47 protein-coding genes (1 of these 47 running past the window's edge) are annotated in these 57,072 nt (G+C 66.3%); 35 read left to right on the top strand and 12 right to left on the bottom strand.

Annotated features, from left to right (window positions below; genetic code table 11):
• Together NCCP691_RS07095 and NCCP691_RS07100 are read right to left on the bottom strand one after the other, a co-directional pair.
• Positions 1 to 785: the 5' portion of a CaiB/BaiF CoA transferase family protein gene (locus NCCP691_RS07095; RefSeq protein ID WP_220807561.1), read on the bottom strand. Its footprint begins 457 nt before the window's first position; only the first 785 of its 1,242 coding nucleotides appear in the window; the start codon lies at positions 783 to 785; the stop codon falls past the left edge of the window.
• Positions 767 to 3,340: a sensor domain-containing protein gene (locus tag NCCP691_RS07100; RefSeq protein ID WP_220807562.1), complete on the bottom strand. Its 2,574-nt coding sequence runs from the start codon at positions 3,338 to 3,340 to the stop codon at positions 767 to 769. The genes NCCP691_RS07095 and NCCP691_RS07100 overlap by 19 nt, the downstream gene beginning before the upstream one ends.
• Before the next feature lie 243 nt (positions 3,341 to 3,583).
• Here NCCP691_RS07100 and alaS point away from each other — a divergent pair, with 243 nt between their 5' ends.
• From alaS to NCCP691_RS07135, 7 genes are all read left to right on the top strand, one after another.
• Positions 3,584 to 6,211, top strand: a complete 2,628-nt coding sequence (gene alaS / locus NCCP691_RS07105) for an alanine--tRNA ligase (RefSeq protein ID WP_220807563.1) — start codon at positions 3,584 to 3,586, stop codon at positions 6,209 to 6,211.
• Positions 6,212 to 6,225: 14 nt separating this feature from the next.
• Positions 6,226 to 6,756, top strand: a complete 531-nt coding sequence (locus NCCP691_RS07110; RefSeq protein ID WP_238482344.1) for an NUDIX domain-containing protein — start codon at positions 6,226 to 6,228, stop codon at positions 6,754 to 6,756.
• An 88-nt stretch (positions 6,757 to 6,844) separates the two neighbouring features.
• Positions 6,845 to 7,072 (top strand): sulfurtransferase TusA family protein, encoded by a 228-nt coding sequence (locus NCCP691_RS07115; RefSeq protein WP_220807565.1) that lies wholly within the window; start codon positions 6,845 to 6,847, stop codon positions 7,070 to 7,072.
• Positions 7,073 to 7,317: 245 nt separating this feature from the next.
• The gene (locus NCCP691_RS07120; RefSeq protein ID WP_220807566.1) at positions 7,318 to 8,067 is read left to right on the top strand and encodes an electron transfer flavoprotein subunit beta/FixA family protein; all 750 of its coding nucleotides are present in this window, start codon (positions 7,318 to 7,320) and stop codon (positions 8,065 to 8,067) included.
• 37 nt (positions 8,068 to 8,104) lie between these two features.
• Positions 8,105 to 9,034 carry an electron transfer flavoprotein subunit alpha/FixB family protein gene (locus NCCP691_RS07125; RefSeq protein WP_220807567.1) on the top strand — a complete coding sequence of 310 codons (930 nt, stop codon included), beginning with the start codon at positions 8,105 to 8,107 and terminating at the stop codon, positions 9,032 to 9,034.
• Between the two features lie 124 nt (positions 9,035 to 9,158).
• Positions 9,159 to 10,949, top strand: coding sequence for an acyl-CoA dehydrogenase (locus NCCP691_RS07130; protein ID WP_220807568.1), 1,791 nt, complete (start codon positions 9,159 to 9,161; stop codon positions 10,947 to 10,949).
• Positions 10,950 to 11,083: 134 nt separating this feature from the next.
• A complete protein-coding gene (locus tag NCCP691_RS07135; RefSeq protein ID WP_220807569.1) occupies positions 11,084 to 11,518 on the top strand; it encodes a DUF4864 domain-containing protein in 435 nt (144 codons plus the stop codon).
• Here the strand turns inward: NCCP691_RS07135 and NCCP691_RS07140 are convergent.
• The 3 genes from NCCP691_RS07140 to NCCP691_RS07150 all read right to left on the bottom strand — a co-directional run bounded on the left by NCCP691_RS07140 (position 11,511) and on the right by NCCP691_RS07150 (position 13,735).
• Positions 11,511 to 11,867, bottom strand: a complete 357-nt coding sequence (locus NCCP691_RS07140) for a hypothetical protein (RefSeq protein ID WP_220807570.1) — start codon at positions 11,865 to 11,867, stop codon at positions 11,511 to 11,513. The two genes, NCCP691_RS07135 and NCCP691_RS07140, sit on opposite strands and share 8 nt — an antisense overlap.
• Positions 11,864 to 13,192 carry an ammonium transporter gene (locus tag NCCP691_RS07145; RefSeq protein ID WP_373870328.1) on the bottom strand — a complete coding sequence of 443 codons (1,329 nt, stop codon included), beginning with the start codon at positions 13,190 to 13,192 and terminating at the stop codon, positions 11,864 to 11,866. Before NCCP691_RS07145 ends, NCCP691_RS07140 begins: the two co-directional genes overlap by 4 nt.
• A gap of 192 nt (positions 13,193 to 13,384) precedes the next feature.
• A complete protein-coding gene (locus NCCP691_RS07150; protein ID WP_220807571.1) occupies positions 13,385 to 13,735 on the bottom strand; it encodes a TM2 domain-containing protein in 351 nt (116 codons plus the stop codon).
• Between the two features lie 175 nt (positions 13,736 to 13,910).
• On the opposite strand from NCCP691_RS07150, the gene rpsP reads away from it, so the two are divergent.
• The 7 genes from rpsP to NCCP691_RS07185 all read left to right on the top strand — a co-directional run bounded on the left by rpsP (position 13,911) and on the right by NCCP691_RS07185 (position 18,444).
• Positions 13,911 to 14,162, top strand: coding sequence for a 30S ribosomal protein S16 (gene rpsP, locus NCCP691_RS07155; protein WP_220807572.1), 252 nt, complete (start codon positions 13,911 to 13,913; stop codon positions 14,160 to 14,162).
• Between the two features lie 38 nt (positions 14,163 to 14,200).
• Positions 14,201 to 14,731, top strand: a complete 531-nt coding sequence (gene rimM / locus NCCP691_RS07160; RefSeq protein WP_220807573.1) for a ribosome maturation factor RimM — start codon at positions 14,201 to 14,203, stop codon at positions 14,729 to 14,731.
• 24 nt (positions 14,732 to 14,755) lie between these two features.
• Positions 14,756 to 15,508: a tRNA (guanosine(37)-N1)-methyltransferase TrmD gene (trmD, locus tag NCCP691_RS07165; protein ID WP_220807574.1), complete on the top strand. Its 753-nt coding sequence runs from the start codon at positions 14,756 to 14,758 to the stop codon at positions 15,506 to 15,508.
• A gap of 100 nt (positions 15,509 to 15,608) precedes the next feature.
• Entirely contained in the window at positions 15,609 to 15,995 is a 387-nt protein-coding gene (gene rplS / locus NCCP691_RS07170; RefSeq protein WP_220807575.1) for a 50S ribosomal protein L19, read from the top strand.
• 149 nt (positions 15,996 to 16,144) lie between these two features.
• Positions 16,145 to 16,816, top strand: a complete 672-nt coding sequence (locus tag NCCP691_RS07175; protein WP_238482345.1) for a CoA pyrophosphatase — start codon at positions 16,145 to 16,147, stop codon at positions 16,814 to 16,816.
• A gap of 71 nt (positions 16,817 to 16,887) precedes the next feature.
• Complete coding sequence (locus NCCP691_RS07180; RefSeq protein WP_220807577.1) at positions 16,888 to 17,844, top strand: CobD/CbiB family protein; 957 nt, start codon at positions 16,888 to 16,890, stop codon at positions 17,842 to 17,844.
• A gap of 255 nt (positions 17,845 to 18,099) precedes the next feature.
• Complete coding sequence (locus tag NCCP691_RS07185; protein ID WP_220807578.1) at positions 18,100 to 18,444, top strand: DUF3579 domain-containing protein; 345 nt, start codon at positions 18,100 to 18,102, stop codon at positions 18,442 to 18,444.
• Here NCCP691_RS07185 and NCCP691_RS07190 read toward each other — a convergent pair.
• Positions 18,441 to 18,947 (bottom strand): sodium:proline symporter, encoded by a 507-nt coding sequence (locus NCCP691_RS07190; protein ID WP_220807579.1) that lies wholly within the window; start codon positions 18,945 to 18,947, stop codon positions 18,441 to 18,443. The genes NCCP691_RS07185 and NCCP691_RS07190 overlap by 4 nt on opposite strands.
• A gap of 100 nt (positions 18,948 to 19,047) precedes the next feature.
• Between NCCP691_RS07190 and NCCP691_RS07195 the strand changes: the two genes are divergently transcribed.
• Together NCCP691_RS07195 and fumC are read left to right on the top strand one after the other, a co-directional pair.
• A complete protein-coding gene (locus NCCP691_RS07195; protein WP_309295108.1) occupies positions 19,048 to 21,879 on the top strand; it encodes a bifunctional diguanylate cyclase/phosphodiesterase in 2,832 nt (943 codons plus the stop codon).
• Between the two features lie 58 nt (positions 21,880 to 21,937).
• Positions 21,938 to 23,338 carry a class II fumarate hydratase gene (gene fumC, locus NCCP691_RS07200; RefSeq protein ID WP_220807581.1) on the top strand — a complete coding sequence of 467 codons (1,401 nt, stop codon included), beginning with the start codon at positions 21,938 to 21,940 and terminating at the stop codon, positions 23,336 to 23,338.
• Here the strand turns inward: fumC and NCCP691_RS07205 are convergent.
• Entirely contained in the window at positions 23,241 to 24,230 is a 990-nt protein-coding gene (locus tag NCCP691_RS07205; protein WP_220807582.1) for a LysR family transcriptional regulator, read from the bottom strand. The genes fumC and NCCP691_RS07205 overlap by 98 nt on opposite strands.
• 91 nt (positions 24,231 to 24,321) lie before the next feature.
• On the opposite strand from NCCP691_RS07205, the gene NCCP691_RS07210 reads away from it, so the two are divergent.
• The 5 genes from NCCP691_RS07210 to NCCP691_RS07230 are packed head-to-tail and all read left to right on the top strand — an operon-like array spanning position 24,322 to position 29,356.
• On the top strand, positions 24,322 to 25,029 hold the full coding sequence (locus tag NCCP691_RS07210) for a histidine phosphatase family protein (protein ID WP_220807583.1): 708 nt from the start codon (positions 24,322 to 24,324) through the stop codon (positions 25,027 to 25,029).
• A 10-nt stretch (positions 25,030 to 25,039) separates the two neighbouring features.
• Positions 25,040 to 25,810 (top strand): SDR family oxidoreductase, encoded by a 771-nt coding sequence (locus tag NCCP691_RS07215; RefSeq protein WP_220807584.1) that lies wholly within the window; start codon positions 25,040 to 25,042, stop codon positions 25,808 to 25,810.
• 36 nt (positions 25,811 to 25,846) lie between these two features.
• The gene (locus tag NCCP691_RS07220) at positions 25,847 to 26,281 is read left to right on the top strand and encodes a PaaI family thioesterase (protein WP_220807585.1); all 435 of its coding nucleotides are present in this window, start codon (positions 25,847 to 25,849) and stop codon (positions 26,279 to 26,281) included.
• Between the two features lie 47 nt (positions 26,282 to 26,328).
• Positions 26,329 to 27,543 (top strand): acyl-CoA dehydrogenase family protein, encoded by a 1,215-nt coding sequence (locus NCCP691_RS07225; RefSeq protein ID WP_220807586.1) that lies wholly within the window; start codon positions 26,329 to 26,331, stop codon positions 27,541 to 27,543.
• A gap of 16 nt (positions 27,544 to 27,559) precedes the next feature.
• Entirely contained in the window at positions 27,560 to 29,356 is a 1,797-nt protein-coding gene (locus tag NCCP691_RS07230) for a long-chain-fatty-acid--CoA ligase (protein ID WP_238482346.1), read from the top strand.
• Between the two features lie 148 nt (positions 29,357 to 29,504).
• Here the strand turns inward: NCCP691_RS07230 and NCCP691_RS07235 are convergent, their stop codons facing one another.
• Positions 29,505 to 29,774, bottom strand: coding sequence for a GlsB/YeaQ/YmgE family stress response membrane protein (locus NCCP691_RS07235; RefSeq protein WP_220807587.1), 270 nt, complete (start codon positions 29,772 to 29,774; stop codon positions 29,505 to 29,507).
• Between the two features lie 170 nt (positions 29,775 to 29,944).
• Positions 29,945 to 30,547: a DUF2188 domain-containing protein gene (locus NCCP691_RS07240; protein WP_220807588.1), complete on the bottom strand. Its 603-nt coding sequence runs from the start codon at positions 30,545 to 30,547 to the stop codon at positions 29,945 to 29,947.
• 194 nt (positions 30,548 to 30,741) lie between these two features.
• Between NCCP691_RS07240 and NCCP691_RS07245 the strand changes: the two genes are divergently transcribed.
• From NCCP691_RS07245 to NCCP691_RS07270, 6 genes are all read left to right on the top strand, one after another.
• On the top strand, positions 30,742 to 31,077 hold the full coding sequence (locus tag NCCP691_RS07245; RefSeq protein ID WP_220807589.1) for a hypothetical protein: 336 nt from the start codon (positions 30,742 to 30,744) through the stop codon (positions 31,075 to 31,077).
• A 278-nt stretch (positions 31,078 to 31,355) separates the two neighbouring features.
• Entirely contained in the window at positions 31,356 to 33,086 is a 1,731-nt protein-coding gene (locus NCCP691_RS07250) for a methyl-accepting chemotaxis protein (protein ID WP_220807590.1), read from the top strand.
• A 49-nt stretch (positions 33,087 to 33,135) separates the two neighbouring features.
• Positions 33,136 to 33,942, top strand: a complete 807-nt coding sequence (locus NCCP691_RS07255; protein ID WP_220807591.1) for a Mut7-C RNAse domain-containing protein — start codon at positions 33,136 to 33,138, stop codon at positions 33,940 to 33,942.
• A gap of 158 nt (positions 33,943 to 34,100) precedes the next feature.
• Complete coding sequence (locus NCCP691_RS07260) at positions 34,101 to 35,696, top strand: ShlB/FhaC/HecB family hemolysin secretion/activation protein (RefSeq protein WP_220807592.1); 1,596 nt, start codon at positions 34,101 to 34,103, stop codon at positions 35,694 to 35,696.
• Between the two features lie 96 nt (positions 35,697 to 35,792).
• On the top strand, positions 35,793 to 38,417 hold the full coding sequence (locus tag NCCP691_RS07265) for a two-partner secretion domain-containing protein (protein WP_220807593.1): 2,625 nt from the start codon (positions 35,793 to 35,795) through the stop codon (positions 38,415 to 38,417).
• Positions 38,386 to 39,267, top strand: a complete 882-nt coding sequence (locus tag NCCP691_RS07270; RefSeq protein WP_220807594.1) for a FecR family protein — start codon at positions 38,386 to 38,388, stop codon at positions 39,265 to 39,267. The genes NCCP691_RS07265 and NCCP691_RS07270 overlap by 32 nt, the downstream gene beginning before the upstream one ends.
• Before the next feature lie 36 nt (positions 39,268 to 39,303).
• Here NCCP691_RS07270 and NCCP691_RS07275 read toward each other — a convergent pair whose 3' ends face one another.
• Positions 39,304 to 41,676, bottom strand: coding sequence for a GspE/PulE family protein (locus NCCP691_RS07275; RefSeq protein WP_220807595.1), 2,373 nt, complete (start codon positions 41,674 to 41,676; stop codon positions 39,304 to 39,306).
• A 243-nt stretch (positions 41,677 to 41,919) separates the two neighbouring features.
• On the opposite strand from NCCP691_RS07275, the gene NCCP691_RS07280 reads away from it, so the two are divergent.
• The 3 genes from NCCP691_RS07280 to NCCP691_RS07290 are packed head-to-tail and all read left to right on the top strand — an operon-like array spanning position 41,920 to position 46,606.
• A complete protein-coding gene (locus NCCP691_RS07280) occupies positions 41,920 to 42,687 on the top strand; it encodes a 3',5'-cyclic-nucleotide phosphodiesterase (protein ID WP_220807596.1) in 768 nt (255 codons plus the stop codon).
• A 7-nt stretch (positions 42,688 to 42,694) separates the two neighbouring features.
• Positions 42,695 to 44,326 carry a GAF and HD-GYP domain-containing protein gene (locus tag NCCP691_RS07285; RefSeq protein ID WP_220807597.1) on the top strand — a complete coding sequence of 544 codons (1,632 nt, stop codon included), beginning with the start codon at positions 42,695 to 42,697 and terminating at the stop codon, positions 44,324 to 44,326.
• A gap of 12 nt (positions 44,327 to 44,338) precedes the next feature.
• A complete protein-coding gene (locus NCCP691_RS07290) occupies positions 44,339 to 46,606 on the top strand; it encodes a CHASE2 domain-containing protein (RefSeq protein WP_220807598.1) in 2,268 nt (755 codons plus the stop codon).
• On the opposite strand, the gene NCCP691_RS07295 is transcribed toward NCCP691_RS07290, so the two are convergent.
• A complete protein-coding gene (locus NCCP691_RS07295) occupies positions 46,607 to 47,746 on the bottom strand; it encodes a glycosyltransferase family 4 protein (protein ID WP_220807599.1) in 1,140 nt (379 codons plus the stop codon). It abuts the gene before it with no gap.
• Positions 47,747 to 48,177: 431 nt separating this feature from the next.
• Here NCCP691_RS07295 and NCCP691_RS07300 point away from each other — a divergent pair, with 431 nt between their 5' ends.
• Complete coding sequence (locus NCCP691_RS07300) at positions 48,178 to 48,453, top strand: HU family DNA-binding protein (RefSeq protein ID WP_220807600.1); 276 nt, start codon at positions 48,178 to 48,180, stop codon at positions 48,451 to 48,453.
• 136 nt (positions 48,454 to 48,589) lie between these two features.
• Here the strand turns inward: NCCP691_RS07300 and NCCP691_RS07305 are convergent, their stop codons facing one another.
• A complete protein-coding gene (locus NCCP691_RS07305; RefSeq protein ID WP_220807601.1) occupies positions 48,590 to 51,163 on the bottom strand; it encodes a hybrid sensor histidine kinase/response regulator in 2,574 nt (857 codons plus the stop codon).
• 116 nt (positions 51,164 to 51,279) lie between these two features.
• Between NCCP691_RS07305 and NCCP691_RS07310 the strand changes: the two genes are divergently transcribed.
• From NCCP691_RS07310 to folE, 4 genes are all read left to right on the top strand, one after another.
• Positions 51,280 to 52,479: an MFS transporter gene (locus tag NCCP691_RS07310; RefSeq protein WP_220807602.1), complete on the top strand. Its 1,200-nt coding sequence runs from the start codon at positions 51,280 to 51,282 to the stop codon at positions 52,477 to 52,479.
• Positions 52,480 to 52,557: 78 nt separating this feature from the next.
• Positions 52,558 to 55,800, top strand: coding sequence for a DUF748 domain-containing protein (locus NCCP691_RS07315; RefSeq protein ID WP_220807603.1), 3,243 nt, complete (start codon positions 52,558 to 52,560; stop codon positions 55,798 to 55,800).
• Positions 55,801 to 56,089: 289 nt separating this feature from the next.
• Positions 56,090 to 56,413: a hypothetical protein gene (locus tag NCCP691_RS07320; protein WP_220807604.1), complete on the top strand. Its 324-nt coding sequence runs from the start codon at positions 56,090 to 56,092 to the stop codon at positions 56,411 to 56,413.
• Between the two features lie 82 nt (positions 56,414 to 56,495).
• Complete coding sequence (folE, locus tag NCCP691_RS07325) at positions 56,496 to 57,062, top strand: GTP cyclohydrolase I FolE (protein WP_220807605.1); 567 nt, start codon at positions 56,496 to 56,498, stop codon at positions 57,060 to 57,062.
• Positions 57,063 to 57,072 lie beyond the last annotated feature (10 nt).

Here is a 57,072-nt window from a genome sequence, read left to right on the forward strand (position 1 = left end):
ATGTGGCCGTCGGCGGTGGGGAAGGTCTGGTAGGGGACGATGTTCGGATGCGCATTGCCCCAGCGCCGGGGCGCCTGGCCGCTGGCGAGGTAGTTGGTGTTCATGTTGGCCAGCATCGCCACCTGCACGTCGAGCAGCGCCATGTCGATGTACTGTCCTTCGCCGGTGCGGTCGCGGTGGGCGAGTGCGGCCAGCACCGCGATCGTCGCGTACATGCCGGTCATCAGGTCGGAAATCGCCACGCCGGCCTTTTGCGGTCCGCCGCCCGGCAGGTCGTCGCGCTCGCCGGTGATCGACATGAAGCCGCCCATGCCCTGGATGATGAAGTCATAGCCGGCGCGCTGCGCATACGGACCATCCTGGCCGAAGCCGGTGATCGAGCAGTACACCAGGTCCGGTTTCTCCTGCTTCAGCGAGGCATAGTCCAGTCCGTACTTCTTCAGCTGGCCGACCTTGTAGTTCTCCAGCACCACGTCAGACTGCCGCGCCAGCGCGCGCACGATTTCCTGTCCCTCGGGCGAGGCGATGTCGAGCGTGATCGAGCGCTTGTTTCGGTTGGCGGCGAGATAGTAGGCCGCCTCGGTGGTGTCGCGTCCCTGCGCGTCCTGCAGGTAGGGAGGCCCCCAGTGGCGCGTATCGTCGCCGGCGCCCGGGCGCTCCACCTTGATCACGTCGGCACCGAGGTCGGCGAGGTTCTGCGCGCACCACGGGCCCGCGAGCACGCGGGTCAGGTCGAGTACGCGGATATGTCCGAGGGCTTTTTTGTTCAGCGGCGAGTCAGCCATTTTTCGAATTGGTCAGCGGTGAGCGGTTGTGTGTAGTAGTAGCCCAGCCCGATGTCGCAGCCGCGTTCGCGCAGGTGCTCCACCTGCTGCGATGTCTCCACGCCCTTGGCGACGACTTCCAGGCCGAGCGCATGGGCGGCCGCGATGGCGGCGTCGGCGACGGCCGGCGTGTCGGTCTCCTGCATGCCGCCGGCCGGGCTGGCGTCGATTTTAACCTTATGCACCGGCACCCGCTGCACGAGCGCTTCCAGGCCCTCGCCGCCGGTCTCGTCGATGGTCACCGCCGCCCCGAGTTCGCCCAGCCCGCGTATGCGGGACAGCAGCGCCTCGTCCGCGTCGCGCAGCACCGCTTCCTTGATCTCGCACTCCACCTGCCGCGCCGGCAGTCCCCGCCGCGACAGCGCCGCCTCCAGCGCCGGCAGCAGGACGGTATCGGCAAGCTGCGCCGCCGACAGCTTGAGCGCAATGGTGAAGTCGTCCATGCCCATGCCGTGCCAGACGGCGGCCTGGCGGCAGGCGTCGTCGAGCGCCCAGGCGGTGAGGGCGCCGATGTCGTCGCCCTGTTCCGCCAGGGGCAGGAAACTGGCCGGCAGCAGCAGGCCGTGCTGCGGATGCTGCCAGCGCAGCAGCGCCTCGACGCCGCGTATGCGGCCGCTGCCGAGGTCGACCTGCGGCTGGTAATAATGCTGCAGCTCATGCTGCGCGATCGCGCGGCGCAGCTGTGCCGCCGGGTCTTCCTCCGGCGCGGCGCGCGCGGCCTGCGCCGCGCCGCTGAAGGCCCGGTACTGGCCGCGGCCGGCCGCCTTGGCCTGGTAGCGGGCTTCCCCGGCCTTTCTCAGCAGCGTTTCCAGGTCGGCGCCGTGCTCCGGGTAGCGGGCAATGCCGACGCTGGCCGATACGCGCAGTATCTGGCCCTGCAGGGAAAAGGCATTGCGCAGGCTGTCGGTGATCTGCTGCGCGATGTCTTCCACCACCTGGGCATCGCGCACGTCCCGCGCCAGCAGCAGGAAAGCATCGCCTTCCAGGCGCACCAGCACGTCGTCGCGCCGCACCGCGTTCTTCAGCCGCAGCGCGGCGGCCTTGAGCAGCTCGTCGCCGAGCAGCGGGCCGTGGCGGTCGTTGATCCCGGTGAAGCCGTCGAGGTCGATCACGAAGACCGCCAGCGTGTCGGCGCGCGCCGACAGCTTGGGGAAGATCTCCGCGGCGCGTTGCCGCACGTAGCCGCCGGCGGGCAGGCGGGTCAGGCTGTCCTCCAGCGCGATGTCGCGCAGCCGGCTTTCGGTGTGGCTTCGCACGCGCTCTTCCAGCGCGCCGGCGACCAGGCAGGCCACGTTCCCGGCGAATTCCGTCTCGTCGCGGCGCCAGGCGCGGGCGGCACCGACCACGCTGAACACCAGCAGCCCCGACGGCACCGCGTCGCGCGCCACCGGCGCCGCCAGCAGGGCCTTGATGCCCTGCGCGTGGAAGTACTCGCAGTACAGCGCGGCGCGCGGATCGCGGTCGACATCGTCCAGCGCCAGGGGCGCGCCGCCGGCCAGCACCCGGTGCAGCAGCGGTTCGAAGGCGCGCGCGAACAGCGCGTCGGTTTCCTCGACCAGGTAGTTCTGGTGCACATCGTCATAGGCGAGCACGCAGCGCGATGCGCGGTTCTCGCCGGCTTCCCACCAGGCGCAGCGCTGCACGCCGAGCGCCTTGGCGGCCGACTTGAGGATGACCTTGAGCGTGGAATCGAGGTTGGCCTGCGGCCGGCGCGCGACGCGCAGCAGGCGGTTGAGATAGTGCAGCTGCCGCTTGCGCTCGCTGTCGCTGCGCTGCCGTTGCGCCACCTCCCCGGTGATGTCGCGGACGTTGACGAGCAGGCCTTGCACGTCGGGATGGCCGAGCAGGTTGACCGCGGTGCCGGCGACATGGCTCCAGCCGCCGTCGGCGCGCCGTATCCGCATCTCCAGCGGCACCGAGTCGTCGCCCGCGGCGCGCTCCAGCGCCGCCGCCACCTGGCCGCGGTCGTCGTGATGCACCACCGTCAGCAGCGCATCGCCATGCGCGCCGGCGAGCTGGCCGAAGGCTTTGTTCGCGTAACGTATGCCTGCATCGGTGTCGCAGACCAGCACCATGTCCGGCAGCTGCTCGGTGATCGCCAGCAGGCGCGCGCCCGGAGCAGGCACGTCGGTTTCATGCGCGGCCAGCGGCCTTAGCGCCAGGATCGCCGTCCGCGAATCCGGCAGCGGGTCGTCGCGCCGCTCCAGCACGCGGAACGGCAGACGGGCGCCCGATTTCGCCCGCAGCATCAGGGTGTCGCCCTCGGTCATGTCGAGATCCGGGCCCGGTTCTTCCGACCGGACCAGCGCCTGCGCGGGCTGGCCGGCGAGTTCGTCGGGCTCGTAGCCGAGGTGGCCGGCCAGCGCGGCATTCATCAGCCGGATCTGTCCGCCATCGAGCATCAGCAGCCCGATGTCGGCGCCGAACAGTTCGGCGAGGGCATGCCATTCGGCGGGAAGGATGAAGCGTGCGGTGTCAAGCGGCGCGCGGGACGCCAGGTCGGTGTGGGCGGGCATGGCGGGGTGCGGTCGATGGAAGGAGTCGCTTAGACTACGTTGCGCCGGGATTGATTTCGCGATCCAGATCAAGCTCCGTCGCGGCTTGCCGCAGGCAAAAAGCAGCTCCGGGGCGCTGCTTCAGTTGGCGGAATGGCAATGGAAACGCGGCGTGCGCCGCCGCCCCGCGACGCCTCATTGCATAACACTTATCACGTATAATCAACGGTTTGCCGCACCGGTATTCCTACTCTTGCCGACAACATGAAATCGTCCGAAATCCGCGAAAAGTTTCTGAAGTTCTTCGAATCCAAGGGCCACACCATCGTCGCCTCCAGCCCGGTCGTGCCCGGCGACGATCCCACGCTGCTGTTCACCAACGCCGGCATGAACCAGTTCAAGGACGTGTTCCTCGGCTTCGACAAGCGGCCCTACACCCGCGCGACGACTTCGCAGAAATGCATCCGCGCCGGCGGCAAGCACAACGACCTGGAAAACGTCGGCTATACCGCGCGCCACCACACTTTCTTCGAGATGCTGGGCAACTTCAGCTTCGGCGACTACTTCAAGGAAGACGCGATCAGCTATGCCTGGGAACTGCTCACCGAAGTCTTCAAGCTGCCCAAGGAAAAGCTGTGGGTCACCGTCTACGCGGAAGACGACGAGGCCTACGAGATCTGGAACAGGAAGGTCGGCGTGCCCGCCGAGCGCATCGTGCGCATCGGCGACAACAAGGGCGCGCGCTATGCGTCGGACAACTTCTGGATGATGGGCGACACCGGCCCCTGCGGCCCCTGCACCGAGATCTTCTACGACCACGGTCCGGACGTGGCCGGCGGCCCCCCCGGCTCCCCGGATGAAGACGGCGACCGCTACATCGAAATCTGGAACAACGTGTTCATGCAGTTCAACCGCGACGAAGCGGGCGTGATGCACAAGCTGCCCAAGCCCAGCGTCGATACCGGCATGGGACTCGAGCGCATCACCGCGGTGCTGCAGCATGTACACAGCAACTACGAGATCGACACCTTCGTCAACCTGCTGGCCGCGGCCAAGCAGGCGGTGGACAAGGCCGGCGCCGGCGACTGCGACAAGGAGTCGCCCTCGCTGAAGGTCATCGCCGATCATATCCGCGCCTGCACCTTCACCGTGGTCGACGGCGTAATCCCGAGCAACGCCGGCCGCGGCTACGTGCTGCGCCGCATCGCCCGCCGCGCGATCCGCCACGGCTACAAGCTCGGCGCGCGCAAGCCCTTCTTCCACGCGCTGGTGCCGGCGCTGGTGAAGGAAATGGGCGAGGCCTATCCGGAACTGCGCCAGAGCGAACAGCGCGCCACCGAAGTGCTGCGGCAGGAAGAGGAAGCCTTCTTCCGCACCATCGCCAACGGCATGGAGATCCTCGACAAGGCCCTCGCCTCCGGCGCGCAGCAGATCGACGGCGAGACCGCGTTCAAGCTGCACGACACCTACGGCTTCCCGGTCGACCTGACGGCCGACGTCTGCCGCGAGCGCGGCGTGACCGTCGACGAGGCGGAATTCAACCGCCTGCTCGACCAGCAGCGCCAGCGCGCGCGCGAAGCGGGCAAGTTCAAGATGGCCCAGGGCCTGGAATACAGCGGCAGCCCGACCACCTTCCACGGCTACGAAAAACTGATCCATGATACCGCGACCGTCGTCGCGATCTATGTCGATGGCACGGCGGCGGAGCAGGCCAGTTCCGGCGACGACGCGGTGGTGGTGCTCGATCACACCCCGTTCTACGCCGAGTCCGGCGGCCAGGTGGGCGACACCGGCGAACTGCGCAACGCCGCCTCGCGTTTCCTGGTCGAAGACACGCTCAAGGTCCAGGCGGACGTGTTCGGCCATCATGGCCGCATCGTCGAAGGCACGCTCAAGGTCGGCGACGTGGTCAACGCGCGCGTCGATGCCGACAAGCGCGCCCGCACCATGCGCAACCACAGCGCGACGCACCTGATGCACAAGGCGCTGCGCGAAGTGCTCGGCGGCCACGTGCAGCAGAAGGGCTCGCTGGTCGACGCGGAACGCACGCGTTTCGACTTCGCCCACAACGGCGCGCTGACCGAAGAGCAGATCCGCAAGGTCGAGGCCCTCGTCAACGCCGAGATCCTCTCCAACCATCCGACGCAGGCCCGCGTGATGCCGATCGAGGAGGCGCAGAAGTCGGGCGCGATGATGCTGTTCGGTGAAAAGTACGGCGACCAGGTGCGCGTGCTCGACATCGGCAGCAGCCGTGAACTCTGCGGCGGCACCCACGTCGAGCGCACCGGCGACATCGGCCTGTTCAAGGTCGTGGCGGAAGGCGGCGTCGCCGCCGGCATCCGCCGCATCGAAGCGGTGACCGGCGAGAACGCGCTGGCTTACATGCAGTCGCTGGAATCCACCGTGCGGGGCGTGGCGAGCACGCTCAAGGTCACGCCGGCCGAGATCTCGGCCCGCGTCGGCAGCGTGCTCGAGCAGGTGCGCGCGCTGGAGAAGGAGCTCGCCGCCGCCAAGGGCAAGCTGGCTTCCGCCCAGGGCGACGAGCTGCTGGCCAGTGCGGTCGACGTCAACGGCATCAAGGTGCTCGCCGCCACGCTCAACGGCGCGGACGTGCCCGCGCTGCGCGAGACCATGGACAAGCTCAAGGACAAGCTCAAGACCGCCGCCATCGTGCTGGCCGCCGTCAACGAAGGCAAGGTCAGCCTGATCGCCGGCGTCACCGCCGACGCCACCGCCAGGGTCAAGGCCGGCGAGCTGGTCAACTTCGTCGCCCAGCAGGTCGGCGGCAAGGGCGGCGGCCGCGCCGACATGGCGCAGGCCGGCGGCACCGACGCAGCCGCGCTGCCGAAGGCGCTCGAGGGCGTCACCGGCTGGGTGCGCGAGAGGGCCTGATGTCCGGCGCGGGCATGGATTACCGCTACTGTCCGATGTGCGCGGCGCCGCTCATCGAACGGCCCGACACCGGGGAGGGAGGCAAGCTGCGGCTTGCCTGTCCCGACGGGCACTGGACGCACTGGGATAATCCGCTGCCCGTGCTGGCCGCGCTGGTCGAGGTCGGGGGGCGCATCCTGCTCGCACGCAATGCCGCGTGGCCGGAAAAGATGTTCGCGCTGATCACCGGCTTCATGGAGCGCGGCGAAACCCCGGAGCAGGGCGTCGCGCGCGAGCTCAAGGAAGAAACCAGCCTCGACGCCGACGAGATCAGCCTGATCGGCGTCTACGAGTTCATCCGCAAGAACGAAGTCATCATCGCCTATCACGTCAAGGCCTCGGGCGAGATCCGCCTGTCCGAGGAACTGGTCGACTACCGTCTGATCGCGCCGGAGAAACTGCGCCCCTGGCGCGCCGGCACCGGATATGCGATGGCCGACTGGCTGCGCGCGCGGGGCCTGCCGGTGGAGTTCATGGAGTTTCAGCCGCCGGCCGCATCAAATTAATTGCATGTCTGCACTTGCTGCGTCGCACAAGCGTTCGAAAAATTCAGGTAGAATTTTTTTCCCTTCCTCTCCACGGTGAGCGGCAATCATGGAATTTCATAAAGAGCTGGACGCGCGTGGCCTGAACTGCCCGCTCCCCATCCTCAAGGCAAAGAAGGCGCTGGCCGAAATGAGCAGCGGCGAAATCCTCCGGGTGGTCGCCACCGACCCGGGTTCGGTGCGCGACTTCCAGGCCTTCGCCCGCCAGACCGGCAACCATCTCGTCGGCCAGAGCGAGAACAACCAGGAATTCACCTTCTTCATGCAGCGCAAATGAATGACGCGGCGCATGGCGCGCCGCCTCGTTCCCGCGTATGCTCCCCACGACCTGCGCGCCCCGGCGGCGCGCGGCCCCGCAACCCCAGGCAGCACCCGCATTTTTTGGCTTTTACGGCGAATTAGTGCATACTCTCTACCAATGAAAAGAACGGTCGTGCTAAATTCTGGCATCCCACCGGCCACTCTTTATAATCACGGTTTGGTTTACGTTTACGTCAATTGTTTTCTTACAAAGGCAAAGCTATGAAAGTCTTGGTTCCAGTCAAGCGAGTGGTGGACTACAACGTGAAGGTCCGGGTCAAGTCCGACGGTTCGGGCGTGGACATCGCCAACGTGAAGATGTCGATGAACCCGTTCGATGAAATCGCGGTGGAAGAAGCGACCCGCCTGAAGGAAGCAGGCGCAGCGACCGAAGTCGTTGCCGTTTCCTGCGGCGTGACCCAGTGCCAGGAAACCCTGCGTACCGCGATGGCGATCGGCGCCGACCGCGGCATCCTGGTCGAGACCGATGTCGAGCTGCAGCCGCTGGCCGTGGCCAAGCTGCTCAAGGCGCTGGCCGACAAGGAGCAGCCGCAGCTGATCATCCTCGGCAAGCAGGCCATCGACGACGACTGCAACCAGACCGGCCAGATGCTGGCCGCGCTGCTGGGCTGGCCGCAGGCGACCTTCGCCTCCAAGGTGACGGTCGAAGGCGGGAAGGCCACCGTGACGCGCGAAGTGGACGGCGGCCTGGAGACCCTGGCGCTGCAGCTGCCGGCGGTAGTGACTACCGACCTGCGCCTGAACGAGCCGCGCTACGTGACCCTGCCCAACATCATGAAGGCCAAGAAGAAGCCGCTGGAAACCGTCAAGCCCGCCGACCTCGGCGTGGACGTGGCGCCGCGCCTGAAGACCCTGAAGGTCTCCGAGCCGCCCAAGCGTTCCGCCGGCATCACCGTGCCCGACGCCGCCACCCTGGTCGCCAAGCTCAAGAACGAAGCCAAGGTCATCTAAGACCACACCGTCCACGATATTCGGAACAGGATTCATCATGACCGCACTCGTCATCGCAGAACACGATAACGCTTCCCTGAAGGGCAGCACCCTCAACACCATCACCGCGGCCGCAGCCTGCGGCGGCGACATCCACGTGCTGGTCGCCGGCCACAATGCCGGCGGCGCAGCCGAAGCCGCGTCCAAGATCGGCGGCGTGACCAAGGTGCTGCTCGCCGACGCCGCCCACTTCGCCGACGGCCTCGCCGAGAACGTCGCCGAGCAGGTGCTCGCCGTGGCCTCGTCCTACTCGCACATCCTGGCTCCCGCCACCGCCTTCGGCAAGAACGTGCTGCCGCGCGTGGCCGCCAAGCTGGACGTCGGCCAGATCTCCGAAATCACCAAGGTCGTTTCGCCCGATACCTTCGAGCGCCCGATCTACGCCGGCAACGCGATCGCCACCGTGCAGTCGGCCGATGCGGTCAAGGTCATCACCGTGCGTACCACCGGTTTCGACGCCGCCGGCAGCGGCGGCAGCGCGGCGGTCGAGAACGTCGGCGCCGTCGCCGACTCGGGCAAGTCTTCCTTCGTCTCGCGCGAAGTCGCCAAGTCCGACCGCCCGGAACTGACCGCCGCCAAGGTCATCGTCTCCGGCGGCCGCGGCATGGGCTCCGGCGAAGCCTTCAAGGTCCTCGAACCCCTGGCCGACAAGCTCGGCGCCGCCATGGGCGCGTCGCGCGCCGCGGTCGACGCCGGCTTCGTGCCCAACGACTGGCAGGTCGGCCAGACCGGCAAGATCGTCGCGCCGCAGCTCTACATCGCGGTCGGCATCTCCGGCGCGATCCAGCACCTGGCAGGCATGAAGGATTCCAAGACCATCGTCGCCATCAACAAGGATCCGGAAGCACCGATCTTCTCGGTGGCCGACTACGGCATCGTCGGCGACCTGTTCGAGGTCGTGCCGCAGCTGGTGAAAGAACTCGGCTGACAAAGTCTTTTTGATGTTCGGCGGGCAGGACTTGCCGGGTTTGTCGCGCGGCTGACAGGAAGCATTCCTGGGGCTGGCGATAATTCCGCAAAGACCTGCCCGATTTTTTTATCTGGAGAGTTAGATGAGCTATGTCGCCCCGTTGAAGGACATGCGGTTCGTGCTGAATGAGCTGGCCGGCCTGTCCGAAGTGAACGCCTTGCCCGGCTGCGAAGACGCGAGCCCGGAAACCGTCGAGGCGGTGCTGGAAGAGAACGCGAAATTCTGCAGCGAGGTGATCGCGCCGCTGAACGTCGCGGGCGACAAGGAACCGAGCTTCTGGAAGGACGGCACGGTCACCACCACCAAGGGCTTCAGGGATGCATTCAGGGCCTTCGGCGAAGCCGGCTGGCAGGGCGTCCAGCATCCGGTGGAATTCGGCGGCCAGGGCCTGCCCAAGCTGGTGGCCACTCCCTGCATCGAAATGCTCAACTCCGCGAACCTGTCCTTCGCGCTGTGCCCGCTGCTGACCGACGGCGCGATCGAGGCACTGATGACCGCGGGCAGCGACGAGCAGAAGAACACGTATCTCGCCAACCTGATCTCGGGCAAGTGGACCGGCACCATGAACCTGACCGAGCCGCAGGCCGGCTCCGACCTCGCGCTGGTGCGCACGCGCGCGGTGCCGCAGGGCGACGGCACCTACAAGATCTCCGGCACCAAGATCTTCATCACCTACGGTGAGCACGACATGGCGGAAAACATCGTGCACCTGGTGCTGGCGCGCACCCCCGATGCGCCGGAAGGCGTCAAGGGCATCTCGCTGTTCATCGTGCCGAAGTTCCTGGTCAACGCCGACGGTTCGCTCGGCGCGCGCAACGACGTCCACTGCGTATCGATCGAACACAAGCTCGGCATCAAGGCCAGCCCGACCGCGGTGCTGCAGTTCGGCGACCACGGCGGCGCCATCGGCACTCTGGTCGGCGAGGAAAACCGCGGCCTCGAATACATGTTCATCATGATGAATGCCGCCCGCTTCGCCGTCGGCATGCAGGGCATCGCCGTCGCCGAGCGCGCCTACCAGCAGGCGGTGCAATACGCGCGCGACCGGCTGCAGTCGCGCGACCTGGCCGGCTCCAGCGGACCGGTTGCCATCATTCATCACCCGGATGTGCGCCGCATGCTGATGTCGATGCGCTCGCAGGTCGAAGCCGCGCGCGCCCTGGCCTATGTGACCGCCGCCGCCTACGATGCCGCCCACCATCATGCGGACGACGCCGTGCGCAAGGCCAACCAGGCCTTCTATGAATACATGGTCCCGGTGGTGAAGGGCTGGTCGACCGAGCTGTCGATCGATGTCGCCTCCACCGGCGTGCAGGTGCACGGCGGCATGGGCTTCATCGAAGAAACCGGCGCCGCGCAGCACTATCGCGACGCCCGCATCCTGCCGATCTATGAAGGCACCACCGCGATCCAGGCCAACGACCTCGTCGGCCGCAAGACCGCGCGCGACGGCGGCGCGACCGCGAAGGCCATTCTCGGCCAGGTGCGTCGCACCGAAGAAGAGCTCGCGTCCTCGTCGTCGGCCGATCTCGCCGTCATCCGAAAACGCCTCGCCGCCGCATCCAAGGCATTCGGCGACGTCGTCGATTACGTCGCGGGCAACATGAAGACCGACATCAAGGGCGTGTTCGCCGGCAGCGTTCCTTACCTGAAGATGGCGGGCATCGTGCTGGGCGGCTGGCAGATGGCGCGCGCTGCGCTGATCGCCGAGCGCAAGCTTGCCGCGGGGGAGGGCGATGCCGATTTCTACCGCACCAAGATCGCCACGGCGCGCTTCTTCGCCGACTACATGCTGTCGCAGGCCGACGCCTACCGCGCCGCCATCGTCGAGGGCAGCGCGGGCGTGCTTGCGGTACCGGTCGAGCAGTTCTGACACGCGAGGCATCGCGCCACGGAAAGGCAGCCGAAAGGCTGCCTTTTTTTCATCCCGCCGCTGAACTCCGATGATGTTTTCCAATCTGCCGAGTACGGACTTCATCTACGCTGGTTTCAGATCGGGAGGCGATCATGAAACGTTGGTTGGCAACGGCAGGCTTGCTCATCGGCTTGTGCGGATACTGGACGCCGGCGGCGGCGATCGACGCGCTGACGACCGGGGACGCGATCGCGATCCACCAGGCGGTGCGCACGCAGATGGACGCGCTGTCGAATGACGACGCGGACGGCGCGTTCCGGCTGACCACCCAGGAAAAGCGCCACCTGATCGGCAGCCCCGATAACTTCCTGCGCATGATCAAGGAAGAATACAACCCGCTCTACCGCCACCGCGGCGTCATCTTCTCCAGCCCGGAAGTGGTGGATGGCGACGCCGTGCAGCTGGTACGCGTCACCGACGGCGCCGGCAAGGTCTGGATCGCGGTGTTCTGGATGCTGCAGGAGGACGACGGCAACTGGAAGATCGACGGCTGCCACCTGCTCGGTACCAACACCCTGTCTATCTGAGCCGTCCCACGTAGGCCCGCTCCTCGTCCGCCTGCGGCTGCCGCGGTTTCTCCGCCGCCTGTTGCGGGGCGAGACGCGCCAGCAGCGGCGGCTTCGGCGGCGTGCGCACGAACAGGCCGTCCGGGCCGAAGTAGAGCGCTTCCAGCTTCTCGCAGATCTGCGCCAGGTCGTCGCCGTCCATGCGCGCGGCGAGGTCCAGCACATGCCGGCAGTAGCCCGGGTCAATGCGCATGTACTCGATGTCGGTGATGCGCCCGTTCTGCCGGCGCAGGATCACATGCAGCCGGCTCATCAGCGCGAAGGCCTGGTTTTCAAGCGTGGTCAGGTTGACTTGTTCGAGTGCGCTCATGCCACATGCTCCCCATGCTGTTGCAGATCGAGTCCGTCCTGTTCCTGTTCGGGCGTGACGCGCAGGCCGACCACCGCGTGCACCAGCCCCAGGATGAGGGCGGTCATGATCGCCGAGTAGGCCACCGTGACCACCACGCCGAAGCCCTGCGTGGCCAGGCTGCCGCTCACGCCGCCGATTTCCTTGACCGCGAAAACGCCGGTCAGCAGCGCGCCGGCGATGCCTGCGATCGCGTGCACGCCGAACACATCGAGCGAGTCGTCATAACCGAGCATGGACTTGAGCGAAGTCGCCCCCCAGTAGCAGGCAAGGCCGGCGACGGCGCCGATGGCCAGCGCGCCGCCGGGCGCCACGAAGCCCGAGGCCGGTGTGATCGCCACCAGGCCGGCCACCGCGCCCGACACCAGGCCGAGCACGGACGGCTTGCCGCGCCGTATCCACTCGCCCGCCATCCAGGCGAGGGCGCCGGCGGCGGCCGCCAGTTGCGTGACCAGCATCGCCATCCCGGCACGACCGTCGGCAGCCGCCGCCGACCCGGCATTGAAACCGAACCAGCCCACCCACAGCAGCGACGCGCCGACCACGGTCAGCACCAGGTTATGCGGCGGCATCGGCTCACGCCCGAAGCCGGCGCGCGGCCCGACGGCGATGGCCGCCACCAGCCCCGAGATGCCGGCATTGATATGCACGACCGTGCCGCCGGCGAAATCGAGCACCCCCTTGGCGGCCAGCCAGCCACCCGGCTCCCATACCCAGTGCGCCACCGGCGCGTACACTAGGAGCGACCAGATCGCGATAAACAGGATCAGCGCGGAAAACTTCATGCGCTCGGCGAACGCGCCCGTGATCAGCGCCGGCGTGATGATGGCGAACGTCAGCTGAAACATCACGAACACGCTTTCCGGAACGGTGGGTGCGAGATGATGTACGGTCAGCTTGCCGCCGTCCTTCAGAAACTCCATCCCGTCCAGCATCGCACGCCCGGCGCCGCCCAGCCAGGGCGTGCCGGGGGTGAAGGCGATGCTGTAGCCGATCAGCACCCACAGCACGCTGACCAGGCACGCCGCCGCGAAGCTCTGCGCCATGGTGCCGAGGGCGTTTTTCTTGCGCACCATGCCGGTGTAAAACAGTGCGAGGCCCGGAATCGTCATCAGCAGCACCAGCGCGGAAGAGATCATCATCCATGCGGTGTCGCCCGCACTGATGGCGGAGGCGGCGACCAGGGTCGGCCGCGCGAGCGGCTCCTGAGCACACGCGGGCGCAATGGCGGTCAGAAGGGACGGGAGCAGGAGGAAACGGCGTAACGCGGCTGAGAGCGGCTTCATGGAATCCCCGGTTGGTTGGCAGGCAGACAGGATTCAGCACGAAACATGCCACGGGGAAAACCGGGTTTGCGCGCCGCAGAGGGGCGCCGGGCGAGGCGCCGTGCACCGTCGCGGAACGCCCGGTGCACAACTTCCGGTTACGCCGGCCGCGGTCGTACGGAGCGCCGCACGAAAGTCGCGCGCGCGTCCACCTCAGCCGTAGGCGCCGCCGGTGTAGAGCAGGTCGAACACGCGGGCGATGGCGGCGATCAGGGCGATGGCGCCGCCGCCATAAGTGAGCACCAGCAGCAGCACCAGCGGCCAGCCCGAGGACGACTGCCTGCCCGACGCGGCATTGTGCTGCCCGTCCCATTTCTCGTCCGGCGTCAGGCCGATCACCAGGGCCTCGAGGAATCCCGCGAACACCGACAGCGGGAACAGCAGGACATGCAGCCATGCCCATTTGTCCCTGCTGCCATACAGATAGAAGCGGTGAGCGCCGACTCCGCCGAGCACGGCGGCAAGCAGGGTGGCAAGGGTCTTGTTTTTATGTGCGGCCATCATTCCATGTTATGCGCAGGGCAAGATTGCGGGATCAAAGCGAGGCGTAGTGTGCACGACCGTGCGGACGCTTGCAATGCGGGAAGGCCGGAAACCGGCAGCATTCTTGCGGCTCGGCCGAAACACGGGCTATAATGCTCGGCTTTTTCCGTCCTCGAACAATTTTTGGAAGCAGACTATGGTCGTTATTCGTCTTTCCCGCGCCGGCGCCAAGAAGCGCCCGTTCTACAACATCGTCGCCACCGACTCGCGCAACCGCCGCGACGGCCGTTTCATCGAGCGCCTGGGTTTCTACAACCCGGTCGCCTCCGGCAAGGATGAAGGTTTCCGTATCGCCCAGGACCGCCTGGCACACTGGCAAGGCGTTGGCGCACAACTGTCGCCGACCGTTGCCCGCCTGGTCAAGGCAGCCGGCAAGGCCGCTGCCTGATTCCGACGCAAGCGTTCCTCGATCATCGCGCATCGGGCATGTCGGTTCCTGACGACCTGGTGCTGGTCGGGCACATATCGGGCGCCTACGGCATACACGGATGGGTGCGTATCCGTCCCTATTCGGACGATGCCGACGCCCTGCTGAATGCGAAGACCTGGTGGCTGGACAAGCCTGCGCTGCGCGACGTCGACGTGATGCAGGCCAAGGCCCACGGCGAAGACGTGGTCGCCCGCCTGGTCGGAGTCGCCGACCGCGACGCGGCCGAAGCGCTGCGCGGAACCACGGTGCAGATCCGGCGCAGCCACTTTCCTGCACTGGACGAGGACGAGTTCTACTGGGTCGACCTGATCGGCCTGCAGGTGCATAACCTGGAAGGTGAACTGCTCGGCAGCGTGGCCGACCTGATGGACAACGGCGCGCATCCGATTCTGCGGGTGCAGGCGCCGGCCGCCGGCGAAGGCGGCGACAAGCCGAAGGAATGGCTGATTCCGTTCGTCGACCAGTTTGTCAAGACGGTCGACCAGACGGAAAAGAAGATAGTGGTGGACTGGGGGCTGGACTTCTAGTCAGTCGAGGCAAAGGGGCAGGGCATGCAATTCGATGTAATCACGCTCTTCCCCGAGATGTTTTCTGCGCTGACGCAGTCGGGCATCACGCGTCGGGCGTACGAGCAGCAGCGCTGGGGTCTGGGCCTGTGGAATCCGCGCGATTTCACGACCGACAACTACCGCACCATCGACGATCGTCCTTACGGCGGCGGTCCCGGCATGGTGATGCTGGCCAGGCCGCTCGAGCAGGCGATCGGCGCCGCGCACGGGCGCCAGGTGCAGCAGGGCCTGCCGAAGCCGCGGGTGATTTACCTGTCGCCCCAGGGCAGGGCCCTGACGCATGACAAGGTCATGGATCTGTCGCGCGAGTCCGGGCTGGTGCTGCTCTGCGGCCGCTACGAGGCGGTCGACCAGCGTCTGCTTGACCGCTGCGTGGATGAGGAAATCAGCCTCGGCGATTTCGTGCTGTCCGGCGGCGAACTGCCGGCGATGGCGCTGATGGATGCGGTGATCCGGCAGCTGCCGGGCGTGCTCAACGATGACGGCTCGGCGCAGCAGGACAGCTTCGTCAACGGCCTGCTCGACTGCCCGCATTACACGCGACCTGAAGTGTATGAAGACGTTCCGGTGCCGGCCGTGCTGCTCGGCGGGCACCATGCGGAAATCGCCAGATGGCGGCGCGAACAGGCGCTGCTGGCGACCGCGAAGAAGCGCCCGGACCTGATCGTCAGGGCGCGCGAGGCAGGGCTGCTGTCGCGGGCCGATGAAAAGTTTCTGAGCAGTTTGTCGCAGTAAAGAGGTAGTCAAGGGCGGGGGCAACCCCGCATGTATCAACCCCATCCTCTGCCGGGCATTCCAACAACAGGCGCCGGCACGATGGTCAAAGGAGCTGAAAATGGATCTGATCCAGCAACTCGAGCAGGAAGAAATCGCCCGCCTGGGCAAGAACATCCCCGACTTCGCCCCCGGCGACACCGTCGTGGTCAACGTCAACGTGGTGGAAGGCACCCGCAAGCGCGCCCAGGCCTATGAAGGCGTGGTCATCGCACGCCGCAACCGCGGCCTGAACTCCAACTTCATCGTCCGCAAGATCTCTTCCGGCGAAGGCGTGGAGCGTACCTTCCAGCTGTACTCGCCGCTGATCGCCTCGATCGAAGTCAAGCGCCGCGGTGACGTCCGTCGTGCGAAGCTGTACTACCTGCGCGAGCGCTCGGGCAAGTCGGCACGCATCAAGGAAAAGCTGCCGACCCGCCGCGCTGCAACCGCCGCTGCCGCGGAATAAGCAATACCGGCAAACGGACGCCCACGGCGTCCGCCACGAGGGCACCCCTGCGGTGCCCTTTTTGCTTGATGCGCTCCAAGAGCGATTGCCGGAATCAGGCTAGACTAGCGGCTGTGCCGCAGGCGCCTGCGCTACCCCAGGAACACGTTTTGTCAAAACCGAGCTTCAATCCCGAAACCCTGCCCATAGATTCGATCGCCGGCGAAGCCGCGGTGCCGCCCGAACGTCTGCGCGCCGAATGGCTGCGCGCGCGTTTTTCCGAGCACCGCCCATGGACGCCCGAGAGCTTCGAGGAACCGCTGGTGCGCATGATGGGGCGGCCGCCGACGCCCGCCGCCGTGCTCATGCCGCTGGTGCTGCGCGACGATGCCATCACCCTGCTGCTGACGCAGCGCACCGCGCATCTGAACGATCATGCGGGGCAGGTGAGCCTGCCGGGCGGGCGCGTGGATGAGACCGATGTCGACGCGGTCGCCACCGCGCTGCGCGAGACCGAGGAAGAGGTCGGCCTGCATCCCCGTCATATCGAAGTCCTGGGAAGCCTGCCCGACTACCTCACCGGCACGGGCTTTCGCGTCACGCCGGTGGTCGCGCTGGTCCATCCTCCGTTCGAACTGAAGGCCGATCCATTCGAGGTCGCGGAAATCTTCGAAGTGCCGCTCGCCTTCCTTCTCGACGGCGGCAATCATCAGCGCCGCTCGGTGGACCTGCCCGGCATACCGGGCCGGCGCAGCTTCTACACCATGCCCTACGGGTCGCATTTCGTGTGGGGCGCGACGGCCGGCATGCTGCGCAACCTGTTTCACTTCCTGCGCGCCTGATACCCGGCGCGGTTTGATAAAGCGCAGGTGCTGCGCTATCGTAGCGGCTGTGCAATTTCCAGGGCAGGCCGATGACCTTTCTCTCGATTCTTCTCGCGCTGCTGTTCGAGCAATTCAAGCCGCTGCGGGCGGACAACCCGGTATATGCGGCGATCAAGCAGCTCGCCGCGCGCATGGAGGCGACCTTCAATGCGGGCCAGGAGGGGCACGGCAGGATGGCCTGGATCGTGACCATGCTGGCGCTGCTGGTGCCGGCCACGCTGGTCTGGTGGCTCTGCGAGAAGCTCAGTCCGCTGCTGGCGCTCGCGTGGAATGTACTGATTGTCTATCTCACGCTCGGATTCCGGCGCTACAGCCATTACTTCACCTCGATACAGCTTGCCCTCAACAGCGGCGATGAAGCCACGGCGCGCGCACTGCTTGCGGAATGGACGCGCGAGGATGCCGCCGGACTCAGCGCGGGCGAGATCTCGCGCATGGCGGTCGAAAAGGCGCTGGTCACCACCCATCGCAATGTATTCGGCGTGTTCTTCTGGTTCGCGATGCCGCTCGGGCCGGCGGGCGCCATCCTGTACCGTGTCGCCGAATACCTGTCGCGGGCATGGAACGAACCCGACCATCTCAGGGGCGAGCCCTTCGGCGTGTTCGCCACGCGCGCGTTCTATGTGCTCGACTGGGTGCCCGCTCGCCTGACGGCCGTCGCCTTCGCGGTGGTCGGCAATTTCGAGGACGCGATCTACGCCTGGCGCAACTACGCGCACCGCTGGAAGGATGAGGCGATCGGCATCATCCTGTCCGCCGGCGGCGGCGCGATGGGACTGCGCCTGGGCACGGCGGCCGAGAACGCCGCCGACATGCCCCTCGCGGACGCGGCGCTGGGCGAGACGCTGACCGCGGAAATCGAGACGCCTGTCGGCGAAGAAGCCACCGCCCGGGCCTTGCAGAGCACGGTCGGCCTGGTCTGGCGCGCACTATTGCTGTGGATGCTGCTCCTGCTGCTGCTTTCCTTTGCCGTCTGGCTCGGCTGAGCACCGCCGCGTACGCCCATTCCCTCTCCTGGCGGGCACCAGCCGGTGCCCGCGCTGTCCAAGCGCGACGCGTTGCCTGCCGTGAGTTTTTCACAATACGAGATGTTGTTTCGCGGCAGGTCTTCTATAAGATATAATATGCAGAACCTCTGATCGCTGCACCCTTGCGACGCGGAGCGAAGTCCGCCGATGGTCGATCGTACCGCCAGCGGATATCAACGAACGGTACAACCGGCTACGAGGCACGCCACGCACATGGCTGAATCCAGCAAATCACACGATGCCGCGCGAGAGTTCTTCATCCAGGGACTGACCAGCGACGGCCGACAGTTCCGCCCGAGCGACTGGGCCGAACGCCTGTGCGGCGTGATGGCGTGCTTCCGGCCTGCCGATGCCGGCCCGGGCTCCCACCTGCGCTATTCCCCCTATGTGCGTCCCACCGTTCTCGGCGGGATCAAGTCTGTCGTCGTCAACGAGGCGCTGCGCGACATCGAGCCGATGGCCTATCACTTCGTCATCAACTTCGCCAAGGACAACGATCTGCAGATCGTCGATGCCTGCCTGCTGCCGGAGCCCAAGACCGAGGCGGGCAAGCGCTAGCGCCTGCCTCTCGTCAGCCAGACGGCGCTGACGCCGAATGCGAGGTGGGCGACGAAAGTGGCCCAGTCGCGGCTGGCGGCAAACCAGGGAAAGATGCTTGTAAAGCCGTACATGTTGATCCCGAACAGCGCCGCGCCGGCGACGGCGCCGGCGGGCGCCGCGGCCCACGAGGGCAGGCGCGCGAGCGGCATCATGACGAGTCCGTAGACGGCGGACAGCAGGAAATGGATCGCACCCGCGGCTGTCAGAATCGCCAGATCAAGATCGAGGGGAGGCGGCAATACGCCCGGACCGAGCAGGATGGCGGCCGCCAGGCGCGTATCCCGCAGCAGCAGCTGGAGCACCGGCGAACCGTCGAGCCACCAGCACAGCAGCTGGACCGGCGTGGCGATGATGCCGGCTGCCACCCCGGCCAGGAGCGCGCGCGCCGGCAGCCGCAGCAGCCTGGGCTGTGGCGCCGATGCCGCTGAATCCGGCGTCGATTGTTGCTCTTTACTTTCCATACGGAAATATTTCCGATAACCTTGCGCCATGTGCGCCGATCCGACCTGAGTCGTCCCCTTCACCATGCTTCTGCGACGGCAGTCAAACTCTCCTTCCATTGTGGCTCTGCTGGTGCTCGGCGTCGGCCTGGCATGCAGCGTCCTGCTGTATGCCGGCGTCCGCCATCTCGAACACGAAAAGGCCGACCTGGCGTTTCGCCAGCAGGCGCGGGGCCGCATCATGACGCTGCAGCAGCAGTTGCAGGATACCGAGCAAGTCCTGCGCGTGCTGAACCAGCTGTTCGTCGCGGTCGAGCCGGTGAGCAGGGAACAGTTCCGCAGCTTCACCCGGCCGCTGCTCGAGCGGCATCCCTATCTGCAGGCCTTCAATTTCCACCGCATCGTAGCCGGCGAGGAACGCGAGACCTACGAGCACGGCCTGCGCGACCGATTTCCCGGCTTTGAACTGAAGGAGCTGAAAAACGGCCGTCCGGTTCCTGCGGTCATGCGGGACCGCCATTATGTGGTCGAATACATCGAGCCGGCCCAGGGCAATGAGGCCGCCTTCGGTCTCGACGTGGCGGGCAACCCGCTGATCATGGAAGCGGCGCAGCGCGCGATCGATACCGGTCGCCCGGCCTCGACGCCGCCGCTGATCCTGGCCCAGGGCGACGGCAAGCCGCGAGGGCTGCTGCTGGTGATGCCGGTCTACCGGCACGGCATGCCGCTGGAGACGGTCTCGCAGCGGCGGGCGGCGGCGATCGGCGACGTCGCCGCGGTATTCGACGCGACCGCCCTGGTTGGCAACATTCTCGCCGCCAATGCCATGCTCGACCACAGCGGCATCGACCTGGCGGTGTATGCGGGACCCGAAGCGAGCGAAGAACATCTCGCCTTCCGCACCGGGGAAAACGCCAGCGACGCCGGGCACGCGGACCGAGTGCACTGGCTGGGTCACGAGTCGGCCGGGCGGGTCGAACACGGCTTCGAGGTGGCGGGGCGACCCTGGCGGGTCGTCGCCACGCCGGCGCCCGATTTCTTCGCGCATGAGCATGGCCGCTCGCTCAACGTCATCATCGGCAGCCTGCTGCTTACCCTCCTGATCGCCGCCTACCTCCACGCAATGGCGTCCCGTGCGCGGCGGGTGCACGCGCTGGTCGAGCAGCGCACGGCGGAACTGCGCCATGCCAACGACATGCTGGTGCACGACATCGCCGCGCGCCGCAAGGTGGAGGAGGCGCTGCAGCTGCGCCAGCGGGCGATCGAGGCCAGCGCCAACGGCATCATCATCACGAGCGCGGAAGGACCGGGCTATCCGATCCAGTACGTCAATCCGGCGTTCGAGCGCATGACCGGCTACCACCGGGCGGATGTGCTCGGCCGCAGCGGCAGTCTCTTGTGGCGCGGCGACAGCGATCAGCCGGAAGTGCGGGAACTGGTCGCGGCGGCGGCCGAGCGGCGCGAGGCGCATGTGATCCTGCGCGCCCATGCACGGGACGGGCGTCTGTTCTGGGCCGAGGTGTTCATCTCCCCGGTGCGCGACGAGAAAGGCGAGGCGACGCACTTCGTGGTGGCGATGTACGACATCACCGCCACCCGCCGCTATCAGGCCGAGCTGGAATACCAGGCCAACCGCGACGCGGTGACGGGGCTGGCGAACCGCAGCCTGCTCGACGAGAGGCTGCGGCAGGCAATCGCCCTCTCGCAGCGCCAGGGCGAGCCTTTCTGGCTCCTGTTCCTCAATCTCGACCGCTTCAAGTTCGTCAACGACACCCTCGGCCATCGCGCCGGCGACAGGCTGCTCAGGGAGGTGGGCGAGCGGCTGCGCGCGGCGGTCGCCGATACGGATACCGTAGCAAGGATGTCGGCCGACGAGTTCATGCTGCTGCTGCCGCAGCGCCGCGACGATAAACTCTGCGCCGCCACCGTGCGCCGCCTGATGGATGCGGTCGCCCAGCCCATCGAGATAGACGGCTATCGCTTCGTGATGGGGTCGAGCGTCGGCGTGGCCGTGTACCCGGAGGATGGCAGCGAACCGGATACGCTGATCAAGCATGCGGGCGTGGCGATGTACCGGGCCAAGGATATGGGACGCAACGCCTTCCAGTTCTTCACCTCGGCCATGAACGAGCGCGCGATGGAGCGCCTGCGGATCGAGGGCGATCTGCGCGAGGCGCTGCAGCGCGGCGAGCTGCGGCTGCACTATCAGCCGCAAGTCGACCTGCGCAGCGGCCGCGTGATCGGCATGGAAGCGCTGATACGTTGGCAGCATCCCGAACTCGGCATGATCCCGCCCGGCCGCTTCATTCAGCTCGCGGAAGAACTGGGCCTGATCGTGCCGATCGGCAGCTGGGTGCTGCGCACGGCCTGCAGCCAGAGCGTTGCCTGGCGGGAGCAGGGGCTGGGCGACATACGGGTGGCGGTCAACCTGTCGGCGCGCCAGTTCTATCAGCAGAACCTGGTGGCGACGATCGAGGAAGTCCTGACCGGCACCGGCATCGCGCCCCATCTGCTGGAGCTGGAATTAACCGAGAGCATGATGATGAATGATGTCGAGCATGCGGTCGGCATCCTGCATGAACTCAAGCAGCTCGGCGTGCAACTGTCGATCGACGACTTCGGCACCGGCTATTCCAGTCTCGCCTATCTGAAACGCTTCCCGATCGATCTGCTCAAGATCGACCAGTCCTTCGTGCGCGACATTACCCTGGACGCCGACGACGCGGCCATCGTGCTGTCGGTGATTTCGCTGGCGCACAGCCTGCGGCTGAAGGTGATCGCCGAAGGCGTGGAAACCGCGGCCCAGCTGCGCTATCTTCGCGAGCACGGCTGCGACTGCATGCAGGGGTATTTCTTCAGCCCGCCGCTGCCGGCCGCCGACGCCGAGCGGCTGCTGCGCGAAGGCAAGCATCTGGCCGACGGCGAGGCGCGCGTCGTGATGTTGCGGCGCTGACCGGAACTTTGCGCCGGCGCGCAATCGAACCGGTATCCATCACACCCGGAGGCGAGCAATGACGGCAAGCAGGAAGGAAAAGGATACGTTCGGCGAGATCGAAGTGCCTGCCGAACGCTTGTGGGGCGCGCAAACGCAGCGCTCGCTGCATTTCTTCGCGATCTCGAGCGAGAAGATGCCGGGGGAGCTGGTCACCGCCCTGGCCATGGTCAAGCGCGCCTGCGCGGTGGTCAACCGCGATCTCGGCCTGCTGGCCGCGCAAAAGGCCGACGCCATCATTGCCGCCGCCGACGAGGTGATCGACGGCAAATGGCCGGGCGAGTTTCCGCTGTCGGTATGGCAGACCGGGTCCGGCACCCAGTCCAACATGAACATGAACGAGGTGCTGGCCAACCGCGCCTCGGAGCTGCTGGGCGGCCCGCGCGGGCAGGAGCGGGTGGTGCATCCGAACGACGACGTCAACATGGGGCAGTCGTCCAACGACATCTTCCCCACCGCCATGCATGTGGCGGCCGGCATCGCGCTGATGAAGCATCTGCTGCCGGCGCTGCATACCCTGCGCGCCACCCTCGACCGCCGGCGCGAAGCCTTCGACGATATCGTCAAGATCGGCCGCACCCACCTGCAGGACGCCACGCCGCTGACGCTGGGGCAGGAATTCTCCGGCTATGTCGCCCAGCTCGACCATGCGATGTCGGTGGTGAAGGCGACCATGCCCGGCATTCTCGAACTGGCGGCGGGCGGGACCGCGGTCGGCACCGGACTCAATACGCATCCGGAGTTCGGCAGGCGGGTTGCCAATGCGCTGGCGCAGGCGACCGGGGTGCCGTTCGCCACCTCCCTCAACAAGTTCTACGCGCTGGCCTCGCATGATCCGCTGGTGGCGGGTCACGGCGCGCTCAAGACGCTGGCCGCGGCGCTGATGAAGATCGCCAACGACATCCGCTGGCTGGCCTCCGGACCGCGCTCCGGCCTGGGCGAAATCAGCATCCCGGAGAACGAGCCCGGCAGCTCGATCATGCCCGGCAAGGTCAATCCCACCCAGTGCGAGGCGGTGACGATGCTGTGCTGCCAGGTGTTCGGCAACGACGTGGCGGTCAACTTCGGCGGCGCCTCGGGCAATTTCGAACTCAATGTCTTCAAGCCGATGATCGTGCACAACTTCCTGCAGAGCGTGCGGCTGCTGGGCGACGGCATGCTGAGCCTGGAGCAGCACTGCGTGCGCGGCATCGAGGCCAACCGCGACCGCATCGGCGAGCTGATGGAGCGTTCGCTGATGCTGGTGACGGCGCTGGCGCCGCACATCGGCTACGACAAGGCGGCGCAGATCGCCAAGCGGGCGCACAAGGAAGGCACCACGCTCAGGCAGGCCGCGCTCGCGCTCGGCTACGTGAGCGAGGCCGACTTCGATCGCTGGGTGCGTCCGGAAGAGATGATTCATCCGACAGCCGTTCCCTGACCGACGCCATGACCTGCTCACGGAACCAGGCATTGGCCGGGTCGGCGTCGACGTTCGCGTGCCAGTAGAGAAAGACGTCGAAGGCAGGGACCTCGAGCGGGAAGGGAAGGATCTGGTTACCGAACTCGCGATTGGCGATGCGCGCGTAGCGTCCGGGCATGGTGAGCAGCATGTCCGACTGGCTCACCACCCGGCAGGCGGCGAAATAGTGCTGGCAGCGCAGCCGGATGTGACGTTCCAGGCCGAATCGCGACAGCTCGAAATCCTCCAGTCCCGGACCGCGCCGCCGTGAACTCGCCAGGATATGGTCCTGCTTCATGTAGGTGTCGAGATCGATGCCGCCGTCGATGTCGGGGTGCCCCTTGCGTACCACCACCACCGTCGAGTCCTGGTAGATCCTGGTGCGCATCACATCGTTCGGCAGCGGCAGCAGGACGTCGATGGCGGCGTCCAGCGTCCCGGCCGCGAGTTCTCCGACCAGTTCGCGCCGATCGACGGTGATCGCGGCGATGTCGACCGCGGGCGCGCTTTCCTGCACCCGGCGCAGCAGGGGCGGCAGGATGGTCGCCTCCAGCACGTCGCGCAGCGCGAGATGGAAAGTCTTGGCAGTGGTCGCCGGATCGAAGCTGCGCGCCGCGTTGAGCGTGACTTCCAGCCCGCGCAGCGAGCGCCGCACCGGCTCGATCAGGCTGCGCGCGAGAGGCGTCGACACCATCGCGTGGCCCTGTCGCACGAACAGGGGATCGTCGAACATCTGGCGCAGCCGGCCGAGCGCGTGGCTGATCGCCGGCTGCGTCAGGTTCAGCTTCTGGCTCGCGCGCGTCACGCTGCCTTCCGTATAGATCGCCTCGAACACCGTGAACAGGTTGAGGTCGACACGCGATATATGCATGAGGTTTATGGAATCCGATAATAACTATTCATTTGATCGATTCTAATCCCGCGGCTATGCTCTTCGCAAACCACGTACAGAGAGCAGAGAGATGGGACAAATCTACCTCGTCCGCCATGGACAGGCGTCGTTCGGCAGCAGCAACTACGACCAGCTTTCGGAACTGGGCGTGACGCAGTCGAAGCTGCTCGGCCAGTGGCTGGCCAGGCAGGGCACGCCGTTTCACCGCATCATCGTCGGCGGGATGAAGCGCCACCGGCAGACCGCCGATGCCTGCACCGGCGAGCTGAACGAGGCGCAGATCGCCGGCGCGGAGTGGCTGACCGAGCCCGACTTCAACGAATACAACCACCACGAGGTGCTGGTGAAGCACCGGCCGGATTTCGAAGACCCGGCCGAGGTCAAGCGCTTCCTCGCGTCCCGGCCGAATGCCAAGCATGCGTTCCAGGAAATTTTCCAGGTCGCGATGGGACGCTGGATGCAGGGCGAGTACGACGCCGATTACGGCGAGCCCTGGCCCGCATTCCGCACGCGCTGCTGCGGCGCGCTGCAGCGCGTGCTCGACGGCGCCGGCAAGTCCCAGAACATCCTGGTGTTCACCTCGGGCGGCACGATCGCCACCATCTGCCAGCAGGTGCTCGGACTCGGAGACCGGCAGGTGGCCGAACTCAACTGGTCGCTGGTCAACGGCGCCGTCACCAAGCTGTTCTACCAGCCCGGGCGCGTGACCCTCAGCTATCTGAACAACTACGCCCACCTCGAATGGCTGGGCGAGCCCGGCTCCGTTACCTACCGCTAGGAATCCCGCCATGACCCATCCCAATCTCTTCGACCTTTCCGGCAAGGTGGCGCTTGTCACCGGCGCTAGCCGCGGCATCGGCGAATCGATCGCCAGGACGCTCGCCGCCTACGGCGCGCACGTGATCGTATCCAGCCGCAAGCAGGACGCCTGCGAGACGGTGGCGGCGTCCATCCGCGAGGCGGGCGGCTCGGCCGAGGCGATGGCCTGCCATATCGGCGAGATGGCGCAGATCGAAGCGAGCTTCGCCGCCATCGCGGAGAGGCACGGCCGGCTCGACATCCTGGTCAACAACGCCGCGACCAATCCCTACTTCGGGCACATCCTGGAAACCGACCTGTCGTCCTTCCAGAAGACGCTCGACGTCAACATCCGCGGCTACTTCTACAGCTCGGTGCATGGCGCCAGGCTGATGATGAAGAACGGCGGCGGCAGCATCGTCAACGTCGCGTCGGTCAACGGCGTGATCCCGGGCGACGCGCAGGGCATCTATTCGATCACCAAGGCCGCCGTCATGTCGATGACCAAGGCCTTCGCCAAGGAATGCGCGCAGTCGAGCGTGCGGGTCAACGCGCTGCTGCCCGGCGCGACCGATACCAGGTTCGCTTCGGCGCTGGTCCAGAATCCGGCGGTTCTCAACAAGCTGATGCCGCATGTGCCGATGCGCCGCGTGGCCCATCCCGACGAGATGGCCGGCGCCGTGCTCTACCTGGCATCCGCCGCCGCCAGCTATACCACCGGCGTGTGCCTGAACGTCGACGGCGGGTATCTGCTCGGCTGAGCGACAAGCATTTCTACGACCAGTGAAGGAGTCGTCATGGACGCACCCGATCCGCAATTCGCACGCAGGCTGGAGCGCGGCGTGCTCGCCATGCCGCTGGCGGCCGAGCTGGGACTCGCGTTCCGGAAGATCGAAGCCGGGGCGGTGGAACTGGAGATTCCCTACCGCGAGCAGCTGAGCTTCCGCCCCGGCCAGATGCAGGCGACCGCGATCTTCGCGGCCGCCGACTTCGCGGCGGTGGCGGCGGCGGGCACCATGCTGCCGCCGGGCTGGGTCAATGCCACCATCGACTGCGCGCTCAAGATCGTCGGCCCCGCCGACGGCGAAAAGCTGGTGGCGCGCGGCCGGTTGGTCAGCGCCGGCAAGCTGCTGTCGGTCGCCGGCGCCGAGGTATGGTCGGTGCGGGAGGGGCGCGAAACCCTGTGCGCCACCGCGCTCGCGACCGCCCGCAATATCCCGCCCTCCGCATAACGAATATCACTCTCCGCGCCGCGTGCGCATCATCTCAGGAGCAAGCAATGGACTTCGAATACAGCCCCAAGGTCAAGGAACTGCAAAAGCGCCTCAACGCCTTCATGGATGAATACATCTACCCGAACGAGGCCAAGTTCTACGCGGAGGTCGAGGCCAACCGGGCCCGGGGCAATGCGTGGATTCCCACCGTGCTGATCGAGGAGCTGAAGGAAAAGGCGCGGGCGCAGGGCTTGTGGAATCTGTTCCTGCCGCAGTCGGAACGCGGCGCCGGTCTCACCAACCTCGAATACGCGCCCCTGTGCGAGATCATGGGCCGGGCGCTGTGGTCGGCGGAAGTGTTCAACTGCTCGGCGCCCGATACCGGCAACATGGAAACGCTGGAGCGCTATGCGAGCGAAGAGCTGAAGAAGCAATGGCTGGCCCCGCTGCTGGAAGGGAAGATCCGCTCCTGCTTCGCGATGACGGAGCCGGCGGTCGCGTCCTCCGATGCGACCAACATCGAGGCGTCGATCGTGCGCGACGGCGACGAGTATGTGATCAACGGCCGCAAGTGGTGGTCGTCGGGCGCCAACGACCCGCGCTGCAAGGTCTTCATCTTCATGGGCAAGACCGACCCGGCCGCGGAGAAGCACAAGCAGCAGTCGATGATCGTGGTGCCGCGCGATACCCCGGGCGTGACCGTGCTGCGCTCGCTGCCGGTGTTCGGCTATGACGACGCGCCGCACGGCCACGGCGAGGTCTTGTTCGAGAACGTGCGGGTGCCGGCGTCCAACATCCTGCTCGGGGAGGGCCGCGGCTTCGAGATCGCCCAGGGCCGCCTCGGGCCGGGCCGCATCCATCATTGCATGCGGCTGATCGGCCTGGCCGAGCGCGCGCTGGAAGACATGTGCAGGCGGACGCTGACGCGGGTCGCGTTCGGCAAGCCGGTGGCGGAGCAGACGGTGACGCTGGAACGCATCGCCAATGCGCGCATCCTGATCGACCAGGCGCGCTTCCTCGTGCTCAACGCGGCGCACATGATGGACACCGTCGGCAACAAGGTGGCGGCCAAGGAAATCGCGATGATCAAGGTGGCCGCGCCCAATATGGCCTGCCAGGTCATCGACTGGGCGATTCAGGCGCACGGCGGCGGCGGCGTCTCGGGCGACTTCGGCCTTGCCTACGCCTACGCGCAGGCGCGCACCCTGCGCCTGGCCGACGGCCCCGACGAGGTGCACCGCAACCAGATCGGCAAGCTCGAGCTGAAAAAATACAAATAAGCGCCAGGGGCGTACCATGCAAGACCATGCCGGCGCGATCATGCGGCGGCATGGTTTTTTGGCTTTCAGGCTCGCACAAGAACTCACCTACAAGGAGACAAGGATGGAGAGCAACGCGCAACAACCCTGGGTCAGGAATTATCCGCCGGGCGTGCGCTGGGACGCGCCGCTGGAAACCATGCCGGTGCCCCGGCTGCTCGATGAAGCGGTGGCGCGCTGGCCGCAGCAGCCGGCGCTCGACTTCATGGGACGCCGCATCAGCTACGCGGAGCTGCAGCAACTGGTGCATCGTGCCGCGCACGGCTTCCAGCAGCTCGGCGTGAAGCCGGGCGTGCATGTCGGTCTGTTCCTGCCGAATACGCCTCACTACGTGATTGCCTTCTTCGGCGTGCTCAAGGCAGGCGGCACCGTCGTCAACTATTCGCCGCTGGACGCGGAAAAGGTCCTTGAGCACAAGGTCGAGGACAGCAGCACCGACATCATGGTCACGCTCGACCTCGCCGCGCTCTATCCGCAGATGGCACGTCTGCTCGGGCGCAGCCGGCTGCAGAAGCTGGTGGTCGGCGGCATGGCCGAGATGTCGGCCGCGCCCGACGCCGTCGAAGGCCAGATGCGGCAGGCCGGCATGCTGGCGGAGATCGCGCGCGACGAGCGCCACCTGCGCTTTGCCGACCTGCTCGCCAACGACGGCAGCTTCCAGGCCTGGCCGGTGAGCGACCTGCATCAGACCGCCGTCCTGCAATACACCGGCGGCACGACAGGACTGCCCAAGGGCGCGATGCTGACGCATGCCAATCTCAGCGCCGCCTGCAGCCAGATCGTCAGCACCACCCTCGGCGGCGACTCGCCCGTGCTGGAAGCGGGGAAGGAGCGGGTGCTCGCGGTACTGCCGCTGTTCCACATCTACGCGCTGACCGTCAACATGCTGTTCGGCCTGCGCATCGGCGCCGAGATGGTCCTGCATCCGAAGTTCGACGTCGATGCGGCGGTGCGCGACCTGTCGCAGAAGAAGATCACGGTCTTCCCCGGCGTGCCCACCATGTACACCGCGATCATCCATTATCCCGACATCGGCAAGCATGACCTGTCGTCGCTGAAGTTCTGCAATTCCGGCGGTGCGCCGCTGCCGGTGGAGGTCAACCAGGCCTTCCAGCGCCTGACCGGCTGCTGCCTCGTCGAAGGCTGGGGCATGACCGAGACATCACCCACCGGCACCTTCACGCCCGTCAACGGCATGCGCAAGGTCGGATCCTGCGGCATGCCCACCGTCGGCGTGCATCTCAAGTTCGTCGACGTCGACGATCCCGCGCGCGAAGTGGCACGCGGCGAGCGCGGCGAGATGTGCATCAAGGGGCCGAACGTGATGAAGGGCTATCTCAACAAGCCGGATGCCACCGCCGCCTCGATGACGGCGGACGGCTACTTCCGCACGGGCGACGTGGCCTGGATGGATGAGGACGGCTTCGTCTTCATCGTCGACCGCACCAAGGACATGATCCTGTGCGGCGGCTACAACGTCTATCCGCGCATCATAGAAGAAGCCATCTATGAGCATCCCTCGGTGGCGGAAGTGAGCGTGATCGGCGTGCCCGACGAATATCGCGGCCAGTCGCCGAAAGCCTTCATCGCACTCAAGCAGGGCGCGCCCGTGCTGACGCTCGAAGAACTGCAGGCTTTCCTCCGGCCGCGCCTGGGCAAGCATGAAATGGTGCAGCAGATGGAGTTGCGCGCGACGCTGCCGAAGACGCCGGTGGGCAAGCTGTCCAAGCGAGAACTGGTCGAGGAAGAAATGCGCAGACGCGCGGCGGCATGATGAGAGGCGCTGCCGGTGCGCGCGGAGGGATGAAGCGGAAAAGCGGCCGGCAATAAAAAACGGCGCGGGGCTCAGAGGCCCCGCGCCGTCGGATCAGGGATGGGGTGCAAGCCGTGCGGTCCCTCGTCGATCCGTCATGAAACCGTCATTAACGTGGCGTGCCGCGCCTGACGAGATTCACGATTGCGAGCAGAATCACGGCGCCAAGGAACGATACCAGCAGGGATGAGATACTGAAGTCGTTCTGATTGATGGTGCCTGTGCCGAACAGCGGAGCGAGCAGCCATCCGCCGAGCAGCGCGCCGACAATGCCGACGATGATGTTGAGCAGCATGCCCTGCGAGGCATCGGTGCGCATCACGATACTGGCTAGCCATCCGAGAATACCGCCTACAACGATCCAGATAATAAAGTTCATCTTTACCTCCTGTGTATATTGAAAGACTGGCTACTTCATAGACTGGTCCGCTTGTGAAATGGTTCATCACCGCGCCTTGCCCGCATGGCGTTAAAGGATGACGCCGGTGCGAGCGGCATGCGCATGCAGACCGCTCTCTACGTGCCCGTGCCGAGTCCGCTCAAGCCTGTTCATGCGGCCCTGCTGTCCGGGCTTCTCGTCCTGTCCGCCGCGTAGGAATCGGCTTGCACCGGCAGGAGAGAGAATCCTTCTTCGTCTTCGACCAGGGCCGCGGACCCCGGCCTCGATCGCATCAAATCCGTGGCATATGCATAGGCATCCTCCTTGTCGTCAAACGACGCGAGCGGTTCTTCATAGCCCTTCTCGGCCACATCCCATCGCCCGTGCAATCCGGGCGATACGCAAATGACCGTGGGTTCCTGGCACCCGTGTTCCATGCCTTGTCTCTCCTTCGTTGTGGCCGCGCGCAGCGATCGGTCGCGGCAGCGGCGCAGTCGGCGCATGCGTGCGCGCCGGCATCGTGAATTGGGTGATGGCCGGCTGACGTCGCCACGGCCTTCATGCATGTCGGATTTCATCAGCGCCCCCGATTCGTGGAACGATGCACGCGCACCGGCTGATGCCGGCCGACTGCTGCAAGTGCAAGAGATGTGCCCATCGAACGGACGCTCGCTGCGGATACGCCCTGGCGTTATCCGTTGTAAATGTTCCAGCGAAGCTTTGAAAACAATACAGCGCACACTTGCCATCGCTTGCCTTCGCTTGCTGATCATCAAACCGCGTGCGGCACGCTGCAGGTAAACAAGAGGCTGACAAAAAAACCGCGCGGTGAGGACGGCCAGGGTCGGCGACGGGACAGGAGACAAACAGAATTTTTTCTGGTTGAAGGGGAAACTTAATTAGTGTCAAGTTGTCATTTGTTACACCCTAGTAGCATTTGTTTCATCATTCACTTGAGGAGTCGACCATGGCCGAACATGCGCTCGCGGGGCAAGAAAGTTACGATCCCAATCGTCTGCTGGATACCCTGCTCGAAAGGATGAACCTGAAGAACGACGCCGCTCTGTCGCGTCTGCTTGAAGTGGCACCGCCGGTGATCAGCAAGATTCGCCATCGGCGCCTGCCGGTCGGAGCGTCGCTCTTGATTCGCATGCATGAAGCCTGCGGCATGAGCATTCGCGAACTGCGGGACCTGATGGGCGACCGCCGCACGAAGTACCGCCTGAGCGACGCACAGGGCAAACCCAAGCCCACGCCGGAAGCACAGACGGCCCAGGCCAGCCAGCCCACCCACCTGCACTGAGAGCACGAGCCGGCAGCCAGGTCTTTGCACCAGGCCAGTGACGCAGGCGTCGCTGCCTGCTGCAAAGTCGGCATGCGAAGCGGGGCGAAAGCCCCGCTTTTTTTTTCGTCCATCCGTTTCCTGATGTGGTCGCGCCGGCATTTCCCGCCGGGCGCCTTGCGGTTATATTGTTGCGTATCGGCAAGAATTGACCAGGATCAAGGTTTTGGCGCAAGCCGCCACCTATGCTGGCTCCGCTTCCGAACCGCTCCTCACACTCCAGCAAGCAAAAGGCAACCATGTTCAGGAATCTCACCATCAAGGCCAGGCTGATCTTCGTCGTCGGCTTTCTTTCGCTGATGTGCATCGCCGGCGCCGTGATCGGCCTGTCCAGCCTGTACATGGCCAACGAGGGCCTGCGCGTCAGCTACCAGCAGCGGCTGGTGCCGATCAGTGAACTCGACCAGATCGTGCGCCTGATCTATCAGAACCAGCTGTCGGTCGCCGAAGCCATCGGCGACGAACCCGTGAGGGCCAGCCAGCAGATGGATGAGATCGACAAGCGGATCGCGGAAATCACGCGCCGCTGGGACACCCTGGCCGCCATCGTCGACCGCGCCGCTACCCCCGCCGAGAAGGCACTGGCCGAGGATTTCGTCGCACGGCGCAAGAAGTTCGTCGCCGAAGGCCTGCGTCCGGCGATGGCGGCGATACGCGCGAACGACACGGCGGCCGCTTCGCAGATCATGCGCGGGCCGATGAAGGAACTGTTCGCGCCGGTGGCCGTCGCCGCCTCCAGCCTGATGCAGCACCAGGTCGTCAGCGCCCAGCAAGAGTTCGAGAAAAATCAGACGGTCTACGTCTGGGTCCGCAACAGCTGCCTGGCCGGCATGCTGTTTTCCGTGCTGCTCGGCGGCGTCATCTGCGTCTGGCTGTTGCGGGCGATCGCGCATCCGCTCAGGGAAGCGGTCGAGGTGGCGCGCAACGTCGCCGCCGGCGACCTGACCACGAAGATCGTGGTCGACAGCGCCGACGAGACGGGCCAGTTGCTGCTGGCGCTCAAGGACATGAATACGAGCCTGGTGCGCATCGTCAGCGAAGTCCGCACCGGCACCGAGACCATCGCCACCGCCTCCGGCCAGATCGCCTCGGGCAACAGCGACCTGTCCGCCCGCACCGAGACGCAGGCCAGCTCGCTGGAAGAAACCGCTTCATCGATGGAGGAACTGACCTCGACCGTCAAGCAGAACGCCGACAGCGCGCAGCAGGCCAACCAGCTTGCGCAATCGGCTTCGGAAGTCGCGGTCAGGGGCGGCGCCGTGGTGGCGCAGGTGGTCGACACCATGGGTTCGATCAATGCCTCGGCCAGGAAGATCGTCGACATCATCGGCGTCATCGACAGCATCGCCTTCCAGACCAACATCCTCGCGCTGAACGCGGCCGTCGAGGCGGCGCGGGCGGGCGAGCAGGGCCGCGGCTTCGCGGTGGTGGCGACCGAAGTGCGCCAGCTGGCGCAGCGCTCTGCGGCGGCGGCCAAGGAAATCAAGCAGCTGATCGACGACTCGGTGGAGAAGGTGGATGTCGGTGCGAAGCTGGTGGACCAGGCCGGCGCGACGATGGAGGAGATCGTGGCCAGCGTGCGCCGCGTGACCGACATCATGGGCGAGATCAGCGTCGCCAGCAAGGAACAGACCGACGGCATCGAGCAGGTCAACCAGGCGATCAACCAGATGGACGAGGTCACGCAGCAGAACGCGGCGCTGGTGGAAGAAGCCGCCGCCGCCGCGGGTTCGCTGCAGGACCAGGCGGTTGCGCTGGCGCATGTGGTCAGCGTCTTCAAGCTCGGCGCCGATGCGCCGGTCGCCGCGCGCCCGGCGGCAGCCCCGGCGCCCGTGCGCGCCGCCAGCCCGGCACGGCCGCCGGTCCGGCAGGTCGCCGCGCCGACAGCAAGGCCGCCCGTACCGGCAGTCAGGGAGCGGCGCGCGCCCGCGCTGACCTCGGGATCGAACGACGACTGGGAAGAGTTCTGAACCGGCATGCCGCTTTCCGGTCGATGCTGTAGCGGATCGGAGGGCGCGCATGGCGGACGAACGGGCGGCATTGCAGGGCGGCGCGGATGGCGGGGGCAAACCTCCGGCACGCGCCGCTTTCCGTTTCTACGCCGAGCTCAATAATTTCCTCTCGCCCTCATACCGGCGCCGCCGCTTTGTCCATCCCTGCGCCCGCGACGCGACGGTCAAGCACATGATCGAGGCGCTCGGCGTGCCTCATACCGAAGTGGGTCTGATCCTGGTCGACGGCACACCCGCGCTGTTCGAATACCGGCTGCAGGACGGCGACGACGTCAGCGTCTATCCCGCCTTCACCGGACTCGACCCGGGGCCCGGCCTGAGCCTGCGCCCCGAACCCGGCTTCGGCTGGCGCTTCATCGCCGACGCCCATCTTGGCCTGCTGGCCCGGCGCCTGCGGATGCTCGGTTTCGACACGCTCTACCGCAACGACTACGACGATGCGGAAGTCGCGCGCATTTCCGCCGAAGAGGAACGCGTCGCCCTGACCCGGGACCGCGACCTGCTGATCCGAAAAGAGATCGTGTACGGCTGCTATCTGCACGCGCGCGGCGGGCTGGCGCAGGTCGCCGAGGTGCTCGGCCGCTACCGGCTCGCGAACCAGGTCCGGATGTTCTCGCGATGCATGGTCTGCAACGGACCACTGCATCCCGTCGAAAAAGGCATGGTCGCGCACCGGGTGCCCCCGCGCAGCCGTGCCGCGCATGAGCACTTCCACCAGTGCGGCGGCTGCGGACAGGTGTACTGGGAGGGTTCGCATGCGGGGAGGATGCGGGAGCAGATGAGAAGCCTGCTGGGCGGCCCGCCATACGGGTAGTACCCGGGTCATCTTGCGCCGTGCGGAAGTTGACTGGAAGTTAATTTGTTTGAGAACTGTCAAATACCTGCGGTATAGTTGCTAAACAGAAAAACATTGCAACGACTGGGGGTAATCACCCTCGGATCGCTGACTTCCATCCCAGGCAACTCATCACGATGACAATCCGTTTCCGTCTGCTGGCCGCGGCGCTCGCTATCGCCTGCGCCGCTCCTGCCGCCGCGCAGGAAGGCGTCGGCCGTTTCGATATCTCCGGTTTTCAGGTCGAGGCCAATACGCTGCTCGAACCCGCTGTCGTCGAGCGCCTGCTCGTACCCTTCACCGGTCGCGCCCGCGATTTCGGCGATGTGCAGATGGCGCTCGAGGCGCTGGAGGCGGAGTACCGCCGGCGCGGTTACAGCGTGGTCCAGGTGGCGCTGCCCGAGCAGGAGCTCAACGATGGCGTGGTCAGGCTGCGCGTGGTCGAGACCCGCGTGGGCAAGGTGCGCGTCGAGGGCAACAGCGCATTCGACGAAGCCAACATCCGCGCCAGCGTGCCCGGCCTGCGGGAAGGGCGGTCGCCCAATCTCACCGAGGTCTCCTCGAGCCTGCGCCTGGCCAATGAAAACCCGGCCAAGAAGACGACTCTGCAGTTGCAGTCGGGCGCCGGCGAAGACGAAGTCGACGCCGTGCTCAAGGTGGCCGACGACAAGCCCTGGCGGATGGCGGCATCGGTCGACAATGCGGGCAACCGCGCCACCGGCGAGGCACAGCTGACAGTCCAGTATCAGCATGCCAACCTCGGCGGACGGGATCATGTGATGAGCCTGCAGTACACGACCTCGATCGAGAATCCCAGCGATGTGAGCGTGTATGGCGTCGGCTATCACATTCCGCTGTACGGCATCGGGGATTCGGTCGATTTGTTTGCCAGCTATTCGGATGTCAACTCCGCGAGCGTCATTGCCGGCATCCTGAATCTCAGCGTCACCGGGAAGGGCACGGTACTCGGCGCGCGCTACAACCAGTTACTCGCCCGAGCCGGTGACTACGAGTCACGCCTGAGCTACGGTATCGATCACAAGGATTTCCGCAACAGTACGCGCTTGTCCTTCACGACCCCCGGGGAGACCGCCAGAGACAGCCGCGACGTGACGGTCCATCCTCTCAGCATCGCCTACACCGGCAACTGGGCGGCGGACGGCAGCGAAGTCAGCTTCGGCATCAGTGCGGCGCGCAACCTGCCGGGCGGCGACAAGGGCGGCAGCGATGACTTCGAACTGGCCCGCCCCGGCGCCGACAAGCACTACAAGATCGTGCGATACAACGCCTCCTTCGGCAAGGCCTTGCCTCAGGACTGGCAGCTCCGTTTCAGCCTTTCGGGACAGGAGACCCGTGATGCGCTGGTGCCGGGCGAGCAGTTCGGCGCCGGCGGCGCGACGACGGTGCGAGGCTTCGACGAGCGTGACGCCTCCGGCGATACCGGCCGCCTGTTCAGCGCGGAAATCTACACGCCCAATCTCTGCGGCGCGCTCCAGCAGGCCGCCGCGCAATGCCGCGCGCTCGCGTTCTTCGATACCGCCAGCCTGCATCGCAACAAGGCGCTGCCGGGCGAGCAGCGCAACCCGTCGATCGGCAGCGTCGGCCTCGGCTTCCGGCTCGCGCTCGGCAAGACGCTCGCCCTGCAGCTCGACTACGGCCATGTGGTCGACGGCGGCGCCAGCAAGTCGGATGGCGATCACCGCGTTCATGCGAAGCTGGGGATAAGCTACTGAAAAAGTAGCATCTGAGCGACGGAAACACGATTAATTCAGGAAATGCGCTTCTGCCCATCACAAGTGGAATGAAACGCAGCGGATGAAGGGGGAAACATGAAGACCAGAACTCGTGCCAGCAGCCTGCGGAAGGCCCCGGCATTGCGCTGCCGGCTGCTGCCGCTGTTGATCGCAGGCTGCTTCAGTCCGGCGGCGTGGGCCAATCCCCAGGGCGCGCAGGTCGTCAACGGGCAGGTCGGGTTCCAGCAGCAGGGCGGCGTGCTGTCCGTGACCAACACGCCGGGTTCGATCATCAACTGGCAGAGCTTTTCCATCAACCCGGGAGAGACGACCCGCTTCATCCAGCAGAGCGCGGCGAGTGCGGTGCTCAACCGCGTCGTCGGCCAGGATCCGTCGAAGATCCTCGGCACACTGCAGTCCAACGGCAAGGTCTTCCTGATCAATCCCAACGGCATCCTGTTCGGCCAGGGCGCGCGGATCGACGTCAACGGTCTCATCGCATCGACGCTCAACCTCAGCAATGAAGACTTCCTGAGAGGGAAGATGAACTTCACCGCCACGGGATCGGCCGGCGCCATCAGCAATCAGGGCACCATCGTCACACCGTCGGGCGGGCAGGTGTACCTGGTCGCTCCGAACATCGAAAACAGCGGCATCATCCATTCGCCGAAGGGCGATGTGCTGCTTGCGGCCGGTCACACGGTGCAGCTGGTCGATTCGAGCAATCCCAATCTGCAGGTGGTCGTCAGCGCACCGGAGAATCAAGCGCTCAACCTGGGCCAGATCATTACCGAGGGCGGACGCACCGGGATCTATGGCGCCCTGATCAAACAGCGCGGCGTGGTGAACGCCGACAGCGCCGTGGTCGGCGAGAACGGCAAGATCGTCTTCAAGGCCAGCCGGGACACGCTGCTGGAGGCGGGCAGCGTGACCAGCGCGACCGGCGCCGGCAAGGGCGGCGACATCCAGGTGCTGGGCGACCGCGTCGGGCTGATGGCGGATGCGAGGGTCGACGCCAGCGGCCGGACCGGCGGCGGTACCGTCCTGGTCGGCGGCGACTACAAGGGCGGCAATGCGCAGGTGCAGAATGCGAAGCGCACCTATGTGTCGGCCGACGCGAGCATCAGGGCGGATGCGGTCAATGAGGGCGATGGCGGCAAGGTGATCGTCTGGGGTGACGAGACCACGCGGGTACACGGCAGCATCAGTGCGCGCGGTGGGGCAGCGCTTGGGAACGGCGGCTTTATCGAGACCTCGGGAGGAAAACTGGATATTCAGGGAGTACGGATCGACACACGAGCGCCTCGTGGAAAGTTCGGACAGTGGCTCATTGATCCGACCAATATCAGGGTGGCCGATACTGCCGCAACAGACCCAAACTTCAGCTACATTCGACCAGCTGATTTGAGCGGCGCACAGTCGGACGTGCAACTGGTCGCCCCCAACGACATCGAATTCTTGTCGCCGGTCGCATTGGTGAACCCGGGAATTGGCCTGACTGCCGACGCGGGGCACGACATCAGAGTGCGTGCAAATATCAGCACATCGGGTGGCGACGTACGTTTGCGGACGGGGAATGAAGGTTCGGTTTTTATCGACGCGCAGATCAACGTCGGTAGCGGCCACGTGGATTTCGTTGCGGACCATCTCGCCCTCAATGCGATGGTGTACGCAAAGGAGGCGAGCATCCGTCCATCCTCCAACGGGCGGTCAATCACTGTTGGCCAGGCCAACTGCTTCATAGAGAAATGCCTGAGCATCACAAACCTGCACCGTGTCGCCGCCGAGACCATAGGAATAGGCTACGACCCGCTTGACGACTACTACGACGACAACCCTTCCTCTGCCCTTCGCTACAACAACTATGGTGAATCGCCTTATTACTATGACTATGGTTATGCCGGCCCCATACATGTAGCAGGCATTACCAATACAGGAAGGGGGGCGATTTCCGACCGCAACGGGGTTACCAAACTCATAGGCCTGCTGACGGACAGCCAGGTGACACAAAGCGGGGCCATCAACGTTGATACTTTGGGGGTCCTGGCGGGGGGAGACGTCCAGCTTAATCACAGCGGCAACAGGGTCTCGCGTGTGTTCGGGACTGCATGGGACGGAAATTTCACCTTCTCGAACCTGGGCCAACTGAGTATCGGGGCACCATCCGGCTTTGATTTTCTGTCCGACATACTGGGCATCTGGGCCAGTGGCAATATCACCGTTTCAAACGTTGGTCACCTTATTGTGGATAGTAACGCCATCGTGTGGGCGGGCAGCGGCGCCATCAGCATGATCGCGCACAGCCCGTTAACCGTGAACGGGACAGTTTTGGCAGGGGCCGGTCCGATCAGGCTTGAAGCCGCCTCCAGCGGCAGTCGCACTGATGTCCTGACCATCAACGGAACAGTGCTGAGCACCGAAGGCAAGATCGATCTGGTGGCAGGTGCAGGTATCGTCATAAACGGGTATGTCGAGGGTACCGAAGTTTCGCAAAAGGTTGGCCAGACTTCTCTGCAGTCCACTCAGGCCTCGGAAACCGTAAACGGGGTCATGACAGCTGTCGTCCAAGCAACGCGGGCGGTGGCCGACATGACGCGGCCCGACGACACGCTGTTCGCCCCGGTCGACAAGGAAGAAAAGAAGGAAGAAAAGACCGCCGCCGCGGACAAGAACGATGGAGCGAAGAAAAATGACTCAGGCAAGAAGCTGTACTGCAATTAAGGCGCTGTCGCTGCTGGCGTCGGCCTTCGCTGCCTTCGGCGCTGCCGGCTCCGCCCATGCCGGGAAGCAGGCCGGCACCGTGGTCAATCTCAACGGTCCGCTGCTGGCGAAGAAGGGCGACGGCACGGTCAAGGTGCTGTCGCTGAAATCGGCGGTGGAAGAGGGCGATGTGCTGGTCACCGAAAAGGCGACCTATGCCCGCATCCGTTTCATCGACGACAGCGAGATCACGCTGCGGCCGAACACGCAGCTCAAGGTCGAGAGCTTCAGTTTCGAGGAAGCGCGGCCTGAAAAGGACAGCGCCGCCTTCAACCTGGTCAAGGGCGGTCTGCGGGCGGTGACCGGCGCGCTCGGCAAGCGCAACAATGAACGCTTCGGCATGAATACGCCGACGGCGACGATCGGCATCCGCGGAACCACCTTCGTCGCCGAATACGTCGCGCCGGAACCCGCCGCGGCCGCGGCCTGGGGCCGGGCGACGGTGGCGTCGGCAGCGGATTACGGCCATGCGCTGCCGGTCGCGGACAGCCGTTGGCACGGCGCGCCGCTTGAAATGCTGCCGATGCGCCTGGCGCAGGCGGCGCCCGTTCCAACGCAGGCAGGCCGTGCGCCCGGCCTTTACGTGCAGGTGCTCGACGGGATGATCAACGTGCGCAACAGCGCGGGCGGGGTCGACTTCCGCGCTGGTCAGTTCGGCTTCGCGCCGAGCGCGGGTCAGTTGCCGCTGGTGCTGCCGGCCAATCCGGGCATGCAGTTCTCGCCGCCGCCGGCCTTTTCGTCGTCGACCGGGCCGCAGGGTGGGGCGGGCAAGGACAGCGACGCCGAGGGCGTCGACTGCGAGGTGCGCTGAGCGGGCAGCCGGCCGGGGCCGCCGGCCGGCATGCCGTTACTTGATGCAGACCGCGCGCACCTGCTTGATGTCGGTGATGCCGGACAGGACTTTTTCGATGCCGTCCATCTTCAGCGTCAGCATGCCGTCCTCGAGTGCGGCCGCCAGCAGGACGGCGACCCGGCTGTGTTCCTGGATCAGGCGCTTGAGCTTGTCCGAGCCGACCATGAGTTCATGCAGGCCGACGCGGCCCTTGTAGCCGCCGCTGCATTCGTCGCAGCCGACCGCCTTGTACAGCCTGAAGCGGCCGCTGCCGTCGGCATAGCGTTCGCTCCAGCGCAGCAGCACTTCCTGCTGCGCTTCCTTCGGATTCTTCCTGAACGATTCCGTCTGCCTGAGTTCTTCGCAGTACTCGGCCAGCAGCGCCTGCAGTTCATCGTCGGAAGGCTCGTAGGCGAGCTTGCATTTGCCGCACAGCCGCTTGGCGAGGCGCTGCGCCAGCACGCCGAGCAGCGCGTCGGCGAAGTTGAACGGGTCCATGCCCATGTCGAGCAGGCGCACGATGGATTCCGGCGCGCTGTTGGTATGCAGCGTGGAAAACACGAGGTGGCCGGTCAGCGAGGCTTCGATGCCCATGGCGACGGTTTCCTTGTCGCGCATTTCACCGACCATGATGATGTCGGGATCGGCACGCAGGAAGGCGCGCATCGCGGTGGCGAAGTCGAGGCCGCTCTTGCGGTTGACCTGCACCTGGCGCAGGCCCTTCTGCGTGATTTCCACCGGGTCCTCGGCGGTCCAGATCTTGGTCTCGGGCGTGTTCAGGTGGTTCAGCACGGAGTGCAGCGTGGTGGTCTTGCCGGAGCCGGTCGGCCCGCAGACGAAGAACAGGCCGTAGGGCTTGCCGACCACCGCCTTGAGCCGCTCCAGGTTGTGCGGCAGCACACCCAGCTTGTCTAGCGGGATGGGTTCGCCGGCGGCCAGGATGCGCATGACGATGTCTTCCACGCCGCCCGCCGAGGGCACGGTCGCGACCCGCAGTTCGATGTCGAGCGGGCCGAATTTCTTGAACTTGATCTTGCCGTCCTGCGGCTTGCGGCGCTCCGAGATGTCAAGATCGCACATGATCTTGATGCGCGCCGCGATGGCGCTGCGGTAGCTGGCGGGGATTTCGATATAGGGTTCGAGCGAGCCGTCCTTGCGGAAGCGGATGATCGTCTTTTCCTTGCCCGGCCGCGGCTCGATGTGGATGTCGGAGGCGCCCTGGCGGTAGGCGTCGACGATGACCTTGTTGACCAGTTTGACCAGTTCGTTCTCGGCGGCGGCCGACAGCTCCGCCTCGGACACCTCGCCGTCTTCGTCGATGTCCTCCATGCCGGACAGCAGGTCGCCGACCGAGGCCAGGTCGCTCTCGGCGCCGAAGAACTGGTCGACCGTCTGCCGGAATTCGGCGTTGGTGGTGGCGCGATAATTCAGCTTCGCCTTGGGGAAGATGCTGTTGATCAGGCGGGCATGCTTGACCTGTTCCGGATCGGTGGCGAGCACCACGATGCCGTCCGGGCCTTCCTCGATCGGCAGCCACTGGCTCTGCTCGACGAATTCCCGCTTGAGGTTCTTGAGCAGGTCGACCGGCTTGACGCGGTCGGCCTTGAAGGGCTCGTAGGGCACGCCGAAGAACTTGCCGAGCGCGCGGCCGATGTCCTGCTGCCTGACCTGGAATTCGCGCACCAGCACCGCTTCCAGGTCGTCGCTCTTGCGCCGCGCGGAGCGGGCGGCGAGTTCGAGCTCGCCCGCCGACAGCACGGCTTCCGCCACCAGCTGATCGTATTTCGAGCGGACCAGCGCCGCCGGTCGGGTGCGCTGGGTATAGGCGATGGCGAGCGTCTTGCACAGTTCGCGCAGGCCGTCCTCGGCAATGGCGGAGAAGGTGCTGCCTTCCCGGTTGTTGATCAGCTGGACCACGCCCAGCAGTTCATTGCTGCGCTCGTCGATGAAGGGCGCGACCAGCATCTGCTGCGTGCGGTAGCCGGTGCGGCGATCCACTTCGCGCAGGAAGCGCAGCTCGGGGGAATGGCGCTTGAGTTCGGCGTCGTCGTAGACGTCCTGGATGTTGACCAGCTTCCTGGTCAGGGCCACGTAGCCCGCGACGCTCTGGTCGGAGATCGGCAGCCTGAGCTGGTTCACCGAGTTGAGGCCGGTCTTGATCTTGGAAACGATCGAGGTCTTGTCTTCGGCGACGGCGTAGATCGTCAGGCGGTCGGCGAAGAACAGGTCGCAGATATCCTGCGACAGGTCGAGCATGATTTCGTCGACATTGGCGGTCGCATGGATCTTGTTCGTCACCGCCTGCAGCTTGCGCATGAAGTTCAGGCGGATGTTCACGTCATCCGGTTGTTCGTTGCCTCTTACGGGGTTGCCGAGAACAGCGCTCATGTCATTTTGTCCATTCTGTGCGCGGCATGCCGGCGCTACGCGATGCCCGCCATCATAAAGGATCGCGGCCGCAAAAAATATCCCATACCCGTGTGGTGACCCGGGACCCGGCGGATGCCGCAAGCGCGCCGATTCGTTCTACAATCGCCGGGAAAAATGCAAAGGGAGGAAGCACATGCAGACAAGGGCATGCGCAGCGGCGCTGCGGCGCGCGATGCGGCACGGCCAAGAGAGCGCCGCGCCATGAGGCTGCAGGTGCTCGGCTGCGCCGGCGGCATCGGCGGCAGGGAATCGTCCACCACCAGCCTGCTGGTGGACGACGATATCCTGCTCGATGCGGGCACCGGCGTGGCCTCCCTCGACCTCGACCGCCTGGTGCGGATCGACCATGTGTTCCTCACGCACAGCCATCTCGATCATGTCGCCGGTCTTGCGTTCCTGGTGGATGCCGTGCTCGGCAAGCGCGAGGGAGCGATCACGGTGCATGCGTCGGCGCGCGTGATCGAGGCCCTGAAAAGGCATCTGTTCAACTGGGTGCTGTGGCCGGATTTCGCGACGATTCCCGATGCCGACGATCCCATCCTGCGCTGGTCCGAGATCCTGCCCGGCGAACCGGTCCGGCTAGGGGGCCGGCGCGTCTCGCCGCACACGGTCAGCCACACGGTCGGCTCGCTCGCCTACATGGTCGACAACGGCCGCGGCGGCTTCCTGTTCACCGGCGACATGTGCAGCACGCCCGGGCTGTGGCGCGCGATGCGCGAAGAGAGCCTGCTGCGCAAGGTGATCGTGGACTGTTCCTTCCCCGATGCCGACCGCGACATCGCCGACCGCTCGCTGCATTTCTGTCCCGCGACGCTGCTGGAAGACATCCGCGGGCTCGCGCCCGAGGTGGAAGTCCTGATCTACCACCTCAAGCCGGGGCACGAGGCAAGCATCATGCGCGAGCTACGCGAACAGGGCGGCCAGCGGGTGTTCACCGCGCTCGCCGGGGGCGACGCATTTGCGTTCTGAACACGGCATGAGCAAGTCCGGCACCTCCGATATCGCGCACAGGCTGGAGCAGCTGACCGAGCTCAGCCTGCAGCTCGGCACCCGCCACGACACCACGGTGCTGCTCGAGAAAATCCTGCGCACCGCCAGGACCATGGCCAATGCCGATGGCGGTACGCTGTACCGCACGAGCGCCGACCGGCGCAGCCTGGCGTTTTCCATCTCCCTCAACGACACCCTGAAGATGTACCAGGGCGGCGTCGCCGGTGCCGCGATCGAAATGCCCGACATCCCGCTGTTCGACGCGGCCGGCAGTGCGAACATGACCGCGGTCGCCGCCTGTGCCTTCCATACGCGCAGGTCGGTCAACATCGGGGACGTGTACCGCGACGACGTGTTCAATTTCTTGGGCATGCGGCGCTTCGACGAGACCTTCGGCTATCGCTCGCGATCCATCCTGACCGTGCCGATGCAGGATCACGAGGGCGAGGTCATCGGCGTGCTGCAGCTGATCAATGCGCGCGACGCCGCGACCGGCGCTCCCTGCGCCTTCAGCCATACCGACCAGCGCCTGATCGAGGCGCTGGCGTCGCAGGGCGCCATCGCGCTGACCAACCAGCAGCTGATCGCACGCCTCGAAGACCTGTTCGAAGGCTTCGTCAAGCTGATCAATATCGGCATCGATGAAAAGTCGCCCCACACCGGCCGCCACTGCGAGGCGGTGCCGGAGCTGACGATGATGCTCGCCGACGCGGCGCATCGCGCCGGCACCGGTCCGCTCGCCGACTTTCGCATGAGCGACGCCGACCGCAGGCAGTTGTGGATCGCCGGCCTCCTGCACGACTGCGGCAAGATCACGACCCCTGTGCACGTGGTGGAAAAGGCGACCAAGCTGCAGACCATCTTCGACCGCATCCACCTCGTCGACACCCGGCTGGAAGTGGTCAGGCGCGAGGCCGAAATCCGGTCATTGAAGGAAAAATTGCGGCATGCCGCCGAGCCCGCGCGCCACGCCGCGATCGATCGCGCGCTGGCGGCCGAGCTTGCCGGCATCGACGACGACCGCGCCTTCCTGCGCCAGGCGAATATCGGCAGCGAAGGCATGTCCGGGGACGATCAGCGCCGGGTCGGCGAGATCGCGGCGCGCCGCCGCTTCATCGGTCCCGACGGCAACGAGCGGCCGCTGCTGGATGAGGAGGAGATCGCCAATCTCTGCGTGCGTGCCGGCACCCTCAATCCGCAGGAGCGGGAAATCATCAACAACCATATCTCGGTGACGATCCGCATGCTGGAATCCTTGCCCTGGCCCGCCCATCTTCGCCGGGTGCCCGAGTATGCCGGCGGCCACCATGAACGCATGGATGGCCAGGGCTACCCGCGCGGCCTGCGCGGCGACCAGATGCCGCTGCAGGCGCGCATGATGGCGATCGCCGACATCTTCGAGGCGCTGACCGCGCCCGACCGGCCCTACAAGAAGGGCAAGATGCTGTCCGAATCGCTGCGCATCCTCGGCGGCTTCCGCGAACGCAACCACATCGACCCGGACCTGTTCGATATCTTCATCCGCGAGAAGGTGTATCTCGAGTATGCCCGGCGTTTCATGGACCCGGCGCAGATCGACGAGGTCGACGAACGCCAGATTCCCGGCTATGTGCCCTGAGATGCCCTGACCATGCGCCGGCTGCTTGCGAAATTCGGTGCCCGCTGGCTGCTCGCACTCCTGTTCATCGCGATCGCCGAACTCGTGGTGCTCGGCCATCTGCCGGCGACGCTGGTCGACCGGCTCGACGTCATCGCCTACGACATGCGGCTGCGGATACAGGATGGCGGGCTCGACCCGCGGGTGGTGATCGTCGACATCGACGAAAAGAGCCTGACCGCGCTCGGCCGCTGGCCGTGGAGCCGGGACACGATCGCGCGCCTGGTGGACAAGCTCGACGGCAAGTATTTCGCGCGCGCCGTCGGCTTCGACGTCGTCTTTTCCGAGCCCGATACCAGCTCGGGATACGACAAGCTGGAGTCGCTCGCCCGCCACGAACTGCACGATGTGCAGGGCTTTCCCGAACTGGTGCGCGCGCTCAAGCCGCGCTTCGACTACGACGCCCGGCTGGCGCGCGCGCTTCAGGACCGTCCCACGATACTCGGCTACTACCTGTCCAGTGAGCCCGGGGCGGTGAGCAAGGGCGGGCTGCCGCCGCCTGCCTTCACCGAGGCCGATCTCGGCGGGCGTGCCGTCGATGCCTATGCCTACCGCACCCACACCGGCAATCTGGAGAAGCTGCAGGCGGCGGCGCGCGCAGCCGGCTTCTTCAACCCGACGCCGGATGCCGACGGCACCATCCGCCGCCTGCCGCTGCTGGTGCGCCTGGGCGACGGCTATCATGAATCCCTGGCGCTGGCCACCGCCCGCGTCGCGCTCGGCGCGAGCGCGATACAGCCCGTCTTCTTCAGCGAAGACGAAACGCTGCTCAGCGGCGACGCGCACCGGGGCTATGGCGCGCTCAAGGCGATCCGGATGAACAGCAAGCCGCGCGCGACGGTGATTCCGCTCGATCGCGACCTGACCGCGCTCGTCAGCTATCGTGGACCGGGCGGCCCGCGCGGCGGCCAGTACCGCTATGTGTCGGCGGTCGACGTGCTGCAGGAGAAAGTGCCGATGGAGGTGCTGGCCGATGCCATCGTCCTGGTCGGCACCACCGCCGCCGGACTCAAGGATCTGCGGGCGACGCCGGTCAATATCGATTACCCCGGCGTCGAGCTGCATGCCAACATCGTCAGTTCCATCCTCGATGCGCAGTTCAAGCATGAGCCGGATTTCAGCCTCGGCATCCAGCTGCTGCAGGTCGCCGCGCTCGGCATCGCGCTCGGCCTGCTGCTGCCGGTGCTGGCGCCGCTGCCGGCGATCCTGGTGTCGCTGGCCGCCACCGCGGGCGTGGTATGGCTGAATCTGTGGATGTACCGCTCGCTCGACTGGGTGCTGCCGGTCGCAGTGCCGCTGCTATTGGCCGGCGCGCTGTTCATCGCCAACCTGGCATGGGGCTATCTGTTCGAGTATCGCCGGGGCAGGGCCATGGTCAGCCTGTTCGGCGAGTACGTCGCGCCGGAACTCGTCGCCGAGATGGCAGCGGATCCGCAGCGCTACAGCATGGAGGGCGAAAGCCACGAGCTGACGGTGCTGTTCTGCGACGTGCGCGGCTTCACCACCATCTCGGAAGGACTGGATCCCAATTCGCTGCGCGAATACATCAACATCTATCTCACCGCCATGTCGGAAGACATACGCGGCAACCGGGGCACGCTGGACAAGTACATCGGCGATGCGGTGATGGCTTTCTGGGGCGCGCCGGTGTCGCTGCCGGATCATGCGCAGCGCGCGGTGGCGTCCGCGCTGCGCATGCAGGCCACCGCGAATTCGCTGAACAAGGATTTCGCCGCCCGCGGCTGGCCGCTGCTGAAAATAGGCATCGGCCTCAATACGGGCGACATGCGGGTGGGCGACATGGGATCGAAGATCCGGCGCGCCTATACCGTGATGGGCGACGCGGTCAACCTGGCGTCGCGGCTCGAGGGCATTACCAAGGTCTACGGCGTGGGGATAGCGGTCGGCCCGGGCACGCGCGACGCCGCCACCGCCTATGCCTGGCGCGAACTCGACCGCGTGCGCGTCAAGGGCAAGAACGAGCCGGTCCCGATCTATGAGCCGATCGACCTGGAGGCGGAGCTGGACGCCACGCGCCGCGAAGAACTGCGGCAGTGGCACGAGGCGCTGGCGCTGGTGCGCGGCCAGCGCTGGGACGAGGCTGACGACCTGATGAACAAGCTGCTCGCGCTAGACCCCGGGTGCGGCCTGTACCGCTTGTACCGTGACCGCATTGCTTGGTACCGTCAGCATCCGCCCGGCGATGACTGGGACGGCGTGACCAGTTTCGATACCAAGTAATCAGCGTGAACCGTTGGCGCGCCGCGCCTCGGCCCGGGTGACGCGATCGGGCGAGACAGCGGCGCGGCAGGCGTCGCGCAGGCCGGCGGCGGCGCTGGCATAGTTGAAACCGGCGACGGTGGCGACGCTGCTGGCCGAGGCGCGCTGCCAGGCCAGGCGGTCGCGCAGCAGGGCCACCGCGTGCTGCGTCCACAGGCCGACATCGAGATCGGCGACATGACCGTTCCTGCCGTCGATCACCAGTTCGCCCGCCACCCCCGCCTCCGGCGAGACCAGCACCGGCAGGCCGGCCGCGCAGGCTTCGTTGGTCACCACGCCCCAGGGATCCCAGCGCGTCGGGAACAGGAAGATGCGTGCCGCCGCATAGATCGCCGGCAGATCCTCGTGGGCGACGAAACCCTTGAACATCGCGTGCACCTTTTCGGCGTGCAGCGCGGCGAGGCGCCGCAGTTCGGCTTCCTGCTCGCCGGCGCCGACGAACATGATGCTCACCCTGCGGCCGAGCAGGCCGGCCGCGTTCAGCGCGACATCGAAGGCGAACAGCGGGTTCTTGACCGGTTCGATGCGTCCGCAGAACAGGAAGTCGACGGGGCGGTCATCGAATGACGCGGTGGTGGCGAACTCGCCGTTGTCCACGCACAGGCAGGATGTGAAGCGGCGGCTGGCCGGTATGCCGTACTGTTCGAACAGCCGGTGACCGCCGCGGCTGGCGGCGACAAAGCTGCGGGAGCGACCGTAGACCATGCGCCGCACGAGCCGGTGCACGCGCGACAGGCCCTGCTCGGAAATGTCGGTGCCGTCGGTCATGGCCACGTGCGGAATGCCGCGCGCCACCGCATAGGCAAAGGCGTAGAGGTGCGTCGGATTGAAGCCGCCGGTGACCACCGCGTCCGGGCGGAAGCGATGGAGCGAGGCGACGACGCCGGGATTGTTGTGGATGTAGCGGCCGTTGCGGGTGATGACGTGTTCGCGCAGGAATTCATGGCCGAAATCGAGCGGCGGGATTTCCCAGTGGCGATTGGGTTCGCGCCGGCTGCACAGGATCAGCTGCAGCGTGACGTCGGGCAGCCGCGACAGCGCGCGATAGAAAGGCACGCGGTATGGCGGCAGCTCATTGGAGATGAGAGCGATGCGAAGCATTGACTGAGTTCCGTCCGGATTTGTTGTGCTTATTCGTTGATGCATGCGAAGGCATGCGTGAAATTGGTGCAGACCATCGAGGCCTGCTGCCGAGGCGGTTTCAGAACTTAATGAGTGGACGGCGGCGGCGGGGTTCCTTCTGTTGCGCTGCAACTTGCAGAAGAATTGACCGGAGCTAAGATCGCGTACCGGCTGAAGATGGAGATGAACTGGCCGGCGGTATCAGGGCCGTTACAATGGCGTCCGCGTTGTCGTGATCGACGCCGTCGTCCGAAAGACGTCTCCATTCGCGCTGCGATTCGACCCGGATGCACGCGCGGAGGGCGGATATCGCCGGCCGGCCTGCTTTTTTCTGTCTCCGGGCCACAACCCTGGGGCCCATCCCGCCTATCTTTTGTTAGAATCAGACCCTTTTCTGGAAAGGAATATTGATGAACAAGACCGAACTCGTCGATGCCATCGCCGCGGAATGCGACCTCTCCAAGGTCGCCGCTCAGCGTGCCCTGGATGCCGTCATCAACAACATCGTCAAGGCTGTGAAGGCCGGTGACACGGTTCAGCTGGTCGGCTTCGGCAGCTTCGGCGCCGGCACCCGCGCGGAGCGCACCGGACGCAACCCGCGTACCGGCGAAGAGATCAAGATCGCTGCCGCCAAGACGGTGAAGTTCACCGCCGGCAAGGCGTTCAAGGACGCGATCAACGGCTGATCGCTGCTGACGCCGTCGTTCGGGCGTCATCTCTTGCGGGCGAAAGCGGGAAGCCTGGCGCACGTCATGCGCGATGCTTCCGGTTTTCCCCCGACCCTCCTGTCATCATCCTGTCATCTTCGCGCGTCGCGCGAAATCACGCATTCCCCTCGTTTCCCTCGTTCGCGTTCGCCAGTCCGGCGAGTATCGCCAGCACATCGGCCAGCTTCGCCGGCTTGACCAGGTGATGGTCGAAGCCCGCCTGCCGCGATTGCTCGAAATCGTTCGGCTGGCCATATCCGGTCAGCGCGACCAGCACCGCGCGGGCGTGGACGGGCGCGGCCCGCAACCGTCTCGCGAGTTCGTAGCCGTCCATGTCGGGCAGGCCGACGTCGAGCAGGAACACGCGCGGCCGGAATGCATCCGCCGCCTGCAAGGCCTGCTCGCCGCTGAATCGGGTCGCGGTCCGGTAGCCGGCGGCGTCGAGCAGCATCGCAAGGCTCTCGGCCGCATCGACGTTGTCGTCCACCACCATCACTTTCAGCGGCGCGCCATCGGCCCTCGGCCCCGGGCCGGCGGCGCGTTCTTCATCCGGCGCGGAGGCCGGGTGGAAGCGCGGCAGCCGCACGGTGAACACGCTGCCCTTGCCGAGGCCTTCGCTGTGCACGGACACGCTGCCCTCGTGCAGTTCGACCAGGCTTCTGACGAGCGCCAGTCCGAGACCGAGCCCGCCCTGTGAACGGTCGGGCGAGCGTTCCGCCTGCGTGAAGAGTTCAAACACATGCGGCTGGAGCGCGGCGGAAATGCCGGCGCCGTTGTCGCTGACCGCCATCCAGGCATCGCGCGCATCGCCCCGGATGTGGACTGACAGCTCGCCGCCCTCGGGCGTGTACTTGGCGGCGTTGTTGAGCAGGTTGGCCAGCACCTGCACCAGCCGCGTGCGGTCGGCGAAGACGAACAGCGATTCTTCATCCGCCTGCACCGTCAGGCGGTGCCGGCGCGTTTCGATCAGTCCGCGCACCTGTTCCACCGCGCCGTCGACCACGCTGCGCAGGTCGAGCACCTGGCGGTCGAGCGAGATCATGCCGCTCGTGACGCGGGCGACATCGAGCAGGTCGTCCACCAGGCCCGACATGTGGGCGACCTGCCGCCCGATGATCTCGCTGGTCCTGGCCACGCGCGGATTGTCGGCGCTCTGCAGGCGCAGCAGCTCGGCCGCGTTGCTGATCGGGGCCAGCGGGTTGCGCAGTTCATGCGCCAGCATCGCGAGGAATTCATCCTTGCGCCGGTCCGCCACCCGCAATGCCTCCAGCGCCTGCCTGCGCTCGGTGACGTCATAGCCTTCGACGAAGATGCCGGTGACCCGGCCTTCCGCATCGGTCACCGGCTGATAGACGAAATCCACGAAGCGCTCGCTCGGCGCCTCTTCCGGCGTCCGCCGGATCACGAGCCGCGCCTCGCTCTCGAAATACGGCCGTCCGCTGCGATACACCTGGTCGAGCTGGTCGAAGAAGGGCTGGTCCGCCAGCTCCGGCAGCGCCTTGCGCACCGGCAGTCCGATCACCGGACGCGGCCCGATCAGGCGCATGTAGGCGGCGTTGACGAGTTCGAACACATGCTCGGGACCGCGCACCACCGCCATGAATCCGGGGGCCTGCTCGAACAGTTCGCGCAGGCGGTTGCGCTCGGCCGCCAGCTGCGCGGTCAGCGCTTCCTCGGCCTGCCGCCGCTGCGCCTCGGCGCGCGCCAGCTCGAGCGCATACCAGGTGCGCTCGGCGACATGCTCGGCCAGCATCACTTCGTCGTCGGTCCAGCGTCGCGGCTGCGCGTCGTGCAGATACATCAGCGCATGCAGGCGGCCGGCCTTGCGCAGGGGGACCGCCAGCAGGGCTTTCGCGCCCGGCATCGCCGCCGGGTCCACCGCGTCGGGCACCGGCGGCTTGCGTACGTCATCGATCCGCAGCGTCCGTCCCTGGCGCAAGCCGTGCAGGGCGTGCTCCCCGAATGCGGGCAGCGACGGGGCGTCGCCGTCGAGCGGCGGCAGCCGGCCGTCGGTCCACTCGCCGGCCACCGCCATCCGGTAATCCGGGGCGCGCAACCTGGCATAGCCGACGCGGGCTGCGCCCAGCTGGCGGCCGATCGCCTCGGCGCTGGTCGCCGCGATCGCGGCCGGGTCGCCGACGCCGCGCAGCCTGTCGGCCAGACGCAGCTGAAACTCCTGCCGGCGCTCGGCCAGCACGCGGCCGGTGGTTTCGGTGCAGGCGCAGAACATGCCGGCAATCCTGCCGGTTTCGTCGCGCGCCGGCGAATAGGAAAAAGTGAACCAGGTCTGCTCGAGGTGGCCCTTGCGCAGCATCTGCAGCGGCAGGTTCTCGTGAAAGCTCGCTTCCCCGGCCAGCGCGCGCCGGATCAGCGGATCGATCACGTCCCAGATCTCGAACCAGATGTCATGGAAGCGGCGGCCGATCGCCGTGGGATGCTTGGCGCCGAGGACTTCGATGTAGGAATCGTTGTACAGGAAGCCGAGTTCGGGACCCCAGGCCACGAACATCGGAAACTTGGAATCGAGCATCAGGCCGGTGACGGTGCGCAGCGCCGGGGACCAGGTGCGCGGATGGCCGAGCGGAGAAGCGGACCAGTCCTGCATGCGCATCAGCGCGCGCATTTCTCCGGGACCGGACAGGAAATCGAAATCCGGCGCGGCGTGGCTGCCGGAACCCGTTGCATTCATCTCTGCCTTCATTGCCCGGTGTTTCCCCTCTGACGTTCACTGTGTTCCTGACATTGCGCGGCACACCTGGTTCGCGCGGCCCTGCGGCGCGTGCGGAAACACGAGACAATAGCACAATGAATTTGTCCTCTTCCGCGAAGGCGGCCGCGGCCCCCGCGCTGCTTGCCGCCACCCTGTTTCTCGTCAGTCTCAACCTGCGGCCCGCGCTGTCCGGCATGGCGCCGCTGCTCGAAGCGATACGCAGCGCGACCGGCCTGTCGGCGGCCGGCGCCGGCGTGCTGACCACGCTGCCGGTGCTGTGCTTCGGCCTGATCGCGCCGGTCGGCGCCATGCTTGCGCAGCGTTTTTCGATCCGCCGCACCGTCCTCGCCGGCTTGCTGCTGCTGGCGCTCAGCCTCGGGCTGCGGGTGGTCGGCGGACTGCCCGCTCTGTTCGCCGGGACGTTCGCCGCGGGCGCCGCGATCGGGGTGGTGATGGTACTGCTGCCGGGCATCATCAAGCGCGACTTTGCGCAAAACGTCGGGCTGATGACCGGCCTCTACACGATGGCGCTGTCGCTCGGCGCGGCGCTCGGCGCCGGCCTGGCGGTGCCGCTCGCGCAGCTCGGCGCGGACGACAACTGGCGGCTGTCGCTGGCGCTGTGGGCTGCGCCGGCAGTGATCGCGGCGGCGGCATGGGCCGCCTGCGCGCCGGCCGACGGCGGCGCCGGCGGCCAGAACCGCGGCGCGGGCATGCGCGCGCTGTTCGGCGATGCGCTGGCCTGGCAGGTCGCCGGTTTCATGGGCCTGCAATCGCTGCTCGCCTATTGCGTGTTCGGCTGGCTGCCGACCATGCTGATCGACCGCGGCATGACGCCGCTGGCCGCGGGCGCCGCGCTGTCAGTGTCGATCGCGGCGCAGTTGCCCGCCACGCTTGCCGGTCCCTGGATCGCGGGCAGGGGGCGCGACCAGCGGATGGCGGTGCTGGCGCTGATGGTCGTGATGATGGCGGGCCTGGCCGGCTGCCTGTATGCGCCGCCGGGCCAGGTGTGGTGGTGGGTGGTGCTGCTCGGCATAGGGCAGGGGAGTTCGTTCACCATCGCCACGCTGCTGGTCGTGCTGCGCTCGCCCGATACCCGCACGGTGGCGGCGCTGTCGGGGATGACGCAGCTGGTGGGCTATCTGCTGGCCGCCTGCGGCCCGTTCATCACCGGCCTGCTGTACGACTGGAGCGGCGGCTGGAACGCGCCGGCGGTGTTTTTCGCGCTGGCCGCGCTGGCGGCGCTGGCCGCCGGCCTGGGAGCAGGCCGCAAGCGTTTCGTGCATGCGCGGGAATGAGGCTTGTCATCTTGACTGTCGTCACGCAGGGGTAAAATTCCTCAGCTTTCTCTTCTCCCTTACTCGGCTTCATACTCTATGGGAAATATTCAGCCAGCCGCGGCCGCACGGCCGCGCCGGCGTCTGCTGCTTCGCCTGGTCGCGGCCCTGCTGGTCGCAGTGGGCCTGTACGCGCTGTTCGGCTTCCTCATCCTGCCCGCGCTGATCAAGTCGCAGGCGCCGAAGCAGATCGAGGCGAAGCTGGGCCGCCCGGCCAGCATCGCCAACGTCGACGTCAATCCGTTCAGGCTCACGCTGGCGGTGCAGGACTTCAGGCTGATGGAAGCGGACGGCAAGAGCGTGTTTGCCGCGGTCGACGCGCTGCAGGTCGACCTCGCCGCGGAATCGCTGTTCAGGCTCGCGCCGGTGATCCAGCAGCTGCGCATCGCCGGGCCGAAGCTCAGCGTGGTGCGCGACAAGGCCGGCCGCTACAACTTCGACGACATCCTGGAGCGCCTCGCGCAGGAACCGAAATCCGAGGAGCGCGCGCGCTTTGCGATCAACAACATCGCGCTCGAGGGCGGACGCATCGACTTCGACGACCGTCCCGCCGGCGCCAGGCATGCGGTGACCGATGTGCGGATCGGCGTGCCGTTCATCTCCTCGCTGCCGTCGCAGGTGGAAATCTTCGTGCAGCCGATGCTCAGCGCCAGGGTCAACAACACGCCGCTGCACCTGGAGGGCAAGCTGCGCCCCTTCGCCGAGACCCGCGAGGCGGTGCTGCTGCTGGAGGCGGACGAGCTCGACCTGACGCGCTACCTCGCCTACCTGCCGCCCTCGATGCGGCTGCGCATTCCGGGTGGACGGCTCGACCTCAGGATGACGGCGAGCTTCCGGCAGCAGCCCGGCCAGTCGCCGGCGCTGGTGCTCGACGGCGGCGCCACGGTCAAGGGACTGCAGGTGCTGGAGCCGGACGGCAAGCCGGTGCTGCGCCTGGGCGAACTCGCGCTGACGCTGCGCCAGGCCAATGTGCTCGGGCCGCGCATCGACATCGCCCGCATCGCCGCCACCGGCCTGCAGGCCGAGGTGACGCGCGGCGCGGACAATGTCTGGAATGTCTCGCGCCTGCTGCCGGGCCAGCCGTCCCAGCCGCCCCAGCCCGCGACGGCGGCGAAGCCCGCGCGGAAGGAAGCGGACGGCATCGCCAGCGTGAACCTGCAGGAATTCGCCTTGCGCGACGCCACGCTGCGCTACGTCGATCACTACGGGCCGCAGCGAATCACCGTGGAGCGGCTCGACCTCGGTCTGCGCAGGCTCGCGCTCGATCTCGGCAAGCGCAGCCTGCGCGTGGGCGAGGTGGCATCCACCCGGGCCGACCTGCTGGTGCTGCCCAATGTCGCGCAGGCCACGCAGGTCACGCAGGTCACGCCGGCAGCAACGCCGGCCGCGAAGGAAGACCGCGCCGCCGGCAAGGCCGACGCCGGAGCGGGCTACCAGTACCTGGTCGATACCATCCGCATCTCAGGCTGGTCCGCGCGGCTGGAAGACGGCGCCCAGCCGAAGCCGGCGACCACCACCATCGCCCCGCTCGGACTAACGCTCAAGGGACTGTCATCGACGCCCGGGACCGCGGCGCGGCTCGAACTCGACGCCGCGGTCAACCGCGGCGGACGCCTGACCGCCGAGGGCGAAATCACGCCCGAGCCGCTGCAGGCCGACCTCGGCCTGACACTCAAGGACGTCGATCTGCTGCCGCTCCAGCCCTACATCACCCAGCGCGTCAACCTGCGCATGACCCGTGGCAGCCTCAGCGGCAGCGGCCGGCTGCAGCTGGCGACGGACAAGGATCGCGGCCTCGGCGGCAGCTTCCGCGGCAACCTCGGCATCGGCACCCTGGCCACGGTGGACAAGGCAAGCAACACCGACTTCCTGCGCTGGAAATCGCTTTCCATGACCGGGGTCGATCTCCGGCTGCAGCCGCTGTCGGTGGCGGTCGATCAGGTTGCGCTCGACGACTTCTTCGCGCGCGTCATCATCGACCCGAACGGCCGCATCAATCTGCAGGACGTGATCCGGCCCGAGCCGCAGGCCCAGGCAAGCGCGACGAAAACGCAGGCGGCCGCGCCTGCACCGGCGGGGGCGGGCAAAACGCCTCCGATCACCGTGCGCAAGCTGACGCTGCAGGGCGGCCGCGTGCGCTTCACCGACAACTTCATCAAGCCCAACTACAGCGCCACGCTCGGCCAGTTCGGCGGCAGCGTCACCGGCCTGTCATCCGACCCCGGCAGCAGTGCGGCCGTGGACCTGCGCGGCGAGGTCAACAACGCGCCGCTGTCGGTCGGCGGGCGCATCAATCCGCTGCGCGGCGACCTCTTCCTCGACCTGAAGGCCAACGTGCGCGGCATGGAACTGGCGCCGCTGTCGCCCTATTCCGGCCGCTATGTCGGTTATGCGATAGAGAAGGGCAAGCTCTCGTTCGAGGTCGCCTACCGCGTCGAGCAGCGCCAGCTGACCGCGGAGAACCGCCTGATCCTCGACCAGCTGAGCTTCGGCGAAAAGGTCGACAGCCCGGGCGCGGCCGACCTGCCGGTGCGCTTCGCGGTGGCGCTGCTGGCCGACAGCAACGGCGTCATCGATGTCAACCTGCCGATCTCGGGTTCCTTCGACGATCCGCAGTTCTCGATCGGCGGCCTGCTCATGCGGGTGCTCGGCAATGTGATCGTGAAGGCGGCGACACAGCCGTTCCGCCTGCTCGGCGCCGTGTTCGGCGGCGGCGGCAACGAAGAGCTGTCGACGGTCGAATTCGATGCCGGCCGCGCCGCGCTCAGGCCGGATGCCGAGGCCAAGCTCGGCACCATCGCCAGGGCGCTGGCGGAACGCCCCGCGCTGAAGCTGGAAATCGCCGGCCGCGTCGATCCCGACAGCGACCTGCCCGGCCTCAGGCGCGCCGCCGTCGACCGCAAGGTGCGCAGCCTGAAGGCGCGTGATATCGCCGCCGCCGGCGGCAACGCGCCTCGCCTGTCGGCGGTGACGGTGACGCCGGAGGAATATCCGGAACTGCTGCGCCGCGTCTATCGGGACGAGACCTTCGACAAGCCGCGCAACCTGCTCGGCCTGCCGAAGCAGCTGTCGGTGCCGGTGATGGAAAGCCTGATCGCCGGTCATGCCGAGCCCGACCAGGACGACCTGATCGCCCTCGGCAACCAGCGCGCCTCGGCGGTGCGCAACTGGCTCACGAACAATGGCCAGGTGTCCGGCGAGCGGATCTACCTGCTGGCGCCGCGCATCGGCCAGCCGGAGGGCGGGCAGGCGAGCGCCAGGGCGGAACTGGCTCTGCGATGACGACGCACGCAAGCGCTTGTAACTTCCTTTGACGCATTGTCGGTTCGACATGAGCATTTTCCCTTTTTTCCGGAGCATCTCATGTCGATCTGTCCGCATCGCCTGCTGGCGGGCCTGCTGTCCGCCGCCGCCTTGTCGTCCGCGTTCTGCGCGCCTTCCGTCGAACATGAAGTGGCGGCCCTGTTCGGATTCGAATACGAGGACATCGCGCCCGGCAGCCCGATCCGGCCCGGCAGCCTCTCCTGCGTGGAACAGGAAACGCGGCCGCTGCAGGCCGGCGGCGCGGTGCATGCAGGCGGCGTCCGCGCAGTGCGGCGGCCGCGCGGTCGAACTGCTCAAGCGCCGCGTCGCGGAACCGGCCGGCGGCGCCCGCCGCTGGCGCATCGAGGACGTGCTGCTGCTCCCCGCCCTGTCCGCCGGCGGGTCGCGCTACCTGGCGCGGCCGGGGGAGTGCGTGCTGAAGGATGCCGCCGGCGCATCCTTCGTCGCGCTGCTGCGCCGGCGCGGCGGCCGCGCCCCGGGCGTGGACGAACTGTGGACTTACGATCTCGACCAGGGAAAGATGCAGCGCCAGCCCGGCGCCATGCTCGAATGCAAGGATCCGCAGGATTAGAAGGACGGCAAGACTTCTTTTGCGGCAAGCAGCGGTGCCACGCAGCGGCTACAATCTCGCGTTACGCCTGAGGAGCTGCAGAATGAACGACGATTTTACCGAGAAGGACTGGCAACGCCTGTTGCGCCACCTGGGAGAAGATCCCGAGCGCCAGGGCCTGCGCGACACGCCCGCGCGCGTCGAAAAGGCATGGCGCCACTGGACTTCCGGTTATGGCAAGGACCCGGCCGAGATCCTCAAGGTCTTCGAGGACGGCGCGGAAAAATACAACGAGCTGATCGTGGTGCGCGGCATCCCGGTCTACAGCCATTGCGAGCATCACCTGGCGCCGTTCTTCGGCACCGCGACCGTCGGCTACACGCCCAACGGCCGTATCGTCGGCCTGTCCAAGCTGACTCGCCTGGTCGACTGTTTCGCCAAGCGGCTGCAGGTGCAGGAACGGCTGACGATACAGGTCGCCGAAGCATTGATGGAGCATGTGCAGCCGCTGTCGGTGGGCGTGGTCATTCACTGCCGCCACATGTGCATGGAAAGCCGCGGCATCCAGACCCCCGGCGAGGAAACCGTGACCTCGGCGCTGCTGGGGGAAATGCGCACCAATCTCGGCCTGCGGACCGAGTTCCTGTCCCTCGCGCGCGAAAAGCCCTGAGCGAAGGAAA

The sequence above is a fragment of the Noviherbaspirillum aridicola genome (assembly GCF_019656455.1).
Taxonomy (GTDB): domain Bacteria; phylum Pseudomonadota; class Gammaproteobacteria; order Burkholderiales; family Burkholderiaceae_D; genus Noviherbaspirillum; species Noviherbaspirillum aridicola.

Excerpts from the sequence above, each read along its gene's own strand:
- NCCP691_RS07220 (WP_220807585.1), top strand. The coding sequence starts at position 25,847 with ATGGACGCACCCGATCCGCAATTCGCACGCAGGCTGGAGCGCGGCGTG.
- NCCP691_RS07210 (WP_220807583.1), top strand. The coding sequence starts at position 24,322 with ATGGGACAAATCTACCTCGTCCGCCATGGACAGGCGTCGTTCGGCAGC.
- NCCP691_RS07255 (WP_220807591.1), top strand. The coding sequence starts at position 33,136 with ATGGCGGACGAACGGGCGGCATTGCAGGGCGGCGCGGATGGCGGGGGC.
- NCCP691_RS07290 (WP_220807598.1), top strand. The coding sequence starts at position 44,339 with ATGCGCCGGCTGCTTGCGAAATTCGGTGCCCGCTGGCTGCTCGCACTC.
- NCCP691_RS07150 (WP_220807571.1), bottom strand. The coding sequence starts at position 13,735 with ATGATGGCCGCACATAAAAACAAGACCCTTGCCACCCTGCTTGCCGCC.
- NCCP691_RS07230 (WP_238482346.1), top strand. The coding sequence starts at position 27,560 with ATGCAAGACCATGCCGGCGCGATCATGCGGCGGCATGGTTTTTTGGCT.
- NCCP691_RS07120 (WP_220807566.1), top strand. The coding sequence starts at position 7,318 with ATGAAAGTCTTGGTTCCAGTCAAGCGAGTGGTGGACTACAACGTGAAG.
- NCCP691_RS07115 (WP_220807565.1), top strand. The coding sequence starts at position 6,845 with ATGGAATTTCATAAAGAGCTGGACGCGCGTGGCCTGAACTGCCCGCTC.
- NCCP691_RS07100 (WP_220807562.1), bottom strand. The coding sequence starts at position 3,340 with ATGCCCGCCCACACCGACCTGGCGTCCCGCGCGCCGCTTGACACCGCA.
- NCCP691_RS07215 (WP_220807584.1), top strand. The coding sequence starts at position 25,040 with ATGACCCATCCCAATCTCTTCGACCTTTCCGGCAAGGTGGCGCTTGTC.
- NCCP691_RS07240 (WP_220807588.1), bottom strand. The coding sequence starts at position 30,547 with ATGATCAGCAAGCGAAGGCAAGCGATGGCAAGTGTGCGCTGTATTGTT.
- NCCP691_RS07295 (WP_220807599.1), bottom strand. The coding sequence starts at position 47,746 with ATGCTTCGCATCGCTCTCATCTCCAATGAGCTGCCGCCATACCGCGTG.
- NCCP691_RS07310 (WP_220807602.1), top strand. The coding sequence starts at position 51,280 with ATGAATTTGTCCTCTTCCGCGAAGGCGGCCGCGGCCCCCGCGCTGCTT.
- NCCP691_RS07125 (WP_220807567.1), top strand. The coding sequence starts at position 8,105 with ATGACCGCACTCGTCATCGCAGAACACGATAACGCTTCCCTGAAGGGC.
- NCCP691_RS07300 (WP_220807600.1), top strand. The coding sequence starts at position 48,178 with ATGAACAAGACCGAACTCGTCGATGCCATCGCCGCGGAATGCGACCTC.
- NCCP691_RS07110 (WP_238482344.1), top strand. The coding sequence starts at position 6,226 with ATGGATTACCGCTACTGTCCGATGTGCGCGGCGCCGCTCATCGAACGG.
- NCCP691_RS07135 (WP_220807569.1), top strand. The coding sequence starts at position 11,084 with ATGAAACGTTGGTTGGCAACGGCAGGCTTGCTCATCGGCTTGTGCGGA.
- NCCP691_RS07305 (WP_220807601.1), bottom strand. The coding sequence starts at position 51,163 with ATGAATGCAACGGGTTCCGGCAGCCACGCCGCGCCGGATTTCGATTTC.
- NCCP691_RS07320 (WP_220807604.1), top strand. The coding sequence starts at position 56,090 with ATGCAGGCGGCGTCCGCGCAGTGCGGCGGCCGCGCGGTCGAACTGCTC.
- NCCP691_RS07285 (WP_220807597.1), top strand. The coding sequence starts at position 42,695 with ATGAGCAAGTCCGGCACCTCCGATATCGCGCACAGGCTGGAGCAGCTG.
- NCCP691_RS07270 (WP_220807594.1), top strand. The coding sequence starts at position 38,386 with ATGACTCAGGCAAGAAGCTGTACTGCAATTAAGGCGCTGTCGCTGCTG.
- rplS (WP_220807575.1), top strand. The coding sequence starts at position 15,609 with ATGGATCTGATCCAGCAACTCGAGCAGGAAGAAATCGCCCGCCTGGGC.
- NCCP691_RS07280 (WP_220807596.1), top strand. The coding sequence starts at position 41,920 with ATGAGGCTGCAGGTGCTCGGCTGCGCCGGCGGCATCGGCGGCAGGGAA.
- NCCP691_RS07225 (WP_220807586.1), top strand. The coding sequence starts at position 26,329 with ATGGACTTCGAATACAGCCCCAAGGTCAAGGAACTGCAAAAGCGCCTC.
- NCCP691_RS07130 (WP_220807568.1), top strand. The coding sequence starts at position 9,159 with ATGAGCTATGTCGCCCCGTTGAAGGACATGCGGTTCGTGCTGAATGAG.
- NCCP691_RS07235 (WP_220807587.1), bottom strand. The coding sequence starts at position 29,774 with ATGAACTTTATTATCTGGATCGTTGTAGGCGGTATTCTCGGATGGCTA.
- rimM (WP_220807573.1), top strand. The coding sequence starts at position 14,201 with ATGTCGGTTCCTGACGACCTGGTGCTGGTCGGGCACATATCGGGCGCC.
- NCCP691_RS07185 (WP_220807578.1), top strand. The coding sequence starts at position 18,100 with ATGGCTGAATCCAGCAAATCACACGATGCCGCGCGAGAGTTCTTCATC.
- NCCP691_RS07205 (WP_220807582.1), bottom strand. The coding sequence starts at position 24,230 with ATGCATATATCGCGTGTCGACCTCAACCTGTTCACGGTGTTCGAGGCG.
- NCCP691_RS07145 (WP_373870328.1), bottom strand. The coding sequence starts at position 13,192 with ATGAAGCCGCTCTCAGCCGCGTTACGCCGTTTCCTCCTGCTCCCGTCC.
- NCCP691_RS07260 (WP_220807592.1), top strand. The coding sequence starts at position 34,101 with ATGACAATCCGTTTCCGTCTGCTGGCCGCGGCGCTCGCTATCGCCTGC.
- NCCP691_RS07265 (WP_220807593.1), top strand. The coding sequence starts at position 35,793 with ATGAAGACCAGAACTCGTGCCAGCAGCCTGCGGAAGGCCCCGGCATTG.
- NCCP691_RS07250 (WP_220807590.1), top strand. The coding sequence starts at position 31,356 with ATGTTCAGGAATCTCACCATCAAGGCCAGGCTGATCTTCGTCGTCGGC.
- NCCP691_RS07190 (WP_220807579.1), bottom strand. The coding sequence starts at position 18,947 with ATGGAAAGTAAAGAGCAACAATCGACGCCGGATTCAGCGGCATCGGCG.
- NCCP691_RS07180 (WP_220807577.1), top strand. The coding sequence starts at position 16,888 with ATGACCTTTCTCTCGATTCTTCTCGCGCTGCTGTTCGAGCAATTCAAG.
- NCCP691_RS07245 (WP_220807589.1), top strand. The coding sequence starts at position 30,742 with ATGGCCGAACATGCGCTCGCGGGGCAAGAAAGTTACGATCCCAATCGT.
- fumC (WP_220807581.1), top strand. The coding sequence starts at position 21,938 with ATGACGGCAAGCAGGAAGGAAAAGGATACGTTCGGCGAGATCGAAGTG.
- NCCP691_RS07275 (WP_220807595.1), bottom strand. The coding sequence starts at position 41,676 with ATGAGCGCTGTTCTCGGCAACCCCGTAAGAGGCAACGAACAACCGGAT.
- NCCP691_RS07140 (WP_220807570.1), bottom strand. The coding sequence starts at position 11,867 with ATGAGCGCACTCGAACAAGTCAACCTGACCACGCTTGAAAACCAGGCC.
- rpsP (WP_220807572.1), top strand. The coding sequence starts at position 13,911 with ATGGTCGTTATTCGTCTTTCCCGCGCCGGCGCCAAGAAGCGCCCGTTC.
- trmD (WP_220807574.1), top strand. The coding sequence starts at position 14,756 with ATGCAATTCGATGTAATCACGCTCTTCCCCGAGATGTTTTCTGCGCTG.
- NCCP691_RS07315 (WP_220807603.1), top strand. The coding sequence starts at position 52,558 with ATGGGAAATATTCAGCCAGCCGCGGCCGCACGGCCGCGCCGGCGTCTG.
- folE (WP_220807605.1), top strand. The coding sequence starts at position 56,496 with ATGAACGACGATTTTACCGAGAAGGACTGGCAACGCCTGTTGCGCCAC.
- alaS (WP_220807563.1), top strand. The coding sequence starts at position 3,584 with ATGAAATCGTCCGAAATCCGCGAAAAGTTTCTGAAGTTCTTCGAATCC.